Origin of the sequence: Moorena sp. SIO4A5 (assembly GCF_010672005.1) — a bacterium.
Classification (GTDB): domain Bacteria; phylum Cyanobacteriota; class Cyanobacteriia; order Cyanobacteriales; family Coleofasciculaceae; genus Moorena.
The window spans coordinates 1-57,671 of the sequence record NZ_JAAHHZ010000043.1; the positions used below are offsets into that span (position 1 = coordinate 1).

The following is a 57,671-nucleotide window of genomic DNA, read 5'->3' on the forward strand; positions in this document are numbered from 1 at the left end:
CATTACGACTAATTCCTTCCAGTTTTTCTCTCTGGTCTGAAGTTAGAAAAACCATTACCCGACGACCTCTTCCCATATTATCCAGTTTGTTTTCTGTCTATTACACTATTTTAAGCTTGCCACGCCACTACCCAACTATTGCCTATTGCCTATTGCCTAAATTAATAATCACCCCCAGACCCATAGCGCCATGCTTCCAGCCAACGGTGGTAATAATATCTTGGTTTCGGTGGCAAAGTAGTCAACATGCCACTGAGTAATTTACCTGCTGGATACAAACTACTGTAAACGGCTAAATTACTATAATGAACCATCCAATCCAATAGCATGGTTAATCCTACTTGAGGAATCACTGGCACCACTAATCCTGGTTTAGTTAATGATGTCACAAATAGGGTTTTAGATAATCCTGAAAACTTCACTACATCTTGGAGGAAGGGCTTAAGCACATCATCTCCCAGGTTTGCCATGGCTTGGAATACACCAGTGAGTAATTGATTAATTTGATTTGGTGCTAGTTGTTGCTTGATGCCAACACTCATCGTCCGTTGAAACATCCAGGTTACCCCAATATTAGGCTGATAGGGTTGTAGTTGGGCTAAGGCATTGCGGTCTAGCAAATCATAATCTAAGGCTTCATGAATTCCGTTACTAAGACGCTTTAAATGTCTGACCATGGAACCAAATCCACCAAAACTGACTGGTGATTGCCCACCACTGCTATCCCCTATCGGTAAAATCCGATTCCAAGGCATTCTTAGGGGACTTTTTTGATAGGAAGGAAAAAAGCCAAATAGTACTCGTTTAAAGTCAAGTTGGGATAAGTCTACTCCCTGGTATTCTGGTAAGAGACGGAAGTATTCGTCACATAAAAATTCTAAACTAGGACGTTCGGGATTAGCATCTAAGTAAGTAAATAAATAGGTTGTTCTACCATCCCGGGCTGGAAATGCTTCCCAGAAATATTGACATTGATTTTGGATAGGAGTGAAGGATACTATCAAATCCCCCATGTCATTTTTAGGATAGCCTTGAGCACAGCTACCAACCACTAAACAAACCCCTTCTGGTTTCTGACCTTGCCTGACTTGCTTAACAATTGGGGAAAAATGTCCCATGGCATCTATCAGTAAGCGAGCCTTAAGTTCGGTTACAGGTTGAAGGTTAGTATCGGTTGAAGGTTGGAGGTTAGTGTTGGTTGAAGGTTGAAGGTTAGTATCGGTTGAAGGTTGGAGGTTAGTGTTGGTTGAAGGTTGGAGGTTAGTGTTGGTTGAAGGTTGAAGGTTAGTGTTGGTTGAAGGTTCGAGGTTAGTATCGGTTGAAGGTTCCAAGTTAGTATCGGTTGAAGGTTCCAAGTTAGAACTTTCAACCTTCAACCTTTCAACCTTCAACCTTTCAACCTTCAACCTTTCAACCTCCAACGGGTCAACCTTCAACCTTTCAACCTCCAACGGGTCAACCTTCAACCTTTCAACCTCCAACGGGTCAACCTTCAACCTTTCAACCTTCAACCTTTCAACCTCCAAAGGGTCAACCTCCAACTGGTTAACCTTCAACCCCATTGAGACGCCATCGGGATGAATAGTGGCTTGTGTAAAGGATGTCTTTTCAAAGAGCTTACCGCCAGCAGCTAAAAATTTGGCTTTGAGGGTATCGAGCAGAAAGACTGGGTCAACACCAATGTTGAGTACGTCCTTTACCAAGAAATCAGGACCCTGGAAAAAACTGATCCGAGCTGGGTTATACTCGGATGCGATCGCATTCTCTAATTCCGCCGTTGAGAGTAAGTCAAGTTCCAGGAATACCTCCAGTTCTTGGCGAGAGATATTCCACTCTTGGTCTCTACCGCGCAAAACCCCCCGTTCAACTACGGCAACTCGCCAGCCTCGCTGTTGTAGAGCAGCACCAATCAGAATTCCCAAGGTACCGCCACAGATTACTACATCCAAGTCTAGGGTGCCTAATCCCTCTTCGGTTTCTGTAATCACCTCTGGGATTGGAGTTGTGCCATCTCGTAAGGCTTTCCAGACTTTGTCAGCACTGCGCAGGCGTCCGAGAACATCACCAGGTAACTGGGATAGGATTTGTTCGGTTTGACTCATGGATGTTGGTTGGTCGTTAGATGCTAAGACTTTCTCTGTTTTATTTTAAATTGCTCCATCACAAGGCTTAGAGGCTGATGCGATTGACCGTAGGTCACGCTACGCGATCGCACTTAAGCATTCAGCTATCAGCTATCAGTTATCAGCTCAAGGCTGACCACTGACCACTGACGGCTGACCGCTAAATACTTGCAATCGCACTTGCCTAAATTAGGGTACCATTAATGCTATTTATTACTAATAAATTTTAGAGGTTATCACCTTCAAGTTGGGCAAATATTATGACCCTATTCAGCCTTTATTATCAGCACTATTGCATAGGTATATCAATAATATTGATATTAAGGCTGCCTTATTGATTCTTTGGTTTCCCCTGAGTGGGGATTGCCCATCTTATTAATTGTTAATTTAATTGTTAATTATTGTTATAACTTTGACACCCTGGGGTTTGACCGAGTCACCCCTCTTAGCTTACGATAATATCTGGCTCAACGCCATACTGAGAGGAGAAACACTTTGAAAAAAATACTAATTGCGATTCTGCTAGTTTTCGCTTTAATAACCTTCAGCTTCCCTGATTCCGCTTTAGCTGCTGGTAATCCAGCTAACGGGAAAATCGTATTTAACGCTAACTGCAATGCTTGTCATATGGGCGGCAAAAATGTAGTCAAGCACGAGAAAACGCTGAAGAAGGAGGCCCTGAAGAAATATCTGAAGGACTATGACGCGTCTCCTACTAAAGCTATCATCAAACAAGTAACAAACGGCAAAGGAGCTATGCCTGCCTTTCGTGGTCGTTTAAAACCCGCCCAAATTGAAGATGTAGCTGCTTATGTTTTAGACCAGGCTGATAAGTGGTAGGCTGCATTTAGTGACTAGTTTTTAATCAATCATCCCGTAGGGTGCGTTAGGCGCGGCGTAATCAACTCCCAACAGTTGAGAGTTTACGTCAGGAGCGCCGTAACGCACCAGCCATGAATATTTCGAAATTAATTAAGGTAAGCATATGCGCTATGCGCACGCGTGCGCGTTCAGCAGTCAGCCGTAACTTTGGGATAGACAGAAGGATAACGATTTCAGCCCTAACCTTCATCGTGCCAAGGCATCGCCACTAAACGAAAACCCACATGATTGGTTCCTGTATCAGGAGCTTGGGACTCTCGTGCTTCAGGACGATAACGGCTACAATAATTTCGGGCGCAGAGGAAAGATCCGCCTTTAATTACATGGAGTGCCCCTTGATCAGGCTTTTCCGGATCGAAACTACTCCCTTGATCCGGTCCCAATGGATTGAGGCTGCGATCTTTCCCCCTATGACCCACACCATACCAATCTGCGGTTAATTCCCAAACGTTGCCCAGCATATCGTAAAGACCGTAACCATTGGCAGAGAAGGATTCGACCGGGGCAGGACCGAGATAGCCATCGGCTTTGGTGTTGAAGAAGGGGAAGAAGCCTTGCCAGGTGTTGGCTTTGTGAGGGGCATATTGTTCACCAGGGATCGAGGTATCAGTGTCAAGACCACCCCGTGCTGCATATTCCCATTGGGCTTCGGTGGGGAGCGTTTTACCCATCCAATCGGCATAGGCAACCGCATCTTCATAGGCAATGTGAACAACAGGGTAGTTGTCAAAACCTTTAATGGTGCTGTCGGGTCCGTAGGGATGTTGCCAATTAGCACCAACAACCCAATCCCACCAGCTTAAATAAGCTACTTGTTGGATACCCCGTGCAGGGGGCTGAAACACCAGGGAACCGGGCTGTCGTTGCGCTTCGCTTAAGCCAGGGAATTGGTCTTTGGCCAGGGGACGTTCGGCAACGGTGAGGTAGCCTGTAGCTTGGACAAATGCTTGATAGTCGGCGTTGGTAACTTCGTGGCGATCGATGCAAAAACTATCCACGGTCACATCAACAGCAGAACGCTCTGAGGGATAGTAGGTGTCGGACCCGATCGTAAAGGTTCCCCCAGGGATCGACACCATACCTTCAGGACAGGGAGAATCGGCAAAAGCCAAAGGTGACGAAGTCAAGACGGTTGGGAAGAGGAAGAGGAGGGAGACCGCCAGCAAAATGCCAACAAGATCACGAGTTAAATTCTTCTGAAGCAAAGAGAAAAACATGGATATTGAAGAAGAGTAATCTAAGAGGGGGGTCGGGGCGATCGCAGAGCGGTTGAAGAGTTTCGTTTTAGTTCGGGCGATGAGATGATTGACACTCCCCGGTCTAAAGACGCGGGGATTCTTCGCTCAACGATCCGGCTTGCTGAACCTGGCCGAGACCAAGAACAGTAGAGGTCAGATCTCCCGAAGCGTTGGGATCCAAGATCCAGGTTCCGGTGTGCCCCACCGTACCCAAGGCTTTTTTAAGAATATTGACTGCGGCGTTGTGGTCTCGGTCTAATTTACAACCACACTTACAGACATGAGTCCTAGTAGATAGTGACTTCTTGACTACTTCGCCGCATTCTGAGCAATTTTGACTGGTATAGGCGGGATTTACTGCAACCGTCACCTTCCCAAATTTAGTGCCAAAATGCTCCATCCATTTTCTAAATTGATACCAACCTGCATCATTAATAGACTTAGCTAGGCAGTGGTTTTTAACCAAGTTTTTGACTCTTAAATCTTCATAGGCGACCAGATCGCTAGATCGGATTACGCAACGTGCTAGTCTCTTGGCATGTTCTTCACGCTGCCTACTTATTTTAAGGTGCTGTCTACCTAGTCTGTTAATTGCTTTTCTGCGATTGGATGAGCCTTTCTTTCTCCGGGAAACCCGGCGTTGATAGAACTTAAGACGTTTCTCTCCCGTTCTGTAAAAACGAGGATTTGATTCAGTTTTTCCAGTCGAATCAGTATAGAACTCTTTTAGTCCAACATCCAGGCCGACAGCTATTCCAGTTGGTTCTAATTCTTCTTTGATGTCAACTGAAACACAAAACTGAACGTAGTATCCATCCGCCCGACGGACTATCCGAACCCGCTTAATCTGTTTTTGGTCAAAACGCCATAAGTCCCATTTACCTTTAAGTTTAAGCTTTCCGATGCCCTTCTTATCACTAAACGTGATTGACTTTTTGTCAGGGGACAGCTTCCATCCAGACTGCTTGTATTCGACGGAACGGCAGTGTTTTTGGAATTTAGGAAAGCCTTTCTTTCCGGGGATCTTTTTCTTACAGTTATCAAAGAACCGAATAATTGATGACCAGGCTCTTTCTGCGCTAGACTGACGAGCTGTAGAGTTCAATTCATTGGCAAAAGGAAATTGCTTAGCTAGGACTGCACTATATTTATTGAGGTCAAATTTATTAACCCCTTTATTGTCCATCCAATATCTAAGGCAACTATTGCGGATAAATTTAACCGTCCGAATAGCTTCATCAATAGCAGAGTATTGATGTTTCTTTCCTTTTGCCTTAAACTCTAAAATAATCATCAGATTCGACCTTAACTGTAACTATTTTAATCTAGCACTCTCAGACTAAAACATCAAATTTAGCCTGAGATTTTGTAGGCGGCTAAAGCCGCTGTTCGCTTTCATCCCCGGTCTAAAGACACGGGGTTTTCAGCGTTTCGATCCTTTATAAGGGTGAGCAATGCCCACCCTACTAACAGTTTGGTACTCGGACTTCCATCCCAAAACCCGATCGAGATGATTTTGGGATGGGTGTGATGCCGAGAGGCATATAGAAATACCTCCCGACATCCTAATTTAATGGCTAGCCATCTAACTCAACTGTCACTTATCGGTAACCTCCTGAATGATTCGGTTCCAGAAGTCTTCGTTACTCATATCTTCGGAAGCTTGGTAGGGCTCCAATGCCGAGTATAAGTTGACTTCAACCTTGTCGATCTTCCCGTCGAACTCAAAGGGAGCGCGATCGGCATAGTCTAGGGAAACCGGAGCCCCCAGATCCGTGCCGACATCGAAGGTTTCACTGGCACTGAAGGCTCCCATGACGATTGTTTCGATAGTGGTTCGGTCCACTTCATCACCATCCACTCGTATAACCACTTCACCTGGGTCATCGAAACTCTCGATGGTTGTTTCTACTTCAATGGTGTGATGATCGGCAGAGAGCGGTGCATCTGATGCAGCCTTATAACGATCTAAGAGCAGCATATTGTACTCGTACTTGAGAATTCCGTTGTCCATAAACAAGCTCACACCGCCACCGGAACCTCCCAAGGCATAGATAACGCCGGAAGCCAAAGGATTTTCACCCAGATCGACATCAATCGTAACCAGGTTGCTTTCACGACCTAGACCCGGTGCAGTGAATTCAGGCATACGAGTTGTGCTTTCATCAAAGACCCAGCTACTGTAGGGACTCCCGATCCGCTCTTCGGGATGAGTGTTGATGTACAGGCCGCCCCCAATGGGGAATGCCAAATTCTCTTCTGCTTCTTCCAAGAACAGTTGTTTCATTACCTCCAAAAGCTCTGGCTCCTGAGCGGCCAGATCGTGCATTTGAGTGAAGTCCTCGGTAATGTGATACAGTTCCCAAACATCCTCATTGGGATCCCAGTCAAGGAAGCCCTCTGCTGATTCAGCTATATTCCAGGGGATCTGAGGACCGAAGGTGCAGGCATACCAGCCATCGATATAGATGCCTCGGCTGCCGCTGTTCTCGAAATACTGAACATTCTTTCGATCCTCTGCGTTGGCATCGTCGAAGGTGTACTTCATGCTAATCCCATCGAGGGGTTTTTGCTTGAAGCCGTAAACCTCTTCAGGGGGGGTAATGCCCAGGATCTCGTAGATAGTTGGAGCGATATCGTTGACATGGTGAAACTGAGACCGGGGGGTTTTGTCGGGGGTGATGCCATCGGGCCAGGAGATTACCATCGGGTTGCGGGTACCACCGAAGTGGGAAGCAACTAGCTTGGTATAACGGAAGGGGGCATCCCCTGCCCAGGCCCAAGCGGCGTGGTACATGTTTTCGGTTTTTGGGGTTCCCAGGGCATCAAGTCCGCCTAGTTCGTCGAGAGCATCAAGTTGCTCCTCGATCGTACTGGGAATTAGATTCTGGGCAAGAAATTCGCTGATAGTGCCCTCCTGACCTTCGGCACTGGCTCCGTTGTCACCAACAATATAAAAGACGATGGTATTGTCGCGAATGCCCAGATCGTCGAGTTCCGAGATCACCTTACCAGCCTGGGTATCCACATGTTCGAGAAACCCTGCATAGACTTCCATCAACCGCCGTTGGAAGTCACGTTCCTCATCGGGAATCTGATCCCATGCTGCCATGTCATCAGGCCGAGTAGCTAGCTGCGCATCTTCTGGAATCCAGCCCAGGGCTTTCTGGTTGTTAAAGACCCGCTTTTGGTACTCGTCCCAGCCGTCATCGAATTTACCCTTATACTTATCTGCCCATTCCTTGAAGATGTGGTGAGGACCGTGGACTGCCCCTGGTGCCCAGTACATCAAGAAGGGTTTGTCGGGAGAATAGGAACGGTGGTGGCGCATCCAGGCGATCGCTTTATCCGCCATGTCTTCACTGAGGTGGTAAGTCTCGTCGTGGGGCGGCTCTATGGGGTTGAGGTTCTCATAGAGGCGCGGCTCATACTGAGAGGTTTCCCCCGCAAGGAAGCCGTAGAAATAGTCGAAACCATGCCCGGTCGGCCAGCGATCGAATGGACCCATAGCTGTGGTCTCATTAGCTGGGGTATTGTGCCATTTGCCAAAGGCAGAGGTTTTGTAGCCGTATTCCCTCAAAACTTCGGCGACCGTGGCAGTGGTCTTGGGAATAACCCCCAGGTAACCATCCCAGTCCACCGCAAATTCTGCGATCGTACCTGATTGGGCTCGGTGGTGATTGCGCCCCGTTAAGAGAGCGGCGCGGGTGGGCGAGCAGATGGCAGTAGTGTGAAAGGTGTTATAGGCAATCCCTTCATCCCACAGACGGCTTAGGGTCGGCATGTGGATCTCGCCACCAAAGGTGTCAGGCTGCCCGAAGCCCACATCATCCAGCAGGATAATCAGGATGTTGGGGGGATTTTCGTTGGGTATATAGTTCGGTTCCTCGCGCCGGATCATGGTGGTGGGCTCGTCCAAAGTCGGTCCGGCAACGCTGGCTGATGGCACTGGCGGGAATGGCAGGGTCGAGCCATCAGCAGTTTGTGCCAAGACAGGGGGAGTAATACTTCCCAATAGGAGAGAGATGGCGATCGCAAATATCGCGATCGCTCTCAACATTCGGTTTAAAAAATCCTTGAAAAACATGGTTAAAACCTTGTAAAAAGGAATAACAAAATCTCGATCTCAAGCTTCCATCCCAAAACGCGATCGAGATGATTTTGGGATGAGTGGAGGGAGTCAATTACTTCTACATTAGACCTCTTGCATAAATGCAAAAATGGATCCAAAAATGGGACCGAAAGTATTGGTCTTACCTAGCCAAAATAGACTTTTGCAAGAGGTCTATTTTTTTGCTATTCGGAAATTGACTTTGCCGACATTTCCTAGCTTAGGGGTAAGCTATCTCTGTGGATAATCAAAAATTCCAACTTTCTCAGCTATAAGATAGAATTAACTAATTTTCCAACAACTATAACTTTTCCTTATACTTGGTGGCAGGGTAAGCGCAAGAATCAATAAGCTGTGGCTTATTGAGAAAAAAGCTAGCTCATTCTCAACAAATTAACTCTATTGCGAGTACAGTTCTAGGAGATTATAGGGCTTTCAAACCACGATCAACCGATATCTAACCAATGCACATTATGAGCCATTTTTTCTTGGGCTTACCCTGCTGGTATAAATCCCTTTCCACAAAAGCATTCCCACTACCCACACTTAAAATCGGTTTACTGTAGTCATAGTCAACCAAAGATTTAATTCTGGTGGTAATAAACTTGCGGTATTGGGGAATGTAGATACTAGGAGTGATGGAATCCTGGTAGGCTTTCCCTTCTTCCCAAAGATCATAAATATTCTGACCCTCCTGCCTCGGTTTGGGGCGTTGCTGAATTAAGGAATGAATCCGCGATCATCTGGTTTTATTAAAGCCCCCGTTGGTCCCCCAACTTTGGGGGACGCAAGAAAGTTTTGTTCCCCCCAGAATTGGGGGGCTAGGGGGGCGCAACCATACCCAGAATCAGCAACGCCCGGTTTGGAGTAGTAATTTTCTGTAGATACCAAAGTTTCCGGATTCATTGCATTTAATAATTTTGTAGCTGAACTGTGGGTGAATGGAATAAGCTTAGACGCACACACATTGCACTTTTTTGTTTTTGACAGCCTTATAGGTAAAGAAATCAGCAGCAAACATGAATGCGTCTAAGCTTACAATGCAATTAGCTACTTCAACGGAGAGTTAGTGGTGAATATGGGCATTGCCATGCTGAAGTAGATTCTTCAGGAGGAGGTTCAAGGTCTATGGTCACCTTCTTAATTGTACCTGTGAACTCAAAAGGTAACCGATCCTTATAGTTATGAGTTACTGGTGAGAGTAAATCCATCCCTACATCTTGAGTTTCCAGAGAATATCGTGCAGGTACGGTTTTTTCGATGGTGTCAATAGTAGTAAATACATTACCCTCATTATCATCCATTAAGAGAGTAACCTCACCTCCATTACCCTCACCGTCTCCATAAGTTCCTGAGTACAGGAAACAGAATGTCAGCTTGACATTATCACCAGTGAGAACATTGTTTTGAGACACAATATCATAGTGATCGCCAAGGTAGTTTAGAGTATAGTAAAGTTTGTTGTTCAGGATGTAGAAGCTATAGCCTCCCGTCTCTCCACCGAGGGCCAGGAGTACACCTTCAGCGCCTTCCTCAGGAATCATTACCTCAGCAGTAACTTGATGAGATTTGTTTTTCACATCTGGTGCTGTCCCTTCTGGCAGTCGAACCGCGCCTTCATAGAAATCGAAATGATAGCGTCCTGCAGTAAAACTGGGACGTAAACTAACATCACCTCGTTCAACAAAGCGATCGTCCAGAGGAAAAACATTATACTTACCTCCCTCAACGAGGAATAAGTCTTTGAGTTCCTCTAATTTATCAAGATAATCATCTTTTTCTTCTTCCTCCGATTTGGATAAGTCTTTGCCTTGAGAGAAATCAGTCTTTAAATCGTACAGTTCCCACTCATCTTCATCGAAAGGTTTAAGAGGTTCATCGCCAACTGGTTTTGCATGCACAGTTGATGCCATCCATTCGTGTTCTCCTTCATCCTTGTAGATGCCTCGATTCCCAAACATCTCAAAATACTGAGTTTTATGAGTACCTTCAGCACCTTCTCCATCATAATCATCATCAAGTATCTTACCAAAACCAAAGGTATAGGCTAAACTCACCCCTTCTATCGGCTGCTGCTGGATGCTGTTAACGATCTCTGGTTCCTGAATCCTAGTTACTTCCAGAATTGTCGGTGCGATATCAATAACATGGTGAAACTGGTCTCGGATCTCCCTTTTGTCTGGAGTCGGGGGAATAACCTTTGGCCATTTAATAATCATGGGATTGCGAGTACCGCCAAAATGGGAAGCTACCTCTTTTGTCCATTGGAAAGGTGCATCCGTAGCCCAAGCCCAGCCAACGGAGTATCCTGGCGAGTTTCCCTTTCCACGCATACCCCACTCCTCTGCACACTCCTTGATTTCTTCAAGAGTAATCTCAGGGCCGAGTCCGTTAAGATTTTTCATGGTGTTGCAAGTTCCATACACACCACCGCCTGCTGAACCACCGTTGTCACCCACGATATAGACGATCATGGTGTTTTCTACTTCCTCTTCAGGAATAGCATCAAGGACACGACCGACCTCTACATCAGTGTATTCTAGAAAAGCCGCATAGATTTCCATCTCCTTTGCTAATGCCGCACGTTCGCTGTCGTCGAATTCTGTATCATCATCCCAAGCAGGTATTCCTTCTGGGCGAGGGGTAAGTACAGCATCAGCAGGAATTATACCGGGAGTTTTCGCAGTTTCACCGTTAATGCCCTTCTGACGATTGAAAATTTTCAAACGCTCTACGTCCCAACCGTCATCAAAATCACCTTCGTAATTATCGCGATAATCATCTGGTGGTTGGTGAGGTGAATGGGTAGCACCGGGAGCAAAGTAAAGGAAGAAAGGGCGATCGGGTGCAATTGAATGCTGATTGTTCATCCAAGCAATTGCTTTATCGGCAAGGTCATGGGTGAGGTTGTAGTCTTCTCCATCACTGGTTTTGGCTGGTGCATTGATTGGGTTCTGATTTTCATACAGTGCTGGAAACCATTGGTCTGTTTCTCCACCAATAAATCCGTAGAAGTAATCAAATCCCAAACCATTAGGCCAGCGGTCAAAGGGACCAACCATACTGGTTTGGTTATCAGGAACATTGTGATTTTTACCGAACCAAGCTGTGCTGTAGCCATTTTCTTGGAGAACTTCGGCAATGGTGGCTGTGCTTTTGGGAATCAAGCCTTTATAACCAGGATAACCTGTTGCCAGTTCCTGAACCACTCCACTGCCCACCGAGTGGTGATTGCGTCCTGTTAGTAGAGCCGCACGAGTTGGCGAGCAGAGGGCAGTTGTGTGGAATCGATTATAAGTTATCCCTTCGTCTGCTAGCTTCTCCAAAGTTGGTGTTTTAATCGAGCCACCAAAGGTTTCTGAGGAACTAAATCCCACATCATCCAAGAGGACAAGGACAATGTTAGGTGCATTTTTTGGGGCTTCAGGGGATTCCATAATTGACTTATCTGGCTCCCCGGAAGTTTCGTAAGTGACACCAATTTGACCCTTAAATTCTGGGTCTGGTTGGGGCAAAATTTCCTGAGCCAAGGCTGGCGGTACCAATACTCCTAGGGAAAAGATCGCCACAACTAGGAGATTGAGTAATCTTTTAAGTTTCAGAACAGTTTTCTTCATACACTTAGTGCTGTTAACATTTGAGGTTTTCATTAGTTAACTCTTTGTTGACATCCTCTCCGGCCTGGAGGCAGCGTGATAGATCACATCTGGTTTCGCAGGAGCAGCATTCGATGTCAATGGCCATAATCGCATCAGGGTGGGTCATGCCCACTCTGTTGTGCTATGGGGTAAGTCAAAGACCTCAAGTTCACTTTAGTGGTAAGGTATCTCTGTGAATAATCAAAAATTCCAACTTTCTAAGCTATAAGATTTAAATAACTAAGTTTCAAATTGTATTAGTTTTGCTTATAGTTGGTTGGATTATTTTTTTGATAGAGTGGTGCTTAAATGATTTTGTTAATTGATACCAACAATAGTAAAACTACCCAAGCTGAGGATGATCCTGGGACAGGCAATCAGAATATTTTATCCAAATCCTTTACAGATGTGGATAGTTTCAAAGAGTTTTTTGAGTATCAAAATAAGGAAATAATACAACTCAGTCCCGGTCCTCTTCAAGCTGAGTTTTTGTCGATTCAGGTTGGTAACTTATATTTCGTCTGTAATCAGGCGAACCAAGGGATTCAATTTTCGGGTGAGGGGGGAAAGGAATACATATCTTTTGCGATACTTTGGTCTGAGAATGAAAAGGAATATTACTCTTTCCGTCACCCTGTGGAGCCTCAAAGGACTATTTTTGGTTTCAATAACAAGGAAGCAGACGAAATCTTTCCTCAAGGTGCAACCTTGACACACATTATAATGCCTGTTAAAACGTTTGATACTTATGCAGACCAACTACAACGCCACGATCTAGACGAGAATTTCCGGAGTAAAAATCATGTGAATTTGCTACCAACGGGGATGAACGAAATTAAAGATTACCTGAAAGAACTTGTTTGGTTAGCATTACACAAACCTACTTGGTTACAAAAACCTCACATTGAAAAACTCGTTGCTGATGATTTCCTTCCTTTGTTGATTAGTAATATTCCCACTAAGTTAAATTCCAAGTGTTTTCTCAAACCTTCCCGAAGAGCAAAGTTGATTGCCCAAGCTGAAAAAGAAATGTTAGCCAACTTAGACAAACCTCTGACCTTAAAACAGCTAGCTCAAAATTTAGGGTCTAGCAGTTCTGCCTTATCTTATGGTTTTCAGGACTTATTTGGCTTGAGTCCCATGCGCTATCTCAAGGTACGACGACTTAATGCAGTGCGAGAATGCTTGAAGGCAAGCGAACCAGAAAGTTGTACCATAGCCATCGTTGCTAGTGAATTTGGGTTCTACAGTCCTTGTCATTTTACTAAAGATTACAAAGCTATGTTTGGGGAGTTACCTTCAGAGACATTGCGAAACACTGCAAACTAAGCCTTGAGTATCGAGGGATAAATATAGCAATTATCATAGCTATGAGGTCTACAATTTCGGGATTTTAGGGAATCGGGAATCGGGAATCGGGAATCGGGAATCGGGAAAGAGAGGGGAGTGTGGGAGGTGTGGGGAGTGTGGGGAGATGGGGAGTGTGGGGAGTGTGGGGAGATGGGGAGATGGGGAGATGGGGAGATGGGGAGTGTGGGGAGTGTGGGGAGATGGGGAGATCTCACAGGGGTAGGTTTTGATTAAGGGTAATTATCCTGACATGATGATATCAGATGGATTTACCAAGCTGGCCAATCGGTTTGGTAGGCACTGCCTACCTTACACCCTACACCCTACACCCTACACCCTACTCCCTACACCCTACTCCCTACTCCCTACTCCCTACTCCCTACTCCCTGGAAAATGCTATAGATTTGACGGCAACTTGGTATAATTTTCTAAAAATAGCAAAATTAAAAACAGTACAAGCTCTTTAACTAGATGTCAATCATGAAAATTGATCATGTTCATTTCTATGTTAGAGATGCTACAGTTTTTTCTGATTGGTTAGTCAACATTCTTGGCTTTCAACGGGTCGCTAGTGGCAGTAGTCACCATACCTACACAGAAGTTGTCAAAAGTGGCTCAATCACTTTTGTTATCTCTTCACCTCTGACATCAACAAGTCCTATTGCTGAGTTTTTGCGTCTACATCCTCCTGGGGTGGCTGACATCGCTTTTCTTGTAGAAGACCTCGAAGCAGTGATTGAGAATGCGATCGCTCAAGGAAACCAAGTGGTAAAATTACCTCAGGAGCAATTGCAAAGACAGGGACGGCTAAAGTGGAGTAAAATCCCCTCCTGGGGTTCTCTGGTTCATACCCTAGTTGAGCGGGATGGCATCTGTGAGGAATCCTTTTTCCCGGCTCAGTTGAACTGGATCACGAATACTGCTGATGGTAAGGTACCCTCCCTTAGTAGAGAGGCAAACCAGGTCAATAACAATCCTCAGACCATGTTCACCACCATTGATCATGTGGTACTTAACGTAGCTGCTGGTGAGTTAGAACGGGCAGTAAATTGGTATCAACACGTGCTGGGATTTTGCCCACAACAAATATTTTCTATTAAGACACAACAGTCTGGTTTATACTCTCAGGTCATGGTTGATTCCACTGGTGAGGTGCAGTTGCCCATCAATGAACCAACGTCTGCTAATTCCCAGATTCAGGAATTTCTAGATTTCAATGGTGGACCAGGAATTCAGCATATTGCTCTTAGAACTAGCAATATAGTAGAAGCGATCGCTCAACTCCGTGGTCGAGGTTTGCCGTTTATTGAAGTTCCTTCCAGCTACTATAGGGAGTTGCGGCAAAGACCAGGGGGCTCTAATTTACCTTTACCAACAGCAGAATGGGAAGAAATTGCTACCAGACAAATTTTAGTAGATTGGCAGCAAGAGTTTCCCCAAGCTTTGTTACTTCAAACCTTCACCCAGCCCATTTTTGGCAAGCCTACGTTCTTTTTTGAAATCATTGAGCGCCGCTTTCAGGCCAAGGGCTTTGGAGAAGGGAATTTTCGTGCTTTGTTTGAAGCCATCGAGCGGGAACAGAACAAGCGAGGAGCTTTAGGAACTGGTGAATTATCCAGGTGAATTCAAGCTATTCCAGCTCGATCCCTTTTTCCTGCAATTTGGCTAAAAGGGCTTGCATCTGTTGTCGTTCCTGAGCCAACAAGGCTTCAGCTTGCTCTGCTCTCGATTCAGCTTCTTGCTTCCCTTGGGCTAACTCAAGATAGGTAGCAAAAGGCTTGCCATCCGGTCGATAGATCTGGAGTTGTGTACCACTCATATCAAACCGAATCCCCAATCTCGGACTCACCCAATCGCTGATCGAGTCAATCACCTCTAACTTACCCTGATTACGCAGCCAGCCACTCAAGTCCACTTTATCTGGGTCATAGAGATAATACTCTTCAACCCCATAGCGGTCATAAAATGCCAGTTTTTTGGCCATTTCGGTGAGGGTGTTTCCTGGAGAGAGTATCTCAAACACCACTTGTGGGGGGATATTATCTTCTTTCCACTGTAGATAGGAACTACGATCACCTTTGGGTCTACCAAAGATCACCATCCCATCAGGAGCAGTACAAATTTTATTATTGCCTTCTACGGGATACCACAGTAAGTCTCCTACCACCAAGACATTAGGGTCATCCTGAAACAGGGCATCTAAACCGCCTTGAATTGTGACAATCCAGCGAAACTGTTTAGTATTGTCTGACATCGGTTTTCCATCACGTTCGGGGTAGATGACGTCTAGTTTAGTCGGAGAAGATAGGGGTGCAACCATTGCTTGACCTCTGTTATAGTGTTCAGATTCTTGACGGTTGACGGTTGAGTGTTAAAGGTTTTGGAAAAACCCATCAACTATTATTTCTTCCAAGGAAACTTGGTACCCATCTCAGTTAGAGCAGAAAATACTAGATACAGGATGAGTAGACCAACAGTAGCTAGAAACAAAACGATATCATTATCCATAAAATTAAGGGAATCGGGAATCGGGAATCGGGGAGAAGAATTTAGGCCAATATAACCAAAAAATTAGTTGATATAATTATACTAAATAAAGACTCCCTAGCATTCAGCTGTATGCTGAATGCTTACACCACTAATGAAGCTTCCTGTTCTCTTCAACAGATAACAATTGGTCAAGCCAACCCTGAAACTCTTCTACAGAAGCAATAGTAATTCCTTGTCGAAGCAAAGTTTTCAAGACAGAGACCGACTTAATCTGGTTAATTGTCTCAACCAACTCCCTTGGCAAATCCTCAAATCGTACCTGAAGCACTTCCAAAAGAGTCTCTCGACTAGTTTGGAGAATGCCTTCTTCCATCCCCTCTTTACGAGCAAGGCGCTCTATACTGGTAACATAGGGCATTGTGCTTTCTTCCTCAAAACTGCTGTTCTTGCTCAAGAGACAGCAATTGGTCAAGCCAACCCTGAAACTCTTCAACAGAAGCAATAGTAATTCCTTGTCGAAGCAAGGTTTTCAAGACAGAGACCGAGTCAATCTGGTTAATTGTCTCAACCAACTCCCTTGGCACATCCTCAAATCGTACCTGAAGCACTTCCAAAAGAGTCTCTCGACTAGTTTGGAGAATGCCTTCTTCCATCCCCTCTTTACGAGCAAGGCGCTCTATACTAGTAACATAAGGCATTGTGCTTTCCTCCTCAAAACGTCTGACTTGCTGTTTAAACCCAATCTGAAAGCTATCCGGTAATGTCATCATCCAGTCGATGAGCCGGAATAATTCTAGGATATCTTGTCTACTATACCCTCGTTGATAAAGACTCTTGGCAATGCTTAATTTGCCCTGATACCGTCCCTCGGGATTTTGAACAGTTTGCTGAGTGGTGCGATGTGCAGCCACAATCACAGCAAAAGGATTAGTGCTTTGTTCTAGTTTAGACAGCTGATAATCTAACAGCTTAGCTACTGGAAACTGCAATAAAACTCGACAACCCCAAATCTCGTAATTGTATTCAGTTGGTCGCCAAGACTCTTCATCATCAGCGAGAACAGCTAAACTGACTACCTTCCGTCGATACATATCAAAGATGCGATAGTTGTAGACGTACATCCTTTCCGCAAAGACTGACTGAGCCTGACTCTGTACTTCCACATGAATCAGTACCCACGTTTCTTCACCGTCTTGTCGCCAAACTTTGACCAGTTTATCGGCTTCCCTGCTGCCAATTTCTGCATCTCGAGCCACCTGTTGGAATTCTGTATCAAGAAATTCATAGCCTCTTTCCCAGTCAATGTTACGGTCAATCTCGGGAAAAAAGAATGCCATGAAGGATTCAAAATAGATGGAAAGCGCTTCTTTCCAGGGATTATCGTAATCGGCTCTTGGATTGGTCATTGAGTATGATCAAGCTGAATTATGCTATCTTAGCAAAGCCCTTGTCAGCCAATTCCTGTTTAACATTTTTAAAAAACGTTGCAGACGCGATCGCAAAGCGGTTCCAAACGAACTTCGCAAAACGGTTCAAAAGGAACATCCCTAAACCGGTTCTCATAATAATAAGGTACACAAGATTGTTTCCCGATTCCCGATTCCCGATTCCCGATTCCCGATTCCCGATTCCCGATTCCCTCCTAAACCCTCAAACGCCTTTCAATCCCATTTTCCCAACAATCACACATCTCCTGAACTGTCATCTCAATCACACACTGACCATTTCCTACCAGTACTCGTAAACCAGCATTTTCCCCTTGAACAACACCCAGTTGTTGCCAATATCCTTCATCCCCCAACTGTTGCTGTAGATAAGATTCCCAACTTGTTTCCTGTTGAGGACTCACAGAAACCAGAATCCGACTCCCCCCCTCACCAAATAGCACCTGATCCCAGCGCAGGTCTAACGACTCGGAGCTATAGCCTAGAGTAATGTCTGCCCCCAACTTACCTGCGATACAGGATTCAGCCAAAGCCACCACTAATCCCCCTTCAGCACAGTCATGAGCAGAATTTACCCAACCTTGACTGATACCCTCTCGCGTTACCGTTTGGATACGACGCTCTAAATCAAAATCCACTACTGGTGGCTTGCCCGCAACCATGCCATGAATCGTTGCCAGATACTCCGAAGCGCCTAATGTAATTTGGGATTTAATTTGGGATTGACTATTGTTCCAGTATTTAGTCCCCAATCCTAATAAATAGATTAAATCCCCTTCAGCTTGCCAACCTTGACCACAGGTTTTAGTAATATCAGCAACTAATCCCACCATCCCCACCACTGGCGTCGGGTAAATCGACTGAGGATTGCCGTCACTATCAATGGTTTCGTTATACAAGGAAACATTCCCCCCAGTCACAGGAGTGCTCATTTCCCGGCAAGCCTCTGCTATTCCTGCACAAGCAGAGGCCAGTTGCCAGTAACCCACAGGCTTTTCAGGAGAACCAAAATTCAGATTATCGGTTACTGCCAAAGGTTCTGCACCCACACAGCTGAGATTCCTTGCTGCTTCTGCTACCACAGCCTTTGCCCCTTCATAGGGGTCAAGATAAACATAACGGGAATTACAATCCACCGTTGCCGCCACACCACCAGACGAGGTTACAGGTTGAAGGTTGGTTTCAGGTTGAAGGTTAGTAGGTTGAAGGTTAGCAGGTTGAAGGTTAGTTTCAGGTTGCAGGTTAGCAGGTTTAAGGTTAGCAGGTTTAAGGTTAGCAGGTTTAAGGTTAGTTTCAGTTGAACCTTGGCCTTTCGGCCACGCTTCGCGAACAACATTCAACCTGTCAACATTCAACCTTTCAACATTCAACCTTTCAACATTCAACCCTTGTGGGCGTAACCGAATCACCGCAGCATCAGCGTTTCCTGGCAAAATTAAGGTATTGTTCTGGACTTGGTGGTCGTACTGGCGATAAACCCAACGTTTCGACGCAATAGTTGGAGTATCTAGGAGTTGACCTAGGATGTCATTCCAACTGTAATGTTTGCCGTTAATGTCAATACCTTTAACATTACAGGGAGGGAGGGAATCCCCATGCCATTCCCAAGCCTGTAAAGCATAGTCTGGTGGTTCTGTCAATAGCTCCCGCTGATAAATTGGAGTATTATCGGCTAGAGCAGTAGCTGGGATTTCTGCTGCTACCTCTCCTTGGAACAAAATCCTGACCAAAGGTTCTTCGATTACCTTACCTGCTACCACAGCATGGAGTCCCCAACGGTGGAAAATATCTATCAGTTCCTGTTCTCGACCCTTGTGGGCAACAAACAGCATTCGTTCTTGGGATTCCGACAGCAAGTATTCATAAGGCACCATACCGGTTTCTCGCACTGGCACCAGGTCTAAATCGAACTCAATACCCAAGCCCCCTTTAGCTGCCATTTCTGAAGTCGAACAGGTTATCCCAGCGGCTCCCATATCTTGAGCAGCTACTACCGCACCGGTTTGAAATGCCTCAAGACACGCTTCAATCAAAGACTTTTCTAGGAACGGGTCCCCCACTTGCACCGCTGGGCGGTCATCTAGGGATTGATCCGTAAGTTCCGCACTAGCAAAACTTGCCCCTCCCATGCCATCTCTACCGGTAGTGGACCCAACATAGAGCACAGGATTTCCAACTCCAGAGGCTCCAGAGGTAACAATTTCTGGAGTTTCCATCAGTCCCAGAGCCATCACATTCACCAAGGGATTACCAGTGTATGCCCGGTCAAAGTAAACTTCACCCCCTACAGTAGGGACACCCACGCAATTGCCATAGTGACTGATTCCTGCTACTACCCCATTAAACAATCGTCTAGTGTTGGCATTATCCAAAGTCCCAAAGCGCAGAGAGTTTAAGACCGCAATCGGGCGAGCTCCCATGGTAAAAATATCCCGTAGAATCCCCCCTACTCCGGTAGCAGCTCCTTGAAACGGTTCTACTGCTGAGGGGTGATTGTGGGATTCGATTTTAAAGGCCAGTTGTAGCCCATCACCTAAGTCTACAACACCAGCATTTTCCCCAGGACCGACTAGAATACGTTTGCCTTCTGTGGGAAATTGCTTCAGTAGAGGACGGGAGTTCTTGTAGCAGCAATGTTCCGACCACATCACACCGAACATTCCCAGCTCAGCTTTATTGGGATGACGCCCTAGGCGCTGGACAATTTCTTCATATTCAGAAGGGGTTAACCCTTCAGCAGCAATCTCTTCTGGGGAAAAGGAGGTAGAGGAATTAGTGGGCATATCACTCTGGGCACAAACGGCACAGAGATTATTTTATAGAGTATTGAGCCAATTATGATCAATAGCCAGACTTCTTCAGCTCCTTTGGTTCCCGTCCTTGGGATTTTTGCGTGCGATCGCGAAGCGCTTCCAAAGGAACATCGCGTATCAGGTATCAGGTATCAGCTATCAGCTATCAGCTTTTAGTTTTTAGTTTATGCGCTACGCGCACGCTACGCTAACAGCTTATGTGCTACGCGCAGGCTACTTGAGTGGCTATTGGCCAACGGCTGAGCGCTGACTGCTGACCGCTGACCACTGACTTCTGACTTCTGACTTCTGACTTCTGACTTCTGCTATACCTTGCCAATTCCTTAGCCACAATAAAATCACCCACGTGGGTAATGTCTCCGGTCTATTCCCCGTATTACTGTATAAGCATAGCTGCAACTTACAATCTTATCACCCCTAAAAGCGCAGCTCTATCAATCTATCCATTAATCTATCCATTGGAGGCAAATCCATTATGTCTAGGAATTTCGATCATCTAGCATACTCTGTATCCACCCTAGTTTATCAATACAATTGCTATAGCCCAGACACAATCGAATACGTTTTATTTAATCAAGGACTCCTAGCCGGTCTCCAAAGACAAGCCGAAGCTAGCGACAGTCCAGTTTACTTAGAAGGGTATCAGATCGGACAGAGCTATTAAGTTGTTATCGAGGTTATCCACTTATGGCCTTGCACGCACTGGGGGGAATGCGCAGAGCAAGTCATGAATCGTAGGGTGGGCAGTGCCTACCAACGCGGTTTGCAAGCTTCATTATCTGTCTGGTGCACTGCCCACCAGAGCAATTAGCCTGCTTTTCCCCAGTCAATCTTCGATCAGACTACGAATTTCTCTAACTTGTTCGATATACTGCCCATCATTCCAAACTGGTACAACTCCTTCGTAAGAAATCGGTTCAACTAAATCAATCCATGAGCGACAGCCTCCGTACTCTTGGTGGTAGGGAGTGATCACAGGCTCAGGTAACTGATAAGTACGCAAAAGCAGTACATATAAAGGTTGACGTGGCTTCCACTTCCAACGCTCACTCACAAATTGTTCATTCCAAATATGATAGGGTAGCAGCGCAGCAACAGTGGATTGCTCCGTTACTGGCAAAATATCAGTAATAGACGCCCAGCTACCAATCCGAACAGTTTCCGGATGCCAACCTGAGGGCACAGGTTTCACAACTCCCCCATAGTCAGGTTTAAGCAAATTAGGCTTTTGATGCTCATAGGTAGGGTAGAGTAAAACCTTGTGGTGAGCCACACTGAAGCAGTTGCCCTGTTCACGAATACCGCCTTTGCGTAACAGCATAATCGTTTTGCCCGCTTCTAAGGCATCAACCGCAACAGCCCATTCTTTGAGGGCATGGGTAGTAGTTGAAAGCATAAATTTAGTAATGGGACTTTTCCAATAACAATAAGAGGTTTGCGTTTTCCTAGGATAGAATGCCAATATTACTCTCAGTAGGGAATAGGGAGTCGGGAGTCGGGAGTCGGAATCCCCCCTAACCCCCCTTAATAAGGGGGGAAGGGAGTCGGGAGTCGGGAGTCGGGAGTCGGGGTAAGACAATTGAATGTACCATCTCCCCATCTCCCCGCGCCCCACCCCCTATTCCCAGATCCGCTGTTCCCTGTTCCCTTTGCTATACCAACCACCCATGAGTAATTCTCAAGCAAACAACCGTAAAACTATTAACAAAGTCGCTATTGTAGGAGGAACCCACGGCAATGAATTTACCGGTGTATACCTAGTCAAAAAGTTTGAGAAGTTTCCAGAATTAATCACTAGACCTAGTTTTGAAACCTTGACAAAAATAGGTAATCCCCAAGCCTTTCAAGCGGCTAGGAGATATATTGATACAGACTTAAACCGCTGCTTTGCTAAAAGTGACCTGGAAAATCCTGAGCTTTCTTTCCTAGAACAAACCCGAGCCAAAGAGATGGCTACAACCCTAGGACCAAAAGGCAATTCCCAGGTAGATTTTATTCTAGATTTGCACAGTAGCAGTGCTAATATGGGGTTTACTATAATTCTCGTCAACAACGACCCCTTTAATTGGCAACTTGCTGCTTATCTGAGTTCCCTTGACCCCTTAGTTAGAGTTTTAAGTTCCATTGAACCAGGTAAAGAAAATACCTTTCTAAACTCTCTATGTAACTTCGGCTGTTCTATTGAAGTCGGTCCCATTGCACCAGCTAGTCTCAAGGGCGCTATTTTTCAGAAAACTGAAGCCTTAATTCACGCCACGTTAGATTATATTGAAGATTATAATAACGGGAAAATATTATCAAACACTTATCCTCTAACTATTTATCACTATTTAAAAGTAGTTGACTATCCCAGAAACAAAGCTGGTGAACTAGAAGGTATGATTCATCCTGAGCTCCAGGGCAGAGATTATCAAGAACTCAATCCTGGTGACCCCATATTTCTTACCTTCGATGGCACCACAATTTACTATGAAGAAGAAGCCACGGTTTGGCCAGTATTTATTAATGAAGTTGCCTACTATGAAAAAGGAATAGCGATGTGTTTGACTAAAAAAGAAATACTTACTTAGTGTTTAGGGAACAGGGAACAGGGAACAGGGAACAGGGAAAGAGTGGGGAGATGGGGAGATGGGGAGATGGGGAGATGGGGAGATGGGGAGATGGGGAGATGGGGAGATGGGGAGATGGGGAGATGATAGCGTTTTGCTTGTAGCTTAAGTAGAATCCCGACTCCCGATTCCCGACTCCCGACTCCCGATTCCCGACTCCCGATTCCCGATTCCCGACTCCCGACTCCCGATTCCCGATTCCCTACTCCTGACTCTGTAACCCCTGCTGCAATATTTCTAAAACTTTGGCTAAGTTTCCGGCTAATAATGCAGCTTTATCTAACCATAATCCCGGAAAAATTTCTGAACAAAGTATGCCCTCAGGATTGGCTTCCAGTTGAGTATATTCCCCTTCAGTTAACCGAAACCAATCAAATTCACCATCATCAACTCGCCATACCAAATACTCTTGTACTGCATTACGGCGATAAACGTTTAATTTTTTGTGTAAATCAATAGAAACAGTGCTAGCCGCAATTTCAACGATTAACTCCGGCGCACCTTCCACATAGCCATCCTGACTAATTGTAGATTGTCCTCCTACTTTCAGTCTAAGCAGTGCATCGGGTTGAGCTTCATTCTCAAGATCAAGCCTAACAGTACAATTATCTCCTAATTGCAGGTTAGGAGTATAGGTTTGGTAGAAGCCTAACCACAACATAATCTGAGCATGGGGTTCACCATGTTGTGTAATTCTCAGGGGAGATGCCATGTAAACAATTCCTTCAATTAATTCGGCTTTTTTCAAATCACCCATAGCGGAATAGCGCAGCTCAAATTCCGCAAGGGTTAGTTGATCCCCATTTTCTAAAGGAGGAATAGTCGGGTCCCGAGTAATTGTGGCAGTTGATGTCATTTTTTTCGGCTCTACTTTATTTGTTATTTAACAGGGAATAGGGAACAGGGAACAGCGGATCTGGGAATGGGGAGATGGGGAGATGGGGAGATGGGGAGAATGCAGAATTTTATTGCTGATCAAACTCTTATTAATTCCCAATTATAGCGTTTTGCCTGTAGCTTAACTAGAATGCCGATTCCCGATTCCCGATTCCCGATTCCCGACTCCCGACTCCCGATTCCCGATTCCCGACTCCCGACTCCCGATTCCCAATTCCCAACTATTGAAAACTGATTTATTCCTTCGGCAACCATTCGATATCCAGTAATTGCTCAAGACAGTAGGGACATTCTGAAGGAAAAGTTACGGAATTCTGAGTTTTTATCTTCACAAATCCTAGGGCATCGTTATAAATAGAACTCAGTTCATCATCTAGGTAATTACGGAGATTAGTCGTCAGTTTTCGTTTGAGCTGAATTCGGAAATTATAGATTTCACCTTGCCAGTGAACTGCATTATAGTCAGATTCACTTGTCCAATAGTGCAGGAATAATAAATGACGGATTACTTGTTCTAAAAGGCTAGCTACAGCATTTTTCTTTTCTCTGCCCAAATCCTCTAACTCCTCAATTAAGTTATCCCAATCTAGTTGATTAAATTCTTGGTTTTTCAGGAGCTTAATAGTTTCTTCTAGCCATTGGGCATCATCAATTTCGTAGAGATTTTTTAAATTTAAGCTACTATTTATACTACTCATAATCAATTGTCACTAAAAACCTCACTTACTTTTCTATATCAAACACTCCAGACACTTTCAAATTAATATCTTTAAATCCAGGAGATAACACTAAATCATCACCGGAAAAGCTACCCACTTCTGTATAAGTATTTTCCTTAAGTTCTAATACCAATATACTTTGACTTTCCGGGTCCACAATCCAGTATTCAGGAATGCCACAATCCTGATATTGGATTCTTTTAGCAATATAGTCTCGCTCTCGTTGTAATTCTCCCGGGCTAACCACTTCAACCACTAATAAAGGCGGTGACATAGAGAGGCGAATGGTATTACGCTTTGATAATTGTTGAATATGCTCTTCTCGAATTATAGTCAAATCAGGATAACGGTTTTTCGGTTCACCTCTAACTTCTAATTCTAATCCTTGACCCCGGACTCTACGATGACCTACCAGTAAAGCAAACTGAATCAATAAAAACGTAGCAATTTCAACATTAAATCCCGACTCTGGAGGCATTTCAATTAACTCTCCATTAAATAACTCATATAATTTTTCTGAGTTATCATTGTATAATAAATACTCGTCAAAGCTTTGAAATTTATGGGTCAGTTGTACCATCATACTTCACCTGTAAAGTCCGTGTAAGCATTCAGCTAATGCGCTACGCGCACGCTACTTGAGGTGCTAATGCGCTACGCGCACGCTACTTGAGGTGCTATCAGCTAACACACCCTACTTACTTTTTTGGATAATATAGCAATTCTGTTTCCCATGAGGTACAAAGGGATCCCCCGTTGGTCCCCCTTAAAAAGGGGGACTTTGAGGTTGATAATTGTACCTCATACATGCAATCAACGCTATATTGTGTTCACGTGCAAAGCCCGGTGCGTTACCCCTATCGGCTAACACAAAAGCCCGGTGCGTTACGCCTATCGGCTAACACAAAAGCCCGGTGCGTTACGCCTATCGGCTAACACAAAAGCCCGGTGCGTTACGCCTATCGGCTAACACAAAAGCCCGGTGCGTTACGCCTATCGGCTAACACACCCTACTTACTTTCTTGGATAATAGCAATCCTAAATCAATTGTAAGAATTCTTGTTCCCTGCTCCTGTTCTCTCCCCATCACCCCATCACCCCATCACCCCATCACCCCATCTCCCCATCTCCCCATCACCCCATCTCCCCATCTCCCCACACTCCCTACTCCCTACTCCCTACTCCCTAATTTCTTAAGACTCCGATACGCTTCAGTCAATGACGTCAAATAAGGTTTAAGGCGACGATCCACGAATTGAAGCATCGGTTGGTTACTCTCCCCCACCGCACAGGTATAGTAAGGAATATCGCTATCGAGTTGAGCCATGATAGACTCTGCAACCAGCATGGCACCACGGCCACGCCGTTGGAACCGTCGCACCACAAACATCGAGGTATAGCGGATAGTATCTGGGCCAACCCGGTGGTTCACCATCCAACCCACAACCTCTCCTTGATAGAGCAAACCCAAACTGTTGAGGGGTTCTAGTTTTGAGGGTTCCAGAAACGGAGACAAGGATTCAGGATACCAAACCTTTTGCTTTTGCCGTTGGTGAATCCGTTCCTCCTGGGCTGGGGTTAGCTCTGCCCAAGGAAACAGGGTGAAATCTTTCGGGAAACGATAGTGGTGGATCCAGGGGGCTTGGGCAATATGTTCGCTATCAGATTTTGCCAAAATTAGGGAAATTTTAGGAGTTTCCCATCCCAATCTTTCCAGCAAGGGTTCTAAGGCAACGGTGGTGAGTTCTGTGGCTTGGTAGGATAGCTCCATTTGGCTACAACCCAGTTCCCGGACGTGGCCTTCCAGATGGGTGATTAACCCGCTGGCAACCCCCTGTCTGCGGTTTTCTGGGTGGACGAACAGGGAAAGAATGACCCCACTAGTGGTGTCGGTTTTGGGGTCTTTGCGCAGTTCCGCCACCAGCAAGCCCACCATTTCATCATTTTCTACTGCTGCTAAACCCAGCAGTTCCCCGAGAGGGCTGGCACCTTGCCAGTGGCTAGCAATGCTGGGGCAGGTGTAGTCATCGTATTCTAAGGAGGCAGCAGCATCAAAGTTTTCGAGCCACTGATAGGTAATTTGGGGGGAGTAGGTGGTAGTCACTGGCTTTGGGGAATTGGGAATCGGGAATCGGGAATCGGGAATCGGAATCCCCCCTAACCCCCCTTAATAAGGGGGGAAGGGAATCGGGAATCGGGAATCGGGAATCGGGAAATTAATCGTAGGGTGGGCAGTGGCTGTTGCCTGAAATTGGCTAGCAGCCGTGAAGCTATGATCAGCCACTGCCCACCAGACAGGAACTTTTTTTAACTCTATCTGTCATGCAGCCAGCAAATGCGATCGCTTCCATTTTCAGATGGGGAGATGGGGAGGAATCGTAGAATCGTAGGGTGGGCAGTGGCTGTTGCCTGAAATTGGCTAGCAGCCGTGAAGCTATCATCAGCCACTGCCCACCAGACAGGAACTTTTTTTAACTCTATCTGTCATGCAGCCAGCAAATGCGATCGCTTCCATTTTCAGATGGGGAGATGGGGAGGAATCGTAGGGTGGGCAGTGGCTGTTGCCTGAAATTGGCCAGCAGCCGTGAAGCTATGATCAGCCACTGCCCACCAGACAGGAACTTTTTTTACTCTCTGTGTCATGCAGCCAGCAAATGCGATCGCTTCCATCTTCATGATGCATCTAAATTATTACTCTTTTACCCGGTGGGTGGAATGGACATCTTGTTGTGGAACAGGCATCTTGCCTGTTTCCTGCCTTGGAACCGGCATCTTGCCGGTTATCAATATTCCCAGGCAGGCAGGATGCCCACCCCACTCCTATTCATGCCGCCTCTCATATCAAGGCTTCTGCCAACGCTATAAACCCAAGAAGAAGCCTGCTCCACAATGCCACTGGGGTAGCAAGCTTCTCTCAAGTCAGCCCTCAGTTTCGAGTGCGACTCTACCTTCTGCGACTAATGCCCGCCAAGCACGCCCGTGCCAGGTAACCGAAAACGAGTTAGTTGCACAGGTAGCTCGCCAATTTATCCAGGCGAATCGTGCGCCATCCGAGACCAAAAAGGGGTTTTGACATTTTGATCGGATAGTGGTAAATTAAGGGCACTACTCGGCGTCGTCGCCCGCAAAAGGACGTCCTTTCATTGGATTTACTTCTGACGCTCCACAGTACTGGGAGAGGGACTCGGAGACTGACTCCTCATTTTGCCTTGCTACCCCGTTTCGAGAAACAGGAGCAGTCTGTTTGGGTAGGAGTTTTTTCTTGGGCATGGTTTCATCTCCATAGAATTAAACTTTCTGTGGTTTAGCTTATTGAGTTGGCTGTGCCTGTGTCAATAGGTTTTTTCTTACGTTTTGTTACGTGGGGAGTGGGGAGTGGGGAGATGGGGAGATGGGGAGATAGGGAGATAGGGAGATAGGGAGATAGGGAGATGGGGAGATAGGGATAATCGTAGGGTGGGCAGTGGCTAGCAACGGAATTAGCCAGAGCCGTGAATATATCATCAGCCACTGCCCACCAACCAGGAACTACTTTTTTTAGAGATGGGGAGATGGGGTAATGGGGAGAATCGTAGGGTGGGCAGTGGCTAGCAACGGAATTGGTAAACAGCGGTGAATATATGATCAGCCACTGCCCACCAGCCGGAACTACTTTTTTTAGAGATGGGGTGATGGGGTGATGGGGAGTTTGATTAGAATGTGTAGTGTGGGCTATGGGCATAATCTGATAGCACCTCAAGTAGCGTGCGCGTAGCGCATTAGCTGATAGCTTACCTATAATCAGGCATACCATTACGTAAACGAACGAGTAAACTTGTGATGGAAAACAAAGTAATCGATGTCAGTGGTCTAAGTCCAAAACAGATTGCTATCATTACAGAAATTGTTGAGACTTTTAAGTTAGTTGCTCAACAAACTAATTTGACCCAAGATTATCGACAAGCTGAAACTCCCACAAAATCTTTAAATCTTGCCGAGAGAATCAAACAACGTTTTGCTCATTTAGCAGATGTAGAAATTCCAGAAATTACCAGAGATAAAATGCGTACTCCTCCTCAATTTTATCAATGATCATTTTAGATACTAATGTCATTTCCGAGTTAATGAAAGGTAATAACTGTTCAGTAAGTATCTCTAACTGGACATCTCAACAACTTATAACCAACTTATATACTACTACCATTACTCAAGCCGAAATTCTGTATGGTATTGCTATTTTACCCCAAGGTAAAAGACAAGATGAACTGCAAAAAGCGGCTAACTTAATGTTTACAGAAGACTTCTCAGGGCGTATTCTTTCTTTTGACCAAAAAGCGGCTGTAAGTTTTGCCTTAATTGCATCCAAAAGAATAAAAATAGGACAACCAATTTCTCAAGCCGATGCTCAAATTGCAGCTATTTGTTTAAGCCATAATGCTACCCTTGCGACTCGTAATGTTGATGATTTTAAAAACTGTAATATTGCCATTACCAATCCCTGGGACTATCGAGTAATATCAGGTCCGGAGAATTAGTTAGAAAAAACTTTATACCTTGAAACCTTATTCTTTTACTTCTGCCTTCTGCCTTGCTTTTGCGCCTAGTATAAGTATTCAACCGGACATGATATTACATATATTCTACCAAATCTTCTAATGGTTCATCAAAATCATCTGACATAATGATTTGACCTGCCCAACTACCATAACCGTGAGTGGTTCCTATCTTTTCGTGATCAGATTGTGTATTATTTGGATAGTTTTCTCGTAAATAGTCTGCATAATGCAATAGTTCCCTCTTGAGATGTTCAGGCAGACTAATAACGACTTTCCATAAGGCTAACTCAGTATTCATAACGTTTATTTTAACCAGTAACGTAGGGAGTCGGGAATCGGGAATCGGGAATCGGGAGATTAATCGTAGGGTGGGCAGTGGCAAGAATCGCGAAATCGGCAAGGTTGGTGAAGAGCTGATCAGCCACTGCCCACCAGAGGCGGAAGTATTTTTTTTAGTCTATCTGTCAAGGATTGGCAAATGCGATCGCTTCTACTCAAGAATGGTAGGGTGGGCAGTGGCAAGAATCGCGAAATTGGCAAGGTTGGTGAAGAGCTGATCAGCCACTGCCCACCAGAGGCGGAAGTATTGTTTTTACTCTATTATCGTAAAGCATGCTTCAGATGCGATCGCTTCCATCTTCAGGATGCATCTGATTAAAGCTGTTTGACCCAGTGGGTAGAATGGGAATCGAATGTGGAACCGGCATCTTGCCTGTTTCCAAATGCCATGGAACGGGCATCCAATGTGGAATGGGAATCGAATGTGGAACCGGCATCTTGCCGGTTACAATTCTCAGCATCCAATGTGGAACCGGCATCTTGCCGGTTACAATTCTCAGCATCGAACGTGGAACAGGCATCTTGCCGGTTACAATTCTCAGCATCGAACGTGGAACAGGCATCTTGCCCGTTCCAATTGTCAGAAAATCAGGGCTAGCCCGTCACGCAACTACTCAGCATCGCCGCCCGCAAAAGGAACACCCCTCGGTAACCCCCTGCCGCCGCCTGCACCAGCCGGTGCGATCGCATTAGCATCTGCTGTTGAAGCATTCCCCACAGTTTCACGCTGAACAGGAGCAGCTTGAAGGGGAGTGAGTTTCTTAGTTTTCATGATTTTCACCCAGAATCAATTATTCTGAATTTATTCTACCCTTTCTTGAGATGTCAACCTAGGATATAGCGGTTCTTAATTTTGTGAGGTACAGAGTTCTCGGTTTTAGGGAACAGGGAACAGTAAATATAGAATCGGGAATCGGGAATCGGGAATCGGGAATCGGATAAAAATAATGTGTACCTCATTATACCGGAAATAATATAGCAATTTGCAGATATTTTAATTATTAAAATTGCGCAAAAAACCTAATTTAAAATTATAAAAATAACTTATTTTGGAGGCCAATTGCTCTATTGACTGTTCCCTGTTCCCTATTCCTTGTTCCCTGTTCCCTGTTCCCTGTTCCCTAAACAACCATAACTATGTACTTAAACAACTCGCCAACCGTTATGGAAACCAATCGTCATCCAAAGCTTGTGTGAGATAAATTTCTGCTTCTGGGGGAAGTGTAAACAGTTTAGAAACGGATTTTACAGCACTGGTATAGGCTTTGTCGTAGAAAGTTTCCAGTTGAGTACGAAGGCTAGGGCTATCCTCAATAATAGTTTTAATTTGGGTGCGAAAGTTAACAACTTCAGCCGCCCAATGATTCCTATTTCGTTCTTGTTCAGATTTCCAATAAGCCAGTTTCAGCAGGTGTTCTAAAAGACGGGTTAAAAGACTCAATAATGCTCGCTTTTCACTTTTACCCATGCTTTCAATTTCTTCAATTAAATTCTCCCAGTCCACCTCACTAAAATTACGATTTCGGAGATTTTCTACGGTTTCCTGTATCCATTGATAGTAGTCAGTTTCATAGGATGTGTATGGTTTCATGATTTTAGATACTAATGTTATTTATTTAGAGAACAGGGAATCGGGAATCGGGAATCGGGAATCGGGAATCGGGAATCGGGAATCGGGAATAGCGATCGCTGCATCAAGACAGGGAATCAACGTTAAATAAGACTGTAAATCATAACTGCGATAAACGCTATAAAATCAAAAAATATTTGGCACTCCTTCCTAAGGTTACCTGTTCCCTATTCCCTGTTACCTATTCCCTTTTCCCATCAATTCTGTATAATTTAGTAGCAAACAAATTTTATGATTGTTTTATGAACATAGGGATTTTATACACAGGGGGCACCATTGGTTCTGTGCAGGGACCCGATGGGCTGTATCCACTAGATACTGTTGGTTTCCAAAAGGCGTTTGATGAGAATATTTTGCCGATAATTCAAAGTCAATATCCCGATTGTACCATTGGCTATATTGATATCGGGTTTGGTCCCAATAACAGCACTCTCGACAGTACCAACTTGCAGCCCCAAGACTGGTGTACTATTGCGATCGCAATCCTGGAAGCCTACGATAGCTATGAGTCTTTTATTGTGCTCCATGGCACGGACACCATGGCTTGGACCGCTTCCATACTGTCGTTTTTGATGACGGGGTTAGATAGCGATGGCAACTATAACGCTTTGTTGAGCAAGCCGTTGGTTGTGACTGGCTCCCAACTGCCACTATTTGTAGAGAAAGCCGACTCCTCCTATACTGTACGCTTCAACACCGATGCACTCCAAAACGTCTGTGGTGCCGTAACCTCCTGTTGTGAAGGTGTACCGGAAGTTTGTCTGTACTTTGATTCCACCTTAATGAGGGGCAATCGCACGGTCAAGACCAACGCCAGTGAGTTCAAAGCCTTCTCCACTCCCAACTATCCCAATATTGGGGAATATGGCTTAGACTTTGACGTGGACAACAAAGTCGTGCGCCCCTTGCCCACAGACCCCTCTCTTGCACTCTCTGTCAAGGGCGAGCCTGCTTATGACGCTTTATCAGCTCAACTGACCTACATTAACGATAATATTAACAGCATTACCATTCTTCCCTTTTCGGCTTTCCCCGCCTATTATGATGTCTCTGCTGACCCCAATACCAGCGTACTTGGGGATATGCTGGCGGCCTGTATTAATCAGGGAGTCGATGGTTTAATTCTGGAGTCTTATGGGGCAGGGAATTTCCCGTCTGGCAATCCAGACACTCCTGAGAATGGGGCGATTTACAAAGTTCTCGACGAAGCTGATAACAATGGTACCGTGATTGTTGACTGTACACAAGTTCTCAGCGGGATTGTCAATTCCCAGACCTACGCAGCAGGTTCCTGGCTCAGTCAGGTAGGAGCAGTTGGGGCCTATGATATGACCCCAATTGCCGCTGCCACCAAGCTTACCTACTTAAAGCTGTTAGCTAAATACTATAACTGGGATCAATACAAGATTAAAGAACTGATGATGACTAATCTCGTGGGCGAGATTATGGATGTCAACGTTCTCGATGCCAGAGGAGAAGGCTTCTTAGCGCCGGGAGAGACAATTATGGCTCTTGATGGCACTGCCATTTTGACCAACGAGCCCGGACAGGGTCCAGTCTTAACTGGCACTAGCTTAGAAGAGCCTTTCGTGTTCCTTGAGGATCCCAGCTCTGCCAAGTTGCCTGGTCAATTGCATATGCAAGAAGACGGTCAATTAATCTTCTATGACCGGGACAACCAAGCCGTTTATCAGGCCGGGGGCGAACCAGATCCTGACACCCGCTCATCCAAGCTGATCCTAGAAGGTGAAACTACTGATGGTGGCACCAAGCTTTATATCGAGAATTACGGCAAAGAGCCCTTCTATATTTATCCCGAACAGTCCGATGCTAAGGGCAAGAATAAATCCCAGGGTAAGGGTAAGAAGAAATAATATCAAGTCCGGTTGAATACCCATAATTAACAGTAGGGTGGGGAGATGGGGAGATGGGGAGATGGGGGAGATTTTGATTAAGGGTAATTATCCGGACATGATATTAGGGAATAAGTACAAAGCGCAATGTTCCTTTATAAGTGCTTTGCGATCGCTTTTCTTTAGACATCAATACACTTAAAACAGTTTCCAATTATTTCTATAAATCCGTGTAGGGATTGTGATGCTTTTTGTTACCTACTCCCTACTCCCTACTCTCTATTCCCTATTCCCTATTCCCTATTCCCTATTCCCTATTCCCTATTCCCTATTCCCTATTCCCTTTATTCTAAACTAAGAGATTCACTATCTTTAAACTACCATGATTGCTGATAAAATACCAAATTACATTTCAAAAGAAGACTATCTCTCCCAAGAAGAAGATAGTGCCATCAAACACGAGTATAGTGATGGAGAAATCTATGCTATGGCTGGAGCCAGTGATGCCCATGTTACTATTGCCGGAAACTTATTTGCACTGTTAATAAATCATGTAAGAGGCACTGGTTGTCGGGTTTATATGGCAGATATGAAAGCGTATATTGAAGCCGCCAATAGTTATTACTATCCTGATGTTATGGTGACTTGCGATGCCAGAGATAGAGAATTGACCAATTATAAAAAATATCCTTGTTTAATTGTCGAAGTTTTATCTCCCAAAACCGAAGCATTTGACCGGGGTAACAAATTTTATAACTATCAAAAATTATACACATTGGTTGAATATGTCTTAATTAGCCAAGACCATCAGCGCCTAGACTGCTTTCGCCGTAATGCCCAGGGAATTTGGACATTACAATTTTATGATCCAGGTACTGAAATTAACCTAGAAAGTGTTGATTTTCGTACCAGTATTGAGGCTTTGTATGAAGATGTCACCTAAGCATTCAGCGATCAGCGATCAGCAGTCAGCCTAAGCTGGTTTTAATTTAAATTCTATTGTTATGACAGCAGTACAAAATTGATAATCGTAGGGTGGGCAGTGCCTGGTAATGCGATTGGCCTTTCGGCCACGCTACGCGAACGCTATCTGTTATTATCGGTTTCAAGCACTGCCCACCCTACCTAACTATGAAATTAAATAAAGAGCAAATTATCAGGTAATAGTTAACTGCTAAGCTAACCAAAAAACTAACAATTAATTACACATAATTGAGTCCACAAGTTGCCCAAACTGTTAATCGTAAATAAATGTAAAAAAAATTAATTACCCCTTGCATTTTTTCGAGGAGTTATGTATACTATAGAAAGTACAGACTGAAACTAATAACCGCGCTGGATATGCCCGTTAATCATCCCCAGCGCGGCTTTTCTCCCACCTAAATAGGAGCTACTTCCATAATGGCACCAAAAAATCACAATTATCTCTGTGGAATGGGCATCTGTGGAATGGGCATCTTGCCCGTAGCCTTGATGGGCATCTGGTGGAATGGACATCTGTGGAATGGGCATCTTGCCCGTAGCCTTGATGGGCATCTGTGGAATGGGCATCTTGCCCGTTCCTTTTTGGCAGCGGACCCGGTGGGTGCCATGGGCATCTTGTTGTGGAACGGGCATCTTGCCTGTGACAATTTTCGGGCGGGCTGTCCCAAAACTGGCTACCGAGAAAATGAGTGCGAGCCCGTCCCTAACCGGTGCAGATGATTTTTGCTGTTTGACTGTGCGAGGTCTAATCCTGAATGCGATTGGCCTTTCGGCCACGCTACGCGAACAACCTGTAACCTTGGCCTTGGCCTTTGGGCCACGCTACGCGAATGGCCACGCTACGCGAACAACCTGTAACCTTGGCCTTGGCCTTTGGGCCACGCTACGCGAATGGCCACGCTACGCGAACAACCTTGGCCTTGGCCTTTGGGCCACGCTACGCGAATGGCCACGCTACGCGAACAACCTGTAACCTTCAACCCACCCGACTCAAACCCCTTGGGCGAACAACCTTAAAAAAAAATGGATAAATTCATCTAATATTCATAGAAATTTAATCTATTTTTGAATAAAATTAAGGAATATTGAAAGACTAGTTATAGTCTCTCTCGGTAGTATTATAATGTCGGTATTTTCGTTATGATTATTTTTAATTAAGCAACGAAAAATTCTTCAGTTTTGTCAAAGGTATTGTAGGATGTAGTTTGGGATAAAACCCTAAACTACCAAGGCTTTTTTTGATCTGTTAGTGCTTGTTGAACTGTAGCAACACGACTACCTCACTATGACCCAATTGAATTATTGGTTGAAATCCTTAGGAATGCTAACTGTAGCTGTGCTGACTACGGTAACTCCTATTACTTCCAGGAAAGCTAGCGCTAGAACAGTTGCGGACTTAAGGCAACAGGAAAAATCTCTGGAAATTTCTGTGGTTCCTCCAGAAATAGCTCCTCCCGATTCCATTAAAATCCCTGTTCCTCCTCCGGAAACGAACAAGAATGGCATTTGTCCGGAGTTTCTGCCACCAGTAATTGACTCGATTATCGATCATCCTTCCTTGGCGAGAGGGAAATGGGGGATTTTGGTTGAATCATTATCAGAAGAAAAGATTTTCTACAGCCACAATGCTAATCAATACTTTATCCCTGCTTCTAACATCAAACTATTAACTACAGCGGCAGCATTAAACAAGCTTCATCCCAATACTCCGATTCGCTCTAAGTCAATGGAAGAATGGGTGAAGATAACGAATCTAAAAAGCAACAATAGTTATGCTGATACCTTATTGCGCTATATTGGCGGGTCAGAAGTAGTGCAGGATGCTTTGGCGGAATTAGGAGTTAACCCTAATAGTTATCGATTGGTAGATGGGTCTGGCTTATCCCGGAAAAATTTAGCGACTCCGGAGGTATTTGTAACCACTCTCAAAGGGATGAGTGATGCTAATAATAATGAAGTTTTCTTCGCTTCTTTACCAGTTGCGGGAGTGAGCGGTACTCTCAAAAATCGGCTGCGTCATCCCTCTACACAAACCAAAGTTCAAGCCAAAACCGGCACCCTCAGAGGAGTGAAAGCTCTGTCTGGATATCTAGAACATCCCGATTACGGAACTATTGTGTTTAGCATCATGGTTAATCAACCATCCCAGTCAGGCAAAGTCTTAGAAAAGGGAATTGATCAGATCGTTCTGCGCTTAACTCAGCTGATGCCTTGTAGTTGATAGAGAGGCTGGGGAGATGGGGAGATGGGGAGATGGGGAGATGGGGAGATGGGGAGATGGGGAGATGGGGAGATGGGGAGATTTTTATTAAGGGTAATTATCCGACTCCCGACTCCCGTTCCCCTCCTGGGAGGGGTTAGGGGTGGGTTCCGACTCCCGACTGTCTAATCCTTCAAACTAGTCTTCCCCCTATTCCCTATTCCCTATTCCCTATTCCCTATTCCCTATTCCCTGCAACAATCCGATCAAAATACCAATTCAATACCGGAGCGAGCAAGCTATGGAACCGGCCTAGTAATCTCATCTCGAATCCTGGCATGATCCCAAACTGCTTTTTCTCAATACCTCGTACAATCTGATTCGCTACAGCAGTTGCACTCCACATCTGGGCACTGCCAGTAATCATCTTAGTTTCCAGGGGCTTGGTTTTATTTTCTGCTTCTAGTTGTGGGGTATCGGTATCGGGAGGATAGACAATAGAAACATGAATACCTTGGGGCTTTAACTCACCGCGCAAGGATTCCGCTAAACCCCGCAAGGCAAATTTACTGGGACAGTAAGGGGTATAGCCATAAATACCAATCAGTCCAGCACCGGAAGATAGCAGTACAATATGACCCTTTTGTTGCTCTACCATGCTGGGTAGTACTGCTTTAATTGCATAGAGGGAACCAAAATAGTTAACTGCCATGGTTTGTTCAAATACCTCTATGGGCAGCTCTTGGAAGTAACCGGGATGAGCAATACCAGCGCTAGTGATTAATAGGTCAGCCGGACCGATTTGATCAATTGCTTGCTCAATAGCTGCTTCTACCTGTATCTGCTGGGAAACATCAGCAGAAATAGTGATAATTTTTGCTTGCGGATGCCTTCGCATCCCTTCAATCTCGACTTTAGCCTGCTCTAGCTTAGCTGTATCCCTAGCAATCAAGGTCAGATTAGCTCCCTTCTGGGCTAATAATTTGGCAGTAGCTTTGCCAATCCCACTGGAACCCCCTGTGATAATAGCGTGCTGTTGATTGAAGGTCATGGTTGAATCTATAGGGAACAGGGAGTCGGGAGTCGGGAATCGGGAGTCGGGAATCGGGAATCGGGAATCGGGAATCGGGGGCGTTGGGTCAGTCTTGGAATGAATAGGAGTAGAGTGGGCATCCTGCCCGCGCGAAAATATTGATAACGGGCAAGATGCCCATTCCGGTCACGGGCAAGATGCCCATTCCACAGATGCCCATTCCACAGATGCCCATTCCACAGATGCCCATTCCACAGATGCCCATTCTACCTGACTCTTAAAATCATTCCATTATTAAGCAACGCCCCCTACTCCCTACTCCCTACTCCCTATTCCCTAAACTAAAAATGAATTATGCGATCGCGGATTCGCTTACCGCCACTTCCTCATTCTTAGCTGGTAAAGGTGCTGGTTTATTAGTCATAAATTCAGCCAGCTGAGCCTCAATTTGGTCACGAACAATTTGGCGATATTCCAGGAAGTGTTCTGCGTAGGCACAAACCACAAAGAAAGAGCCCACAACTTTCGGTTTCTGCTGAATCAGCTTAAACAGACTATTCCAGAAAGTCCAGCGGGTCTTACGAAGAACCCCTTGTCGCCAGCATATGGTCAGTAGCGCCCGGATAATCACCCAATCGATCGGACGAGATACACCATGCCTTGGTAGACCCAGCTTCATAAAGTAGTTGTAGATGCGGTTTAAAAATCGCTCTGGGTCATACAGAGTCCAAAACGCCTCCACATATTCACGAGCAATTTCTTCCACTGGCCGAGTTGGCACAAAATTGATCAAAGTGGTTTGGTTAATATTAGCCCCACCATCGAGAAGTCGTCCTTCTTTTTCAAGGCGATGCCACAGAGCAGTATTAGGCAATGCCTGCAACATACTAAACAAGGCAATAGGAATCGAGGTTTTCTCAATAAACTGGACAATGCGATCGCCTGCGCCAGGTTTTTCCCCATCAAAGCCCATGATAAACCCTGCCATCACCCTGATACCTGCCTGGGTAATTGCATCCACGGATTCACTCAGAGAATCTCGAGTATTTTGGAACTTTTTTGTCAGGGTAAGGCTGTCTTCATCAGGAGTTTCAATGCCTAAAAAGACCTCTTTAAAATTACAATCGACCATCAGGTCCATCAGTTCTTGGTCTTGAGCCAAATCCACTGAAGCTTCTGTGGTGAAGCTAAAAGGATACTCGTGTTCAGCCATCCAGACTTTCATGGCTTTCAGCAGAATCTTGACATTGCGCTTATTGCCAATAAAGTTGTCATCTACTAGAAAAATCCCCCCTTGGAAATTCAGTTCTAAGAGGCGTTCTAGTTCAGCTAACAACTGCTCGGGAGTTTTGGTGCGGGGTTTGCGACCGTAGAGGACAATAATATCGCAGAATTCGCACTGAAATGGACAGCCCCGAGAGAACTGGATTGCCATGGTGTCATAGGCTTCCAGGTCGAGAAGATCAAAACGGGGGATTGGGCTCTCCGTAACATCCGGCTTCTCACCATTAGCACGGAACACCCCTTTAGTCTCGCCCCGTTCAATCGCTGACACAAACATCGGTAGGGTAATTTCCCCTTCATCCAAAATCAAGTAATCTGCCCCAGCCGCTTCCGGTTCGTGGGGTGAGGTAGTCGGGTAAGGACCACCCACGGCTACCTTTTTCCCACGGCGCTTAGCTTCCTGAATTTGCTCAAGGAAATCTTTTTTCTGGACGATCATACCTGAGATAATCACTATCTCAGCCCAATCCCATTCTGCCTCCGTTACCTCAGATACATTGCGGTCAAGCAGTTTAAAGGACCATGTCTGAGGTAATATCGCCGCTACTGTCACCAAACCTAGGGGTGGCATCAGTGCCTTGTGATTCACCAACTCAATGGTTCTCTCCATTGACCAGAAACTTTTGGGAAACAGAGGATATAGCAGTAAAACTCGCATAAGTAGCACCTGAAACGATAGTTAGGTTTTCCGGAATTGATTTATCCGAATTTATCAATTGATCAAAGCTGGCTTAACTTAACCAGAGTTGGAAAGATGTCGTTGGCGGATTACCTGTCAGCCACTAACTATTAGGTTAGGTAAATATTAGGTAGGTAACGGGGTGGGAGACTATTCCCCAGTTAGTTACTAAGGTTTGCTAATATATATAGTCTGATCCCCGAGTTAATTTCCACTCAATCCGCCAACGGGGTTTGTAATCTGTAAGTTGCCAGTTTTCCCTTAGATTTACCTGTCAGTAGTTATACTTAGCACCGGCCTAAACTGAGATTTACCCCTTGTTAAGGGATCATCAATAAGCTCAGGTTATGACCGTGTGCAGTATAGTTACTATCAGATAGTTACTCTTAGTTACTCTAAGGGTGATATCTGGGTACTATCGTCCTGCTGGAGCTTTGCTACTTCTTGAGCCAGGGTGTTCACCGTAAAGCGAATTTGCTCCTCCGTATGGTTACAGGTGATAAAGAAGCGCAGGCGGGCAGCATTTTGCGGCACCGATGGATAGAACATAAACGGGACATTGATACCACGCTTAAACAGATTCTGAGAGAGTTGCACCGACTTCAAGGCATCTCCCACAATAATTGGAATCACCGGAGAATCTTTACTCGTCCCTGTGTTGAGTCCCTGTTTCTGGGCTAATTCCAGGAAAAGTTTAGCTCGCTGGTGCAACAGTGCAACTCGCTCTGGTTCTGCCTTCAGTAGCCTTATGGAAGCCAAGACCGAGGCTGCATTAGGGGGGGCTATGCCAACACTATAGACAAATCCGGGCGAGGTATACTTGAGGTATTCTACCACAGCAGCGCAACCAGCAATATAGCCACCGCAGCTAGCAAACGACTTGCTGAGGGTACCCATCCACAAATCTACATCAGCGGGATCAACCCCACAGAACTCACCAACCCCTCGACCGTGTTTGCCCAGTACCCCGATGGAGTGAGCTTCATCTACCATCAGGAAAGCTTTGTGGCGTTTCTTGACTGCAATGAACTGAGGCAAGTCGGGAATGTCACCATCAGTACTGTAAACCCCTTCGATCACAATCAGTACCCGTTGATAGTGGTGACGACGCTCCTGGAGTATTTTCTCCAATGCCTGACAGTCATTATGAGGAAAAGCAATAATGCTCGCTCCCGACAGGATGCATCCCTGTAGAATACTGTTGTGGCTCAGAGAATCATGTAAGATTAGGTCGTTTTTGCCAAATAAGTGACTAATAGTAGTTACGTTAGTAGCATGACCGCCCACATAGACGATACTATCCTCAGTACCAATAAACTCAGCAATTTCTTTTTCGAGCTCTCGATGTAACGGTTTTTCCCCTGACAACAGACGGCTAGCACAGGCGGAGGTACCATAACGATCAATGGCATCCTTTGCTGCTTGAGAAACAACTGGGTCACCACACATCCCCAGATAATTATAAGTGGCATAATTAATCAGTTCTCGGCCACCAATCTGTGTGGTATTGTTTACCACCCGTTCTTGGGGGGTAAAGAAAGGATTGTTGACCCCCAGCGCTTTGATTTCCTCCTGTTGCAATTGCAGTTTGCGGTATTCTGGGTATAGGTGGAAATTATGGTATTCCGGTGGGATATCTTGATTGTCTAGCTTTTCTGCATCTTGATTTGGGATTAGACCGTTTTTGGCCGATAATATATGACCATTCGTTTCCGGTATTGACCTCCTTGACGAGGTTTCTAGGTGAGCTTGTGAGTTTCCTGTTGGTTGTTTAGCAACGTATTCCGCCAAATACTCAGCCAATGCCTCAATATTGTCGTGATCCCATAAAAGGGTTGGGGAAAGCCGATGTCCAAGGAAATTCTCCAGCTCTCCGGATAGGTTTACAGCTTCAATCGAATTCAAACCATAATCGGTAAAATCCCGATGAATATCTATTTCTTGGGCATCCAGCTCAAGTACTTCTGCTAGCTTGGACACTAACCAAGTCGCAATGCTTGATGCTGCTTTAGATAATTTTGGGGAACTGACGGTAGATTTGTGATCACTCGTAACCATAGTGGTCGGTGAGCTTTCTTTCCCGTTCCAGACCTGGTTCAACAATTCCATGTTGCACTCCTTCACCACACTAAAAGATTAGATCACCCAACTCCAGTTACTGGCACTGGGTGATCGTCTGCCCTTACCCCTCCATGACTTTTCGATCATTGAGTCTAGTTGTGAACCTTCAACAGCTAACAATGTTCTAAACAGAGATTATGCCTCTATTTCGGTCTAGTTGTCACTCTTGAAGCCAATGAATTGCTATTTTTGGGGTTGACTTGATGGTTATTTTGCCACGAACTACTAAAACTTGTGAAAAATTATATCAATCAAGTCAAGTCTACCCTCTTGCGCCGATAGCGTTTGACAGGTAAGCTATTTTTCATCTAAAAATCTGTTTCGTAAGATGCAGATTTTGTTGATTGGGTCTGGTAACTTCGCCTCTAGGCTTGGTATGAGGGGAAACAAAGCAGGGATAATTCGCGATCGCATAATGGCAAACCATAAAGCTAAATACTCCAACTTAGTCGATCTCGTGGTCGATAGAGCGCTAAACCAACCTAACCAAATTGCTTACACTTTCCTAGCAGACGGGGAAACAGAATCTGGTCATCTGACCTATCAACAGTTAGATCAACAAGCCAGAGCCATTGCTGCTCAGCTACAGTCTCTAGTTGCCAGGGGCTCCCGTGCCTTATTAGTCTACCCCTATACCGCTGGTTTAGAGTTCATTGCCGCTTTCTTTGGGTGTCTGTATGCCTCAGTTGTAGCAGTGACCGCTAATCCCCCCCGGTCGAAACAGGCTATTGCCCAATTACAGCAGCGGGTCATTTCTTCCCAAGCCACAGTAGCCCTTACTACCACAGACCTCTGGAAAAGAATCCAGCAGCAGTGTGCCTCGAATCCAGAATTAGCCCCAACCTTAACTGAACTGTCCTGGATAGAAACCAACGAAATTTCCCCGTCTCTAGCATCAGACTGGATTGAAACCGAGCGCCCAGATCAGGATAGCTTAGCCTTTCTACAGTACACCTCAGGGTCTACCGGTAAGCCAAAAGGGGTAATGGTGACCCATGGTAATATTCTGTACAACTCAGCCTTGATCTATCAGTGCTTCGAGCATACCCTTAACAGTCAAGGAGTGATCTGGTTACCCTTGTTTCATGATATGGGCTTGATTGGTGGCGTGATCCAGCCCATCTATGGGAGATTTCCCCTTACACTCATGTCACCAGTAGCCTTGATACAGAAACCCGTTTGCTGGCTCCAAGCCATTTCCCGCTATAAAGCCACCACCAGTGGTGGTCCCAATTTTGCCTATGACCTATTGTGTCGCCAGGTCACTCCGGAACAGATGGAAACTCTAGACCTCAGCAGTTGGGAAGTAGCGTTTTCCGGTGCTGAACCGATTCGAGCCGAAACCCTAGAACGGTTTGCCGAGACCTTTGCACCTTGTGGGTTTAGACCAGAAGCATTTTACCCCTGCTACGGTATGGCTGAAACCACATTATTTATTTCCGGGGGATTGAAAGCTAACCCTCCGGTGATTAAGTATGTTGAGCAAGGTGCCCTAGGAGAAAATCAGGTGGTAGCTGCTACGAAAGACCAACAGGGAACACAAAGGATTGTCGGCTGTGGTCAGCCCTGGTTAGATGATCACGTGGTAATTGTTGACCCGGAAACCCTAATAGAGTGTCCAGAGAATAAAGTCGGCGAAATTTGGGTATCTGGTAATGGTGTCGGCAAGGGCTATTGGAATCAACCAGAGGAAACAGAACGGACATTTGGTGCCTATATAAAAGACACCGGCACTGGACCATTTCTGCGTACTGGAGACTTAGGATTCCTACAAGATGGGGAACTGTTTATCACCGGTCGCCTCAAAGAATTGATGATCCTCTGGGGAAACAACCGCTATCCCCAGCATATTGAAGCAACTGTTGAGAAGAGTCATCCAGCTCTGCGACCCAATGCTAGTGCAGCGTTTTCCGTAGATTTAGAAGGGGAAGAACGATTAGTTATTGCTCAAGAGATAAAGCGGAATTACCTTAGACACTTAGTGGTTGATGAAGTAGTGGCAGCCATTCGTCAAGCAGTAGCCCAAGAGCATATTGCTGATGTTTATGGGATTGTGCTGCTCAAAACCGGAAGTATTCCCAAGACCTCTAGTGGGAAGATTAAACGTCGGGAATGTCGGCTGCGATTTCTTGATGGAACTTTAGAAGCAGTAGGTGAATGGCGACAGAGTCAACAACAGCCCCGTAGTATTACCGATCTGTTGAGTCAGTTGAATGTTGGTGGCTCAGAATCCTAACGTTATTATTGGGATGATTTAGGGATCCGTCTAGGAATTGTCATAATTTTTGATGCCATATTACCTACTCCCAGATCCGCTGCTCCCTATTCCCAGATCCGCTGTTCCCTATTCCCTTTGCTATTAAATGTGTTAAAGATTACTAATTACCAGTTACTAATTGCGACCATCACTAGCAATTTATGAATTTTTTTAGCAACCAGTCAAAAAAATAATTATGTATGGTAAAATATACCTCTAAGCGCAGCTAATTTAATTAACTATGAAACGTTATTTAGAGGCTCTTAGGGAAAAAGCCAGAAATTTCCTGATCTATGGTATTGGGAAAACACTTATCTACAAGTTGGAAAAGCTAATTACTAATTATTCATTAATTGGTAATTCAACCTTCTTTGAGCCTGACCAATTTAATTGGGTGGAAGAGTTAGAATCTCAATCGATGAGGATTCGCCAAGAGCTCGATCAAGTCTTGAAATATAGAGATAGTCTACCCACCTTCCAAGATATTTCCCCAGACCAGGGAGATTATCTCAGCACAGATAATCGCTGGAAAACCTATGGCTTTTATGGCTATGGAATTAAATCTAAACAAAATTGTAAAAACTGTCCGGAAACCACTCGTATTATCGAAAAAATTCCAGGTATGAAAACGGCATTTTTTTCAATCCTATTACCTGGGAAGCATATCCCTGAACACAGGGGACCTTATAAAGGGGTAATCAGATGTCTTCTAGGATTACGTGTTCCTGAACCAAAGGAAAATTGTCGGATTCGTGTTGGTAACGACATTCGCTATTGGGAAGAAGGAAAAGCGATGATATTTGATGATACCTTCCCCCATGAGGTATGGAATGAAACCGATGGAATCCGGGTGGTTTTATTTCTAGATATTGTTAGACCCCTCCGTTTTCCTGCTTCATGGATTAATCTATTATTTATTAAACTAATTGCTTGGTCACCCTACGTTCAAGATGCTATGGCTAATCAGAAAAAATGGGAAAAACGCTTAGATAAGGTGTTTGCTGGCTCTTGAAGAAATAGGGAATAGGGAATAGGGAATAGGGAATAGGGAATAGCGATGCATCGCTTTTATCGTACTTCCTGAATCAAGACTGCAGAGGTAAAAATAATTTTTTACCTTTTCTTTGTTACCTTTTCTTTCTTTCCTGCTCCCTACGAGGTACACAGGTTTTTTCCCCTCTTACCTTTGATATCCTAAATCTTATGTCGTAGTGGTCAGGTTGGCAGAAATTATATGTACCATTTCGGTGCTTTGGCGGCTGGGTTGTTTAGCAAACCTACCGGTGGCGCAGATACCTTCATCAAGCAGTTAGGGTTCACGGATCTTTATTTTGGTTCAGGGGATTTTCCCCATAAGCTCGGGTATTCCCAAACCGTGCCAATCCCTGGGCATCTGAGCATACAAGAAAATTTACCGGTACCAATTCCAGATGCGATCGCAAAATTCCTACTCAAACGGAAGCTGGCGATGACAGGATTTGTCGAAGACTTGCCCCAACCGGAAAATAGGGTAGAGGTTAGCAACACAGGAGCGATCCATCTATTCCACAAATTTCATCCTTACGATATTTACCGCTCCCGTTACTATATGGGCCAGCTCAAGAAAGTGATGGGCCATGCTGGGGTAGTATTCATGTTTGGTGCCACCGGGGATAAAGATGATCGTCACACAGCCCATCAAGTGGGCACCACACGTTTTGGTACCGATTCCAAAACATCAGTGCTTGACCCATACTGCCGTTTGCACGATCATGACAATGTATTTGTTGTGGATGGTGGATTTATGCCAACCTCTTTGGGGGTTAGTCCTGCTTTAACCATAGTAGCTAATGCACTGCGAGTGGCAGATTATATTAACGAGACTTGTTAGCATGAAAACTGTTGTAATCACAGGAATTTCCGGCACCCTCGGCAGTGCGTTAGGTCAAGAGTACATCAATCGTGGTTGGCAAGTAGTTGGTGTAACCCGTCAAGAAACCCTCGAAGGTAACTATTTCAATACATTGTGTGTGTCTCAACAACAAACCCTTGAAGATGCCCAAAAGTTGCTTGAGTATGACCCCGATGTGATTATCCTGAATGCAGGACAAATCGAAACTGAGGTAGGGGATGGAGGAGTGCCACTGGTTGAGATAGTAGAATCGATGAACCGTGTTAACTACAGTTGGCCAGCATTGGTAGCCCTCGAAGCAGCCAAGCTAAAGCGCGAGCGACCCCTAGATGTTGTTGCTATTGGTTCCATCGCAGATGGTAGCCCTTCTTGTTTTGGTCCACTCTATCATTCTGGTAAAATCCCTTTGCACTATTACTGGTCAGGTGTTGGACCAATCGTTTACCACGCCAGCAATCATCAAATTCCCATGAGGCTTTACCGTCCTGGTGTGATCAGCGGTCCCTTGGCTTGGGCACCAGTGAACCGTCTCAATGAAAAAGGTTATAAAATCCGAGCTAACCGAGTCAATTCTGCTCCTCCTGCTGAAAAAGTGGCTAAGACAATCGCCAGCTGGATTGAGAAAAACCAAGAATGGGTGGGAACTTATGATGAGCCTTTTAGCTTGAAAATATTCAAATACGTCTCCTCTTTGCTTTGTTCCCCAATTTATTTAACAAACTACAGTTGTTTGGATGGCATCGGTGCAGCAAATTAGTCTAACTATGAAATAGGTAATTTCGGTAAGAATGTCGGAAGTGTGGGAATGGGAATGATTGTTAATAATTGATGTATTATTTACCAAATGTATGTTAAAAATTAATTCCAGTAAAATAAATTATTGTTACTCGAAGCTCCTAACCTAAAAATCCTAAATTGGAGCATAGTTGGTTATGTCGGAATTAGGCTAAAGTAATGATTTTAAATGTTTTGTGTAAGTGGTTTTGTGTAAGTTGTTGAGTGCAGGGGTAAAAGGTGTCACAAACTATTCTCCAAGCAGCCACATTAGTTGATATCCTGCGCTACAGAGCAGTTAACCAGCCAGATGCGATCGCATATACCTTTTTGGTGGATGGAGAAACCGAACAGGTCAGTCTGACTTACCAAGAGTTGGAGCAAAAAGCCCAAGCGATCGCGTTCCACCTGCAATCAATATATTCCCCAGGAGAAACTGCCCTACTACTGTATCCTCCTGGTCTAGACTATATTTGTGCATTTTTCGGGTGTCTGTACGCTGGGGTTGTAGCTGTCCCCGCTTATCCTCCTAGACCAAACCGCTCCCTTGTCCGTGTTCAGGCAATTGTCAAGGATTCCCTGGCAAGGGTAGCCCTAACTACCCAAGCAATCCTGTCTAATTTAGAGCGACGGTTTACTCAAGCTCCAGAACTGAAGACACTGCACTGGCTAGCCACAGAAAACATCAACGGCAACTTAGCTCAATCATGGCAGCAACCAGCTATAGATGGTAGCACCCTAGCTTTTCTCCAATACACCTCTGGTTCAACCGCTGCCCCGAAGGGAGTGATGATTAGCCACAGCAATCTAGTCCATAATTCAGGTGCTATCTATCAGTATTTTGAGCACACCGACCAGAGCAGTGTGGTGAGTTGGTTGCCGATGTACCATGACATGGGTCTGATTGGTGGCATACTCCAACCTCTATACGGCGGTTTTCCAGCTACTCTCATGTCCCCCTTGATGTTTTTGCAAAGTCCGATCCGCTGGTTAAAAGCAATTTCCAACTATCGAGCCACCAGCAGTGGAGGACCAAACTTTGGTTACGACTTATGCGATCGCAAAATCAAGCCGGAACAACTAACAAACTTGGATTTGAGTAGTTGGGACATTGCCTTTAACGGAGCTGAGCCCATTAACTCGGCCATTTTAGAGCGGTTTGCCACAAAGTTTGAGTCCTGTGGCTTCCGCCGAGAAGCATTCTACCCTTGCTATGGCATGGCTGAAGCCACCTTAATGGTTTCTGGTGGTCTCAAAAGTGCCCCAATTGTCTTAAAAACAGTTGAGGGGGCAGCACTGGAGCAAAATCAGGTTGTCCCAGCTAGTGTTGATCAAGAAGGTACCCTTACTCTGGTAGGCTGTGGTCAAAGCCTGCCAGACCAGCAGATTGTAATTGTCCATCCTGAAACCTTGACCCCATGTGAACCAGGACAAGTGGGAGAAATTTGGGTATCAGGACCAAGCATTGCCCAAGGTTACTGGAATCAACCGGCAACAACAAAACACAACTTTGGCGTAACCCTAGCACCGATGGGGGAAAAGCCATTTCTACGCACCGGTGACTTGGGATTCATGCTCGATGGTGAATTATTTATTACTGGTCGTCTGAAGGATCTGATCATTATCAATGGTCGTAACCACTATCCCCAAGATATTGAATGGACCGTAGAAAACACCCACTCCTTGCTCAGACCCACGTGTTCGGCAGGATTTTCCGTGAATATTGCTGGTGAGGAACAGTTAGTGGTGATTGCTGAGGTAGAACGTAGCTATTGGAAATCTACTCGGCTAGCCGCTTCTGATCCTGGCAATGGAGCGAAAGGCCATGCCCTTGATACCAAGGAGTTAATCCGGTTAATCAGACGAGCAGTCTTACAACATCACGATTTGCAGGTTCATACTGCTCTGTTGCTCAAACCAGGTACTATTCCCAAGACCTCTAGTGGTAAGATTCAGCGTCATGCCTGTCGCCAGAGTTTTCTAGCGGGAACTCTGGCTGTTATAAATGATGGGGATTAGGCTATTGGCTTTAGGCACCCTTAACCATTAAGATAACACCTTGCCCTAAGCCTCAAAACTTCCTGAACAGACTCGCTTCAGGTGGAATGAGAATTATAGCAGTCGAAGTAAAGGTTAACAGATGTTTATGTTGCCTGTTCCCTTGACACCGGAGATGATATATTATGTCCTAAAGTATACTTTCCTTGAGAGAATTTAACAATTTTGTAACAATTTCGGATAGAATAAGGCATCAGTGGCCTTCGTTGGTAGTTGCAGTAAATAGCTTATGTCGGAGAATTCGTGGTCAGAAAAAGCGCCAAGCCAAGAGCTGAACCAACTTGGCTCTATGCTGTCTAACTTGTCAGAGGAAGAGTTTGAAACTAGCTTATTTTTTCATGGACTAGAAGGACGCCGACGCAAAGCAGCTTTAGTGTTAACCATAGTGTGGTGCATAACCATAGCACTGCATTTGGTGTCTTGGGGGATCTGGGTGAGCTTGGGCTTAACAACGATATTAGGAATTCATTGCCTACGGTTCTTGCTGGCTCGACCGTTAAAAACCCCTCAACCCTTTTTAGATGAGGAGAAAGACGATTTTCCCTTTGTGTCTCTGGTAGTAGCAGCAAAAAATGAAGAAAGTGTCATCAGTAATTTAGTTAAGTCTCTATGTCAATTAGACTACCCGAAAAATCAGTATGAACTGTGGGTAATTGACGATCACAGTACTGACCAAACACCAGAAATCTTAGATAAGTTAGCAGCAACATACGACCAGTTGAAGGTACTGCACCGGAGTGCTAATGCCGGGGGAGGGAAATCAGGAGCACTCAATCAGGTACTTGGTTTAACGAAAGGCGAGATTGTAGCAGTATTTGATGCAGATGCTAAAGTTCCCAAAGATATGCTAAGGCGGGTGTTGCCCTTATTTAATAACCCGCGAGTGGGAGCAGTGCAGGTCAGAAAAGCGATCGCAAATGCAGCACTGAATTTCTGGACACGAGGGCAAATGGCAGAAATGGCTCTCGACAGCTATTTCCAACAGCAACGTATAGCAGTGGGTGGGATTGCTGAATTGCGGGGCAATGGTCAGTTTGTCCGACGTTGCGCACTACAGCGTTGCGGTGCCTGGAATGAAGAAACCATCACCGACGACTTAGATTTAACCATTCGCCTACACCTGGATCAGTGGGATATTGGCTTTCTCAATTACCCGCCAGTAGAAGAAGAAGGAGTCACCAGTGCGATCGCACTCTGGCATCAACGGAACCGTTGGGCAGAAGGAGGGTACCAGCGCTATCTAGATTACTGGCGTTTAATTGTAAGTAACCGCCTAGGTTTGCGGAAAACTCTAGATTTATTTACCTACTTGATCATCCAGTACTTTTTGCCCACTGCTGCTGTACCAGACTGTTTGATGGCTATTGCCCGTAACCGTCTACCTATTTTTAGCCCCATTACTGGGCTAACTGTCACCGTATCAGTGATTGGGATGTTTGTTGGGCTGCGCCGCACCAATCAAAATCGACGATTAGGTGTTTCTAACCTGTTGGTTCCTCTATTGCAGACCTTGAGGGGAAATCTTTATCTATTGCACTGGATGGTGGTGATGGCCGCTACAACCGCTCGGATGTCTGTGCGTCCTAAACGGTTGAAATGGGTGAAAACAGTCCATAGAGGTGGTAGCGAAGAATGGAGAATGAAGAATGAAGAATGAAGAATGGAGAATGGAGAATGGAGAATGGAGAATGGAGAATGGAGAATAGATAATAGAGAATGGATAATTATTAATACTAAAATGGTGAATTCCCAATTCTTAATTCTTAATTCTTAATTCTTAATTCTTAATTCTTAATTCCTCATAAAAATTCAACAGCTGTTTAGCTAACGCCTTATTCGTATACTGCTCCATTGCCCGTGCATAACCCAAATCTCCTAATTTCTCAGCCAAATCTGGTTGCTTGATTAGCTGCTGTAAACAATGTCGTAACTCCGACTCATCCTTTTCAGGAAACACCAACCCAGCATCCCCAATCACATAGGGAATTTCTCCAGAATCCGAACCAATTACTGGTACTTTAGATGCCATCGCCTCAATCAGCACATGACCAAACTGTTCCTTCCAACCTACACTAGTTAAGGTTTTAAACTTATAATTAGTCTCTGATGGTAGCACCAGAGTATTCATCACATTAATATAACGAGGTACCTCGTCATGGGGAACACTCTCAAGCCAAATCAGTTGGTCTTTAATTCCCCACTCTGCCGCCTTTTCCATCAATATCGGCTTGAGGGGACCACGCCCTAGCAGCAGCCACTTCCACTGCATCCCAGATAACCCAGCTAGGGCTTTACCTAAAGTCAGTAATCCCTTCTCCTCTACAAACCGTCCCACAAATCCCACCACAAAGTCATTGGGTTGAATTCCCAACTGCTGTTTTAACTCTGGCTGAGGTTGGGGACGAAACAGGCTTTCATCTACCCCCAATTGGGGCATTACTTTAGCTGGTCCGTTATAACCATGTTGTCGCAGGATTTCTACCCCATCCTGATTCCCACAAATCAATCCATCGGTATGGCGCAGATTATACCCTTCCAACACAGACACCGGAAATTTTACCTGGTAGGGCAGATTCCACCAAGTAAAAAATAGGTTTTTCGCCTTCAGTCCCAATAGCTTATTCAGGGTAATAAATTGAGCATAACCTAATGCCTTAGCTCCCTGTTCCACTTGAATAATATTGGGGCGAAACTGTTTCAATAAAGGGATAATATCTAGCCCAAATGTCAGCAGCCCCTGATTATTTTCACTAAAGTTAGACACTGGTACCACCCGAAATGAACCTTCCTCACGGGGTTGGGTTTCAATGATGCGATTTTGGACACCACCAGGACGCCAGCGCCGGGGAACCACCACAGTTACCTCAATGTTAGGTTCTAAGTGAGCGAGTGTTCGTAACTTCTCGCAGTTAAGGTCAACAATATAGGAGTGGCTAGCAACTAATATTTTCATAGGTAATTTTTTGACAGTTAATGGTGGCAGGTTGTTCGCGTAGCGTGGCCTTTGGCCAAGGTTGTTCGCGTAGCGTGGCCTTTGGCCAAGGTTGTTCGCGTAGCGTGGCCTTTGGCCAAGGTTGTTCGCGTAGCGTGACCGAAAGGCCAAGGTTGTTCGCGTAGCGTGGCCTTTGGCCAAGGTTGTTCGCGTAGCGTGGCCTTTGGCCAAGGTTGTTCGCGTAGCGTGGCCTTTGGCCAAGGTTGTTCGCGTAGCGTGGCCTTTGGCCAAGGTTGGAGGTTGGATGTTGGATGTTGAAGGTTGGATGTTGAAGGTTGGATGTTGAAGGTTGGATGTTGAAGGTTGAAGGTTGCAGGTTGTTCGCCCTTGGCGTTCCCGTAGTATCAATCAGCTTGGTTGATGTAGGATTACTCACAATGGTGCGAGATCTCAGTTAAACTTAGCTATGGAAGCATTACCAAACTACTTAATACTAGTAAATAGGGAATGGTAACCCTGGAAAAAATAGGTATTTTTAGTTAGTTTTTGGCTTCAAATATACTTATAATAATTTTGGTTATTACAACACCATTCACTTGAAATTATTAGGAATTTAATATCCTGACGTATGACTCCTAAATTTTAAAGCTTTTCATTAAAAAGGCAAGAGCTGATTAGGTTTATTTAATCGTAGTTTTAAGTTTTAAAAACTGGATTCAACCGTCTAACCTTCAACCGTATAATCCTATAACCTTCAACCTTTTAACCTTCAACCTTTTAACCTTCAACCTTCTAAGGGTCTAGCCGAGTATAAATTTGACCATCATCCCAGATAGATTTGATGCGTGTACCAAGTGCTTTTAAAAAACCCAACATGTAGAAACCAGCACGGCTAATAATTTTGATCGGGGAACCACTTTTATTACAAGGAGGATTTCCTAAGACGTGGCAATCAAATAGACGACCAAACAGCCGTAGCTGTTCACTAAGGGTAAGATTTTTCATCCCCATCAAGAAATGGTTGTGATAAAAGGTCAACTGATACTCAAGCGATCGCGTACTAATATCATGACACCCCCCAGTTTCTTCCCCTAAATGGACTAAATAAGCATCTGGGTCATACCAAATTTGATAACCAGTACGGCGAAATCGCAAACAAAAATCCGACTCCTCACGAACCGCACTCCCCCGGAACTGTTCATCAAAGTGCAGCCCGTATTTAGTAAAAATCTCCCGGCGGAAAGACATATTGCAGCCTCGGGCTGAGATCACCCGTTGAGGCTTAACGGTATGGACTAAGTCTATGTAATACCATGCAATCCCAGGGTCCATGGCCTCCTTAGGCAAGTCCTCAATAGTGTAAGAGGGAGTGGGGGAATCTGCTGCTGCTCCTTTCTCCGCTAGCTTCATCCGGTCAAATACTCGTCCTGCTACTGCCCCAATCTCTGGGGATTGTTCATAGTTACGAGCATGAGCAGTTAAATACCCCGGTGGCATCTTGATATCATCATCGATAAACACAATAATGTCCCCGGATGCCCGCCTTACCCCATAATTTCTTGCCCCAGGTAAACTCGCCCAATCAACCCGGAACCAGCGAATCTTACCAGCATTAGCCAGCTGCTCTAAATAGGATTGAATCTCTGGTTTGTGGGTTCGAGTTTGATCGACAACCAGTACTTCAAAAGCAGGGTAGTCTTGCTTCAGGACATCTTCCAAGGTATCCCGCAAAGGGTCTTCCCGTCCGTAAGTAGGGATAATTACAGAAATCATTGTCGTTGTTTTTAGTACTTTGTCCTTAAGCATTTAACTGCTGATAATGCCGACAATCGATAACAGTTTAAGTGACATGCTATCCTTAGACATCCGTGGTTTTATGGAAAGTTTGACAATTCTCAAGCTAATAGGTAAAACCAATACCAGCTTAGTACAGGGAACAGTGATCCGTGCAGACCTGTTGAAAAAACCCTTTGTCGTTTGCCTTTTGCCTTTTGCTAGGGGTTAATTAATTATTTAGTTAATAAACTAATCAAGGTTGTGAAGGTTTAATGCGTTCGCGAAGCGGTTCCAAAGGAACATCGCATTCCCTGACTTAACTGCTTCGTCATCTGGTTTTGGGATTTCGGCTTAGTGGTGATTATGCGATCGCGAAGCGGTTCCAAAGGAACATCGCATTCCCTGACTTAACTGCTTCGTCATCTGGTTTTGAGATTTCGGCTTAGTGGTGATTATGCGATCGCGTAGCGTGGCCTACGGCCAATCGCTACAGTAGTTCATGTAGGGTGGGCAGTGCTTGAGACCGATGCCTTGGCTGCCCATCAGATTGCTTACCCCTACTCCCCACTCCCTACTACCTACTCCCATTAACCCAGGACGAAAGTCCCTTAAATCCATTACTCATCCGTTGCTCTGAATTATTTCTCATCAAAGTATTTTTTATAAAAACTTCATATATGTAAATATTAACTTTATTTATTTAAAGATTTTATAAATTTGAATTCAAATAGCTAAATTAGTACCGATTCTCTATAATAATATTTTTAGGAAAGGAATCAGGCATCAACATTAACGAGTTCATTGGTTTCATAGCTGTCAACCTAAAGCAGTAAAAGAAAAGAAACCAAGCCTAAGGTCAGCACTTGATATCTAACATTTCAAAATAGCTCATCAAACCAATCTGTCTTGATGCAGTCGCTCATGGGGAGTGTCTGTGTGCGGAACCCCTGTAAGCCCAGTGGAAAGCCAGTTGCTCAGGGGGGAACTCCCAAGAACGCCGACTGAAACTAATTTTTCGTCAGTCAATCAGGAGCTTGACCACGCTATTTCATCCTGTCAATGCCACAAATCAATTCAATAGGAATCAAAAATCATGAAACCTAACCTTTATAAAACATTAGCAGTTACAACTACTACTGGCGCAATTTTAGGTCTTTTTGCTCTTGTCCCTAATCTGGCTCAAGCTGCTGCTATGAAATTTGAGTTTATTAGTACACTTGAGACTCTCAATGATAATCTTGGCTTTGGTATCCTTCGCTATGAGAGTGCCCCTATCACTGGGGTTGGAGTGGAAACTATCCAGATGAATCAGTTAGTTGGTGTCGATTTAGATCTAAAAGCGTCGGCTGAAATTTCTCTTGACATACCAGGTTTAGGATTAGTAACTGATAGTGTTGTCATTGATGAAAGCGATGTCGTTCCCCCAAGTCCATTTCTAACGTTTACGGATGGTATATTAACCAGCTTCACCGATACAATTAACACTAGAAGTAGTACTTTTGGAGTTCCTATTGTTGCTCAAGCTTTAGGCACAACTTTTGAAACTTTTGCTGTTGACCCAACGTCTGGTATAAATATTTTAGTAGAAAAAGGGAATATTGTTTTTAGCACTGTTCCAGAACCAGGAACGATTTTAGGGCTTAGTTTGTTTGGTTTAGGAATGTTGATGAATCGGAAAAAATCAGCGAATTCAAATTAATCCATTAATGTCCAGTTTTGGCCTAGTTGGACTTGGCTGAAAAAAGTGCAATAGTGCTAGGAATCAAGGCTTAATATGGTCATGCTCCTGGCGCTATATCACATTTTTACATTTTTCTGGCGCTTACCCTGCCTTTTGCCCTTTTGCCGTTTTCCTTTTCCCTTTTTCGATGCCTTCATACCTCGTTTCTTTTTAGGTTGAGGCTCGTTTGCCTGTGCTGCCTCTAGTTTCTCTAGTTCCTCTTGTTCTTGGCGATTGATTTCGGGCAACTTGAGCACAACACCAGTAATCAACCAATAATAGACTGCCACTGGATCTACATCCAAGGGATAGTAATAGGTTTGGTAGCTAATAAACAAAATAAGTACCCAATAGCTGGCACCGATACTCCGCAAATCCTTGTTTTTCACTGAGCGGTAAGCCTTGAAGGTAAGTACAGTAATAGCAGTTACAAATACTAGAAAAGCCAGCAGCCCCAGCGGACCAACTTCATGCATCACTTTGGGAAACCAAGTTTCTACCAAACTGGTTTTACCGAAAACACGAGCAGAGTTAGTCGCTCGTCCTAATCCCAGACCAATTAATGAGCCTCTGAGTCTATGCCAGGTAAAAGCAAATTGATTAAGGATAAAATCATCCGCTGGTGCAGCTTCCCAACGACCGATCAAACTATCTATCCGTTCCTGAACTACTTCAGGAAAAGCAGTTGCAGCAATTCCCAATAAAAGTCCTAATCCCCCCAAAATAGGTAAAAATCGTTTAAGGTTAGTGACTTGACCCGTTAAAACCAGCAAGATTAAAGTTACGGTTGGCACCAAAGCCAGAGCAATCCGCTGACCAGAGACTACTGCCAGAACAAAAACCGATGCCATGGCACCTAAACCAACACTTCGCCAACGAGCTGAGGGGTCGCTGAAAGCAGTAGCAAAGCTAAAAAAGGCATTAGAAATCAGGAACCAGCCCCACTGCCAAGGGGCAACAAAGGTTCCCGGTAAGCGGATTTGTCCCACTTGAGGACTATACAATAAAGACCCACCCACAAAACATCTAGCATCTAGGGAAGCTTTGAATAAGGCAGCCCCGTGTCTGAATTGGGTTCCAGCGCATCTACCAGTTTTGAGCATCATGTACTGAATAAAGGCAAGGCTACAGCAAATAATAGCCAGAACTGTGAACATCCTTGAGAGGAATAGTAATTCTTTCTTGCTACGTATCAGGTAGTAGGCACAAAAGATTAAGGGAATGTATCCCAAAAAAACTTTCAAACCCAAAATTCCCATCAGTATCGGCTGTCCATCTTCGCAGGTTATACCTCTACGCATCCCTGGTAGATCTGAACAAGGGGGAAGTAGTTGCTGGGAGCCATTAGCAAACAAAAGTGTCAGCAAACTTGATGCGCACACAATGCCTAAGGGTAGCATTAGGGATTTGGCTACGATGATCGGTTTTCTTTCCTGCTTACACTGCTGTAATAGACCAATCAAAGCAGGGATATAGATACCATCTTTAGCCAGCTGAAGCAGTGGACTATTGCCAATGGAGTAAATGATTGTGCCACTAAAAGGCATATAGATCAGGAATGCCCAAAGTGCTTTGCGAGGATATTTATAGGACAGAACCAGACAAGGCAGACCAGCTACTGCAGCTGCACCAGCTTTAGGATCAACCACCAGAGCCAGCAACACCCCGATAATCGCTCCAAAAGCTGCTGTCATAGTGATGATTTGGATGACTTCTTTACGCGCCCGTTGCGCTCGGCGTTTTTGAGCTAACTGTTGCTTCAGATTTAAGGTTGTGGTCTCAGATGGCGTTTTCCCTTTCTTTGATGACTTAGATTTTGACCGACCTTTGACCATGGCAGAACCATCCCATTGTCTATCGATGTTATTATTTATTAATTTGGCATGTTCAAGTTGAAATTGGTGTTTGCGCGATGATCAAGCCAGCTTGTACAAGCCAAATTCATCACAAATTGATTTGCTCAACGCCTTTCGATTGAAGATGTTAAAGGATAATCTGTCTTCATTTGCTGATATATTCTCACCAGTACCAAGGATATAAACACTACCAGAAAAGGGTAATGGTTTTAGAGGGGTTCCCTTGTTGGCAAGAATATTTTTTACTTTCTCATGATCAATATAAAACTTGTAGTATCCATAACCGCGATTGTATTCAGGTTTCTCAGGTAACTCTAATAAATCCCATCTAATAATATTCGCTGTACCCGACATTCGATAGAATTGTTTTCGTTTTAAATACAAACAATCTTCTCCATCTCGATACTTATAACCTCTATTAATAAACCAGCCATTTCCCTGAGGATTTTGCCTAACAAATTCCGCTAACTGTTTGCTAACACAATCATCGGCATCGACATTCATAGCATGAGTTGGGTCAAATCGACGAGCATAGGTTAATCCTGTCAAAACCTTACGTCCTTTGTCTGTCAATCCTATAGCTATGGGGTTTTTCTCTTTGGGAGTAGGATAATCAACCTCAAGATAAATGATATGGGGATGACTGAATGTAATCTCTGGCTTTTCATTACAAACAACAATTACTCTAAATTCCGATGATGTTTGATTACATACTGATTTTATACACCGTTCAAATAATTTAGATACATGTTCCCAAGACTTGGAAACATTTCGACTCTTGAGTGGAATTACGAAAACTAGCATGATTAACCTATCTTGATAGAAAAACAAGGTAAAAAACTCCCATTAATTTGACTAATTGAGCCAAAGTAACAGGAGTTTTAATGTTAGGGTGAGGTTGCCATGGCGTTATTGGAACCTTGCAAAGAATCAAGCATTTCGTCAGCTATAAGCTAACCAAAATACTGCCAATAGTTTCCTATGCACCCCTATTAAGTATTAAGTTCAGGGTTTTTAACCCTTTTTCCTGACCCTTTCCACCGATCTGGTTTTTGACCGTAGATGGGCAAGGAGTTCTCCTCAAGAGAGACTCAGATCAGGGTTGATGATTTACCGTCAACCATAAACCGTCAACCGTCAACCGTCAACCGTCAACACAACCCGATCACTGAACCGATCTAAGTTAACAAAGATACAAGTTAACTATGCAACTGCTCAGAATAGTTGCTGGAAACATTTTGATCAATCAGTTAGCTAAATATCGCTCAACGACATTAACTAACTCTGATGTCCAGTGGTGAGCAAGTTTAGAATTGGCCGCTTCGACCATCACCCGGATCACGGGTTCAGTACCAGAAGCACGAACCAGAATTCGACCTTGGTCTCCCATGGCTGCTTCCCCTTTTGCGATCGCATTCGTGATCGCCTCACACT

At 44.8% G+C, this 57,671-nt stretch carries 59 protein-coding genes and 1 pseudogene (1 of these 60 running past the window's edge); 29 read left to right on the forward strand and 31 right to left on the reverse strand.

Annotated elements, in window-relative coordinates:
- Positions 1-161 precede the first annotated feature (161 nt).
- Complete coding sequence (locus tag F6K57_RS15260) at positions 162-2,102, reverse strand: hypothetical protein (protein WP_293068948.1); 1,941 nt, start codon at positions 2,100-2,102, stop codon at positions 162-164.
- 516 nt (positions 2,103-2,618) lie between these two features.
- Here F6K57_RS15260 and petJ point away from each other — a divergent pair.
- The gene (gene petJ / locus F6K57_RS15265) at positions 2,619-2,963 is read left to right on the forward strand and encodes a cytochrome c6 PetJ (protein WP_293068951.1); all 345 of its coding nucleotides are present in this window, start codon (positions 2,619-2,621) and stop codon (positions 2,961-2,963) included.
- A 221-nt stretch (positions 2,964-3,184) separates the two neighbouring features.
- Here petJ and F6K57_RS15270 read toward each other — a convergent pair whose 3' ends face one another.
- The 3 genes from F6K57_RS15270 to F6K57_RS15280 all read right to left on the reverse strand — a co-directional run bounded on the left by F6K57_RS15270 (position 3,185) and on the right by F6K57_RS15280 (position 8,144).
- Complete coding sequence (locus F6K57_RS15270; protein ID WP_293068954.1) at positions 3,185-4,222, reverse strand: formylglycine-generating enzyme family protein; 1,038 nt, start codon at positions 4,220-4,222, stop codon at positions 3,185-3,187.
- Between the two features lie 103 nt (positions 4,223-4,325).
- Positions 4,326-5,537, reverse strand: coding sequence for an RNA-guided endonuclease TnpB family protein (locus F6K57_RS15275; RefSeq protein ID WP_293068958.1), 1,212 nt, complete (start codon positions 5,535-5,537; stop codon positions 4,326-4,328).
- 303 nt (positions 5,538-5,840) lie between these two features.
- Positions 5,841-8,144, reverse strand: coding sequence for an arylsulfatase (locus tag F6K57_RS15280; protein ID WP_293068961.1), 2,304 nt, complete (start codon positions 8,142-8,144; stop codon positions 5,841-5,843).
- Between the two features lie 4 nt (positions 8,145-8,148).
- Between F6K57_RS15280 and F6K57_RS15285 the strand changes: the two genes are divergently transcribed.
- Positions 8,149-8,346: a hypothetical protein gene (locus tag F6K57_RS15285; RefSeq protein ID WP_293068964.1), complete on the forward strand. Its 198-nt coding sequence runs from the start codon at positions 8,149-8,151 to the stop codon at positions 8,344-8,346.
- Positions 8,347-9,409: 1,063 nt separating this feature from the next.
- Here the strand turns inward: F6K57_RS15285 and F6K57_RS15290 are convergent.
- Positions 9,410-12,004 carry an arylsulfatase gene (locus F6K57_RS15290; protein WP_293068966.1) on the reverse strand — a complete coding sequence of 865 codons (2,595 nt, stop codon included), beginning with the start codon at positions 12,002-12,004 and terminating at the stop codon, positions 9,410-9,412.
- A gap of 297 nt (positions 12,005-12,301) precedes the next feature.
- On the opposite strand from F6K57_RS15290, the gene F6K57_RS15295 reads away from it, so the two are divergent.
- The 4 genes from F6K57_RS15295 (at position 12,302) to hppD (ending at position 14,965) form a co-directional block, all read left to right on the forward strand.
- On the forward strand, positions 12,302-13,321 hold the full coding sequence (locus F6K57_RS15295) for an AraC family transcriptional regulator (protein WP_293027035.1): 1,020 nt from the start codon (positions 12,302-12,304) through the stop codon (positions 13,319-13,321).
- Positions 13,322-13,447: 126 nt separating this feature from the next.
- A complete protein-coding gene (locus F6K57_RS15300; RefSeq protein WP_293068969.1) occupies positions 13,448-13,576 on the forward strand; it encodes a hypothetical protein in 129 nt (42 codons plus the stop codon).
- Between the two features lie 29 nt (positions 13,577-13,605).
- Positions 13,606-13,809, forward strand: a complete 204-nt coding sequence (locus F6K57_RS15305; RefSeq protein WP_293068971.1) for a hypothetical protein — start codon at positions 13,606-13,608, stop codon at positions 13,807-13,809.
- 13 nt (positions 13,810-13,822) lie between these two features.
- Entirely contained in the window at positions 13,823-14,965 is a 1,143-nt protein-coding gene (hppD, locus tag F6K57_RS15310; RefSeq protein ID WP_293068974.1) for a 4-hydroxyphenylpyruvate dioxygenase, read from the forward strand.
- 7 nt (positions 14,966-14,972) lie between these two features.
- Here hppD and F6K57_RS15315 read toward each other — a convergent pair whose 3' ends face one another.
- The 5 genes from F6K57_RS15315 to F6K57_RS15335 all read right to left on the reverse strand — a co-directional run bounded on the left by F6K57_RS15315 (position 14,973) and on the right by F6K57_RS15335 (position 21,690).
- On the reverse strand, positions 14,973-15,662 hold the full coding sequence (locus F6K57_RS15315) for a Uma2 family endonuclease (protein ID WP_293027020.1): 690 nt from the start codon (positions 15,660-15,662) through the stop codon (positions 14,973-14,975).
- 318 nt (positions 15,663-15,980) lie between these two features.
- A complete protein-coding gene (locus tag F6K57_RS15320) occupies positions 15,981-16,250 on the reverse strand; it encodes a hypothetical protein (protein WP_293027016.1) in 270 nt (89 codons plus the stop codon).
- A 13-nt stretch (positions 16,251-16,263) separates the two neighbouring features.
- Positions 16,264-17,238, reverse strand: a complete 975-nt coding sequence (locus F6K57_RS15325; protein ID WP_293027013.1) for a transposase — start codon at positions 17,236-17,238, stop codon at positions 16,264-16,266.
- 236 nt (positions 17,239-17,474) lie between these two features.
- Positions 17,475-20,060, reverse strand: coding sequence for a phosphoribosylformylglycinamidine synthase subunit PurL (gene purL / locus F6K57_RS15330; RefSeq protein WP_293068978.1), 2,586 nt, complete (start codon positions 20,058-20,060; stop codon positions 17,475-17,477).
- 856 nt (positions 20,061-20,916) lie between these two features.
- Positions 20,917-21,690, reverse strand: coding sequence for a DUF1802 family protein (locus F6K57_RS15335; RefSeq protein ID WP_364302991.1), 774 nt, complete (start codon positions 21,688-21,690; stop codon positions 20,917-20,919).
- Positions 21,691-21,757: 67 nt separating this feature from the next.
- On the opposite strand from F6K57_RS15335, the gene F6K57_RS15340 reads away from it, so the two are divergent.
- A complete protein-coding gene (locus F6K57_RS15340) occupies positions 21,758-22,660 on the forward strand; it encodes an aspartoacylase (RefSeq protein ID WP_293068981.1) in 903 nt (300 codons plus the stop codon).
- A 241-nt stretch (positions 22,661-22,901) separates the two neighbouring features.
- Here the strand turns inward: F6K57_RS15340 and F6K57_RS15345 are convergent, their stop codons facing one another.
- The 3 genes from F6K57_RS15345 to F6K57_RS15355 all read right to left on the reverse strand — a co-directional run bounded on the left by F6K57_RS15345 (position 22,902) and on the right by F6K57_RS15355 (position 24,895).
- Positions 22,902-23,555: a Uma2 family endonuclease gene (locus F6K57_RS15345; RefSeq protein WP_293068983.1), complete on the reverse strand. Its 654-nt coding sequence runs from the start codon at positions 23,553-23,555 to the stop codon at positions 22,902-22,904.
- A 277-nt stretch (positions 23,556-23,832) separates the two neighbouring features.
- Positions 23,833-24,294, reverse strand: coding sequence for a DUF29 domain-containing protein (locus F6K57_RS15350; protein WP_293068986.1), 462 nt, complete (start codon positions 24,292-24,294; stop codon positions 23,833-23,835).
- 25 nt (positions 24,295-24,319) lie between these two features.
- Positions 24,320-24,895, reverse strand: coding sequence for a Uma2 family endonuclease (locus F6K57_RS15355; RefSeq protein WP_293069074.1), 576 nt, complete (start codon positions 24,893-24,895; stop codon positions 24,320-24,322).
- A gap of 479 nt (positions 24,896-25,374) precedes the next feature.
- Here F6K57_RS15355 and F6K57_RS15360 point away from each other — a divergent pair, with 479 nt between their 5' ends.
- Positions 25,375-25,512: a hypothetical protein gene (locus F6K57_RS15360; RefSeq protein ID WP_293028802.1), complete on the forward strand. Its 138-nt coding sequence runs from the start codon at positions 25,375-25,377 to the stop codon at positions 25,510-25,512.
- Here F6K57_RS15360 and F6K57_RS15365 read toward each other — a convergent pair.
- A complete protein-coding gene (locus F6K57_RS15365; protein WP_293028805.1) occupies positions 25,487-26,419 on the reverse strand; it encodes a GNAT family N-acetyltransferase in 933 nt (310 codons plus the stop codon). The two genes, F6K57_RS15360 and F6K57_RS15365, sit on opposite strands and share 26 nt — an antisense overlap.
- A gap of 172 nt (positions 26,420-26,591) precedes the next feature.
- Positions 26,592-26,756: a hypothetical protein gene (locus tag F6K57_RS15370; protein ID WP_293068991.1), complete on the reverse strand. Its 165-nt coding sequence runs from the start codon at positions 26,754-26,756 to the stop codon at positions 26,592-26,594.
- On the opposite strand from F6K57_RS15370, the gene F6K57_RS15375 reads away from it, so the two are divergent.
- Complete coding sequence (locus F6K57_RS15375; RefSeq protein ID WP_293068994.1) at positions 26,744-26,884, forward strand: hypothetical protein; 141 nt, start codon at positions 26,744-26,746, stop codon at positions 26,882-26,884. The genes F6K57_RS15370 and F6K57_RS15375 overlap by 13 nt on opposite strands.
- A 160-nt stretch (positions 26,885-27,044) precedes the next feature.
- Positions 27,045-27,305, forward strand: coding sequence for a hypothetical protein (locus F6K57_RS15380; RefSeq protein ID WP_293028817.1), 261 nt, complete (start codon positions 27,045-27,047; stop codon positions 27,303-27,305).
- A gap of 115 nt (positions 27,306-27,420) precedes the next feature.
- Here the strand turns inward: F6K57_RS15380 and F6K57_RS41995 are convergent, their stop codons facing one another.
- Positions 27,421-27,585, reverse strand: coding sequence for an anacyclamide/piricyclamide family prenylated cyclic peptide (locus tag F6K57_RS41995; protein ID WP_364302999.1), 165 nt, complete (start codon positions 27,583-27,585; stop codon positions 27,421-27,423).
- Positions 27,586-27,619: 34 nt separating this feature from the next.
- Positions 27,620-28,108, reverse strand: a complete 489-nt coding sequence (locus F6K57_RS15385; protein WP_293028820.1) for a hypothetical protein — start codon at positions 28,106-28,108, stop codon at positions 27,620-27,622.
- A gap of 26 nt (positions 28,109-28,134) precedes the next feature.
- On the opposite strand from F6K57_RS15385, the gene F6K57_RS15390 reads away from it, so the two are divergent.
- A complete protein-coding gene (locus tag F6K57_RS15390) occupies positions 28,135-28,386 on the forward strand; it encodes a hypothetical protein (RefSeq protein ID WP_293068997.1) in 252 nt (83 codons plus the stop codon).
- The gene (locus F6K57_RS15395; protein WP_293069000.1) at positions 28,383-28,829 is read left to right on the forward strand and encodes a type II toxin-antitoxin system VapC family toxin; all 447 of its coding nucleotides are present in this window, start codon (positions 28,383-28,385) and stop codon (positions 28,827-28,829) included. Before F6K57_RS15390 ends, F6K57_RS15395 begins: the two co-directional genes overlap by 4 nt.
- A 94-nt stretch (positions 28,830-28,923) precedes the next feature.
- On the opposite strand, the gene F6K57_RS15400 is transcribed toward F6K57_RS15395, so the two are convergent.
- Positions 28,924-29,148, reverse strand: coding sequence for a DUF2281 domain-containing protein (locus F6K57_RS15400; protein WP_293028883.1), 225 nt, complete (start codon positions 29,146-29,148; stop codon positions 28,924-28,926).
- 180 nt (positions 29,149-29,328) lie between these two features.
- On the opposite strand from F6K57_RS15400, the gene F6K57_RS15405 reads away from it, so the two are divergent.
- Both F6K57_RS15405 and F6K57_RS15410 read left to right on the forward strand, forming a co-directional pair.
- The gene (locus tag F6K57_RS15405) at positions 29,329-29,508 is read left to right on the forward strand and encodes a hypothetical protein (RefSeq protein ID WP_293028829.1); all 180 of its coding nucleotides are present in this window, start codon (positions 29,329-29,331) and stop codon (positions 29,506-29,508) included.
- Between the two features lie 6 nt (positions 29,509-29,514).
- Positions 29,515-29,787, forward strand: coding sequence for a hypothetical protein (locus F6K57_RS15410; protein WP_293028832.1), 273 nt, complete (start codon positions 29,515-29,517; stop codon positions 29,785-29,787).
- 12 nt (positions 29,788-29,799) lie between these two features.
- Here F6K57_RS15410 and F6K57_RS15415 read toward each other — a convergent pair whose 3' ends face one another.
- From F6K57_RS15415 to F6K57_RS15425, 3 genes are all read right to left on the reverse strand, one after another.
- The gene (locus tag F6K57_RS15415; RefSeq protein ID WP_293028835.1) at positions 29,800-29,961 is read right to left on the reverse strand and encodes an anacyclamide/piricyclamide family prenylated cyclic peptide; all 162 of its coding nucleotides are present in this window, start codon (positions 29,959-29,961) and stop codon (positions 29,800-29,802) included.
- A 53-nt stretch (positions 29,962-30,014) separates the two neighbouring features.
- A complete protein-coding gene (locus tag F6K57_RS15420; protein WP_293069003.1) occupies positions 30,015-30,149 on the reverse strand; it encodes a hypothetical protein in 135 nt (44 codons plus the stop codon).
- A gap of 202 nt (positions 30,150-30,351) precedes the next feature.
- Positions 30,352-30,780: a DUF29 domain-containing protein gene (locus F6K57_RS15425; protein ID WP_293069006.1), complete on the reverse strand. Its 429-nt coding sequence runs from the start codon at positions 30,778-30,780 to the stop codon at positions 30,352-30,354.
- 176 nt (positions 30,781-30,956) lie between these two features.
- On the opposite strand from F6K57_RS15425, the gene F6K57_RS15430 reads away from it, so the two are divergent.
- From F6K57_RS15430 to F6K57_RS15460, 7 genes are all read left to right on the forward strand, one after another.
- A complete protein-coding gene (locus F6K57_RS15430; protein WP_293069009.1) occupies positions 30,957-32,693 on the forward strand; it encodes an asparaginase in 1,737 nt (578 codons plus the stop codon).
- 37 nt (positions 32,694-32,730) lie between these two features.
- Positions 32,731-32,874, forward strand: a complete 144-nt coding sequence (locus F6K57_RS15435) for a hypothetical protein (protein WP_293028848.1) — start codon at positions 32,731-32,733, stop codon at positions 32,872-32,874.
- Between the two features lie 180 nt (positions 32,875-33,054).
- Positions 33,055-33,615, forward strand: a complete 561-nt coding sequence (locus F6K57_RS15440; protein WP_293069012.1) for a Uma2 family endonuclease — start codon at positions 33,055-33,057, stop codon at positions 33,613-33,615.
- Positions 33,616-34,073: 458 nt separating this feature from the next.
- On the forward strand, positions 34,074-34,376 hold the full coding sequence (locus tag F6K57_RS15445; RefSeq protein ID WP_293069015.1) for a hypothetical protein: 303 nt from the start codon (positions 34,074-34,076) through the stop codon (positions 34,374-34,376).
- Positions 34,377-34,392: 16 nt separating this feature from the next.
- Positions 34,393-34,629, forward strand: a complete 237-nt coding sequence (locus F6K57_RS15450; RefSeq protein WP_293069018.1) for a hypothetical protein — start codon at positions 34,393-34,395, stop codon at positions 34,627-34,629.
- 312 nt (positions 34,630-34,941) lie between these two features.
- On the forward strand, positions 34,942-35,877 hold the full coding sequence (gene dacB / locus F6K57_RS15455) for a D-alanyl-D-alanine carboxypeptidase/D-alanyl-D-alanine-endopeptidase (RefSeq protein ID WP_293069021.1): 936 nt from the start codon (positions 34,942-34,944) through the stop codon (positions 35,875-35,877).
- A 24-nt stretch (positions 35,878-35,901) separates the two neighbouring features.
- Positions 35,902-36,045 (forward strand): hypothetical protein, encoded by a 144-nt coding sequence (locus F6K57_RS15460; protein ID WP_293028869.1) that lies wholly within the window; start codon positions 35,902-35,904, stop codon positions 36,043-36,045.
- A gap of 49 nt (positions 36,046-36,094) precedes the next feature.
- On the opposite strand, the gene F6K57_RS15465 is transcribed toward F6K57_RS15460, so the two are convergent.
- From F6K57_RS15465 to F6K57_RS15475, 3 genes are all read right to left on the reverse strand, one after another.
- Complete coding sequence (locus F6K57_RS15465) at positions 36,095-36,907, reverse strand: SDR family oxidoreductase (protein WP_293069025.1); 813 nt, start codon at positions 36,905-36,907, stop codon at positions 36,095-36,097.
- Positions 36,908-37,241: 334 nt separating this feature from the next.
- Positions 37,242-38,831 (reverse strand): B12-binding domain-containing radical SAM protein, encoded by a 1,590-nt coding sequence (locus F6K57_RS15470; protein WP_293069028.1) that lies wholly within the window; start codon positions 38,829-38,831, stop codon positions 37,242-37,244.
- A 411-nt stretch (positions 38,832-39,242) separates the two neighbouring features.
- Positions 39,243-40,961, reverse strand: coding sequence for an aminotransferase class I/II-fold pyridoxal phosphate-dependent enzyme (locus F6K57_RS15475; RefSeq protein WP_293069031.1), 1,719 nt, complete (start codon positions 40,959-40,961; stop codon positions 39,243-39,245).
- A 427-nt stretch (positions 40,962-41,388) separates the two neighbouring features.
- On the opposite strand from F6K57_RS15475, the gene F6K57_RS15480 reads away from it, so the two are divergent.
- The 6 genes from F6K57_RS15480 (at position 41,389) to F6K57_RS15505 (ending at position 49,610) form a co-directional block, all read left to right on the forward strand.
- On the forward strand, positions 41,389-43,209 hold the full coding sequence (locus tag F6K57_RS15480) for a fatty acyl-AMP ligase (protein ID WP_293069077.1): 1,821 nt from the start codon (positions 41,389-41,391) through the stop codon (positions 43,207-43,209).
- A gap of 262 nt (positions 43,210-43,471) precedes the next feature.
- Complete coding sequence (locus F6K57_RS15485) at positions 43,472-44,242, forward strand: aspartyl/asparaginyl beta-hydroxylase domain-containing protein (protein ID WP_293069034.1); 771 nt, start codon at positions 43,472-43,474, stop codon at positions 44,240-44,242.
- Positions 44,243-44,464: 222 nt separating this feature from the next.
- On the forward strand, positions 44,465-45,100 hold the full coding sequence (locus F6K57_RS15490; RefSeq protein ID WP_293069037.1) for a GMC oxidoreductase: 636 nt from the start codon (positions 44,465-44,467) through the stop codon (positions 45,098-45,100).
- A gap of 1 nt (position 45,101) precedes the next feature.
- The gene (locus tag F6K57_RS15495) at positions 45,102-45,878 is read left to right on the forward strand and encodes an NAD-dependent epimerase/dehydratase family protein (protein WP_293069040.1); all 777 of its coding nucleotides are present in this window, start codon (positions 45,102-45,104) and stop codon (positions 45,876-45,878) included.
- A 257-nt stretch (positions 45,879-46,135) separates the two neighbouring features.
- Positions 46,136-47,914, forward strand: a complete 1,779-nt coding sequence (locus F6K57_RS15500; RefSeq protein ID WP_293069043.1) for a fatty acyl-AMP ligase — start codon at positions 46,136-46,138, stop codon at positions 47,912-47,914.
- Positions 47,915-48,182: 268 nt separating this feature from the next.
- A complete protein-coding gene (locus F6K57_RS15505; protein WP_293069046.1) occupies positions 48,183-49,610 on the forward strand; it encodes a glycosyltransferase family 2 protein in 1,428 nt (475 codons plus the stop codon).
- Positions 49,611-49,730: 120 nt separating this feature from the next.
- On the opposite strand, the gene hpsO is transcribed toward F6K57_RS15505, so the two are convergent.
- From hpsO to hpsN, 3 genes are all read right to left on the reverse strand, one after another.
- Positions 49,731-50,906 carry a hormogonium polysaccharide biosynthesis glycosyltransferase HpsO gene (gene hpsO, locus F6K57_RS15510; RefSeq protein WP_293042633.1) on the reverse strand — a complete coding sequence of 392 codons (1,176 nt, stop codon included), beginning with the start codon at positions 50,904-50,906 and terminating at the stop codon, positions 49,731-49,733.
- Positions 50,887-51,321, reverse strand: coding sequence for a hypothetical protein (locus F6K57_RS15515; protein ID WP_293069049.1), 435 nt, complete (start codon positions 51,319-51,321; stop codon positions 50,887-50,889). The genes hpsO and F6K57_RS15515 overlap by 20 nt, the downstream gene beginning before the upstream one ends.
- A gap of 356 nt (positions 51,322-51,677) precedes the next feature.
- Entirely contained in the window at positions 51,678-52,658 is a 981-nt protein-coding gene (gene hpsN, locus F6K57_RS15520) for a hormogonium polysaccharide biosynthesis glycosyltransferase HpsN (RefSeq protein ID WP_293069053.1), read from the reverse strand.
- 46 nt (positions 52,659-52,704) lie between these two features.
- Here hpsN and F6K57_RS15525 point away from each other — a divergent pair, with 46 nt between their 5' ends.
- Entirely contained in the window at positions 52,705-52,890 is a 186-nt protein-coding gene (locus F6K57_RS15525; RefSeq protein WP_293069056.1) for a hypothetical protein, read from the forward strand.
- A 245-nt stretch (positions 52,891-53,135) separates the two neighbouring features.
- Here F6K57_RS15525 and F6K57_RS15530 read toward each other — a convergent pair whose 3' ends face one another.
- Positions 53,136-53,279: a hypothetical protein gene (locus tag F6K57_RS15530; RefSeq protein ID WP_293069059.1), complete on the reverse strand. Its 144-nt coding sequence runs from the start codon at positions 53,277-53,279 to the stop codon at positions 53,136-53,138.
- A gap of 475 nt (positions 53,280-53,754) precedes the next feature.
- Here F6K57_RS15530 and F6K57_RS15535 point away from each other — a divergent pair, with 475 nt between their 5' ends.
- Entirely contained in the window at positions 53,755-54,360 is a 606-nt protein-coding gene (locus F6K57_RS15535; protein ID WP_293069062.1) for a PEP-CTERM sorting domain-containing protein, read from the forward strand.
- A 98-nt stretch (positions 54,361-54,458) separates the two neighbouring features.
- Here the strand turns inward: F6K57_RS15535 and hpsL are convergent, their stop codons facing one another.
- The 3 genes and pseudogenes from hpsL to glmM all read right to left on the reverse strand — a co-directional run.
- Positions 54,459-56,216, reverse strand: a complete 1,758-nt coding sequence (hpsL, locus tag F6K57_RS15540) for a hormogonium polysaccharide biosynthesis protein HpsL (protein ID WP_293069065.1) — start codon at positions 56,214-56,216, stop codon at positions 54,459-54,461.
- Positions 56,217-56,297: 81 nt separating this feature from the next.
- Positions 56,298-57,041, reverse strand: a complete 744-nt coding sequence (locus F6K57_RS15545) for a glycosyltransferase family A protein (RefSeq protein ID WP_293069068.1) — start codon at positions 57,039-57,041, stop codon at positions 56,298-56,300.
- A 442-nt stretch (positions 57,042-57,483) separates the two neighbouring features.
- Positions 57,484-57,671 (reverse strand): annotated as a pseudogene (gene glmM, locus F6K57_RS15550) (phosphoglucosamine mutase); its annotated part runs 35 nt beyond the window's last position; the annotation flags it as partial.

Coding starts and splice junctions, on each gene's coding strand:
- F6K57_RS15260 (WP_293068948.1), bottom strand. CDS start 2,102: ATGAGTCAAACCGAACAAATCCTATCCCAGTTACCTGGTGATGTTCTC.
- F6K57_RS15270 (WP_293068954.1), bottom strand. CDS start 4,222: ATGTTTTTCTCTTTGCTTCAGAAGAATTTAACTCGTGATCTTGTTGGC.
- F6K57_RS15275 (WP_293068958.1), bottom strand. CDS start 5,537: ATGATTATTTTAGAGTTTAAGGCAAAAGGAAAGAAACATCAATACTCT.
- F6K57_RS15280 (WP_293068961.1), bottom strand. CDS start 8,144: ATGATCCGGCGCGAGGAACCGAACTATATACCCAACGAAAATCCCCCC.
- F6K57_RS15290 (WP_293068966.1), bottom strand. CDS start 12,004: ATGAAAACCTCAAATGTTAACAGCACTAAGTGTATGAAGAAAACTGTT.
- F6K57_RS15295 (WP_293027035.1), top strand. CDS start 12,302: ATGATTTTGTTAATTGATACCAACAATAGTAAAACTACCCAAGCTGAG.
- F6K57_RS15305 (WP_293068971.1), top strand. CDS start 13,606: ATGGATTTACCAAGCTGGCCAATCGGTTTGGTAGGCACTGCCTACCTT.
- hppD (WP_293068974.1), top strand. CDS start 13,823: ATGAAAATTGATCATGTTCATTTCTATGTTAGAGATGCTACAGTTTTT.
- F6K57_RS15315 (WP_293027020.1), bottom strand. CDS start 15,662: ATGGTTGCACCCCTATCTTCTCCGACTAAACTAGACGTCATCTACCCC.
- F6K57_RS15320 (WP_293027016.1), bottom strand. CDS start 16,250: ATGCCCTATGTTACCAGTATAGAGCGCCTTGCTCGTAAAGAGGGGATG.
- F6K57_RS15325 (WP_293027013.1), bottom strand. CDS start 17,238: ATGACCAATCCAAGAGCCGATTACGATAATCCCTGGAAAGAAGCGCTT.
- purL (WP_293068978.1), bottom strand. CDS start 20,060: ATGCCCACTAATTCCTCTACCTCCTTTTCCCCAGAAGAGATTGCTGCT.
- F6K57_RS15335 (WP_364302991.1), bottom strand. CDS start 21,690: ATGGGGAGATGGTACATTCAATTGTCTTACCCCGACTCCCGACTCCCG.
- F6K57_RS15340 (WP_293068981.1), top strand. CDS start 21,758: ATGAGTAATTCTCAAGCAAACAACCGTAAAACTATTAACAAAGTCGCT.
- F6K57_RS15345 (WP_293068983.1), bottom strand. CDS start 23,555: ATGACATCAACTGCCACAATTACTCGGGACCCGACTATTCCTCCTTTA.
- F6K57_RS15350 (WP_293068986.1), bottom strand. CDS start 24,294: ATGAGTAGTATAAATAGTAGCTTAAATTTAAAAAATCTCTACGAAATT.
- F6K57_RS15355 (WP_293069074.1), bottom strand. CDS start 24,895: ATGGTACAACTGACCCATAAATTTCAAAGCTTTGACGAGTATTTATTA.
- F6K57_RS15370 (WP_293068991.1), bottom strand. CDS start 26,756: ATGATAGCTTCACGGCTGCTAGCCAATTTCAGGCAACAGCCACTGCCC.
- F6K57_RS41995 (WP_364302999.1), bottom strand. CDS start 27,585: ATGCCCAAGAAAAAACTCCTACCCAAACAGACTGCTCCTGTTTCTCGA.
- F6K57_RS15385 (WP_293028820.1), bottom strand. CDS start 28,108: ATGGTATGCCTGATTATAGGTAAGCTATCAGCTAATGCGCTACGCGCA.
- F6K57_RS15390 (WP_293068997.1), top strand. CDS start 28,135: ATGGAAAACAAAGTAATCGATGTCAGTGGTCTAAGTCCAAAACAGATT.
- F6K57_RS15395 (WP_293069000.1), top strand. CDS start 28,383: ATGATCATTTTAGATACTAATGTCATTTCCGAGTTAATGAAAGGTAAT.
- F6K57_RS15400 (WP_293028883.1), bottom strand. CDS start 29,148: ATGAATACTGAGTTAGCCTTATGGAAAGTCGTTATTAGTCTGCCTGAA.
- F6K57_RS15405 (WP_293028829.1), top strand. CDS start 29,329: ATGCGATCGCTTCTACTCAAGAATGGTAGGGTGGGCAGTGGCAAGAAT.
- F6K57_RS15415 (WP_293028835.1), bottom strand. CDS start 29,961: ATGAAAACTAAGAAACTCACTCCCCTTCAAGCTGCTCCTGTTCAGCGT.
- F6K57_RS15420 (WP_293069003.1), bottom strand. CDS start 30,149: ATGAGGTACACATTATTTTTATCCGATTCCCGATTCCCGATTCCCGAT.
- F6K57_RS15425 (WP_293069006.1), bottom strand. CDS start 30,780: ATGAAACCATACACATCCTATGAAACTGACTACTATCAATGGATACAG.
- F6K57_RS15440 (WP_293069012.1), top strand. CDS start 33,055: ATGATTGCTGATAAAATACCAAATTACATTTCAAAAGAAGACTATCTC.
- F6K57_RS15445 (WP_293069015.1), top strand. CDS start 34,074: ATGGCACCAAAAAATCACAATTATCTCTGTGGAATGGGCATCTGTGGA.
- dacB (WP_293069021.1), top strand. CDS start 34,942: ATGACCCAATTGAATTATTGGTTGAAATCCTTAGGAATGCTAACTGTA.
- F6K57_RS15460 (WP_293028869.1), top strand. CDS start 35,902: ATGGGGAGATGGGGAGATGGGGAGATGGGGAGATGGGGAGATGGGGAG.
- F6K57_RS15465 (WP_293069025.1), bottom strand. CDS start 36,907: ATGACCTTCAATCAACAGCACGCTATTATCACAGGGGGTTCCAGTGGG.
- F6K57_RS15470 (WP_293069028.1), bottom strand. CDS start 38,831: ATGCGAGTTTTACTGCTATATCCTCTGTTTCCCAAAAGTTTCTGGTCA.
- F6K57_RS15475 (WP_293069031.1), bottom strand. CDS start 40,961: ATGGAATTGTTGAACCAGGTCTGGAACGGGAAAGAAAGCTCACCGACC.
- F6K57_RS15480 (WP_293069077.1), top strand. CDS start 41,389: ATGGCAAACCATAAAGCTAAATACTCCAACTTAGTCGATCTCGTGGTC.
- F6K57_RS15485 (WP_293069034.1), top strand. CDS start 43,472: ATGAAACGTTATTTAGAGGCTCTTAGGGAAAAAGCCAGAAATTTCCTG.
- F6K57_RS15490 (WP_293069037.1), top strand. CDS start 44,465: ATGTACCATTTCGGTGCTTTGGCGGCTGGGTTGTTTAGCAAACCTACC.
- F6K57_RS15495 (WP_293069040.1), top strand. CDS start 45,102: ATGAAAACTGTTGTAATCACAGGAATTTCCGGCACCCTCGGCAGTGCG.
- F6K57_RS15505 (WP_293069046.1), top strand. CDS start 48,183: ATGTCGGAGAATTCGTGGTCAGAAAAAGCGCCAAGCCAAGAGCTGAAC.
- hpsO (WP_293042633.1), bottom strand. CDS start 50,906: ATGAAAATATTAGTTGCTAGCCACTCCTATATTGTTGACCTTAACTGC.
- hpsN (WP_293069053.1), bottom strand. CDS start 52,658: ATGATTTCTGTAATTATCCCTACTTACGGACGGGAAGACCCTTTGCGG.
- F6K57_RS15525 (WP_293069056.1), top strand. CDS start 52,705: ATGCCGACAATCGATAACAGTTTAAGTGACATGCTATCCTTAGACATC.
- F6K57_RS15530 (WP_293069059.1), bottom strand. CDS start 53,279: ATGGATTTAAGGGACTTTCGTCCTGGGTTAATGGGAGTAGGTAGTAGG.
- F6K57_RS15535 (WP_293069062.1), top strand. CDS start 53,755: ATGAAACCTAACCTTTATAAAACATTAGCAGTTACAACTACTACTGGC.
- hpsL (WP_293069065.1), bottom strand. CDS start 56,216: ATGGTCAAAGGTCGGTCAAAATCTAAGTCATCAAAGAAAGGGAAAACG.
- F6K57_RS15545 (WP_293069068.1), bottom strand. CDS start 57,041: ATGCTAGTTTTCGTAATTCCACTCAAGAGTCGAAATGTTTCCAAGTCT.